The sequence below is a fragment of the Pseudoneobacillus rhizosphaerae genome, assembly GCF_917563885.1.
GTDB classification, from domain to species: Bacteria; Bacillota; Bacilli; order Bacillales; family Cytobacillaceae; genus Pseudoneobacillus; species Pseudoneobacillus rhizosphaerae.
In genome coordinates, this window is record NZ_CAKJTG010000011.1 from 1 (window position 1) to 57,671 (window position 57,671).

The following is a 57,671-nucleotide window of genomic DNA, read 5'->3' on the forward strand; positions in this document are numbered from 1 at the left end:
TATCCAATGAAATAATGGGTCGCTATCCCTGCTGCAAAAGCAGGAATGGCACCGATTGTGAAGGTCCACCAAACCCAACGTTCTCCCTCACGAATTCCCCATAACGCAAGCATCAATACTAACAAACCAACACTTAAAAGAGCACTTCCAAACCCTGCATGGTCATGGGCAATAACCGGTATTAATCGTTCATTAAATTCATTTAATGCCTCTGGAGTCATACATAAGTAGGAAATATCTGTTGGTACAAATACACTGGTTGCTCCAATAGACGAGATTACCACTCCGCCAACTGCTAATGAAGCTCCCAATATAATAAAAGAAAGTTGTCCATATAAGCTTAACTTCCAGGCTTGATGATTAAAAAGATTTGTACTGGTGGGTGATTCAGTTGCATTTTTCGATTTTACAATTCCTAAAATGAATAATGGTAATAAGATCATCCAAAACAAACCATGAAGCCAATCAAAATACCCGTATCCGATAAATAATAAAATGCCAAGGAAACCAATAGTTCCTGCTACATTAACCGCTTTCCTTGCCCAATGCAGCCTATATCTAATTCCATATCTGGCTAGCTGCATACAAATAATTCCACCAGATATCATCGTTCCCGAAAGTGTCATCCGGTCATGTGCCATAAAGTACAGAATGTAGGGGTTAAAATATAAAATATCTTTTCTAAAGACACCTAAAAAGGATTCATCGTACGGAAGTATAACCGATGTCATACTAAAAAACATGGCTATGAGTCCAGCGACAGTAATGGCCAGACCAAACAACCAATACCAAACCCACCCTTCACTAAAGCTTAATTTCTTTGTATACCGATTGCTGTATACCTCATTAATACGCTTAGGTAGACCAGGGCCGGAAAATACGTAATCAAAGTCTAACATGATTAGTGAAGCTCCGTTATCGAGTAATCGAAGGGCGTCTGAAGGCTCCTTTATTCCTCCCGTAGTAATAATAGGTACTTCCTCCTTAACTAAATTTCTAATCGCTACAAGCTTATTAGTGAGGATCTCAGGTGAATCGTTTCCCTCAAGGTGAATTCCGTCTGGTTTAAATTGACTAATTATCTCAACATCAGACATATCATCAGCTGAACAAGATAATATAATTGGTTTAGTAATCCGATTTCGAAACTCGTCTATTTTGAGTAGTTGATTTGAAAGTATTGCTTTCCAAAATAAATCCATCACTATAAGGAAAAAGTTCTTCACAAATATCCTTAATTTCATGTAAAGTTCCCTCAACTCTAATAAAAAATGGGACTTTCTTTTTTTGCAGTGAATTTAGTATCACCTTTGCTTTCGAAAGTTTTATAGATGAGCCATAATCTCCAGAAATCTGTTCCAGCTTTGGGTTAATAGAAACTGCACTATTTCCAATTGAACCATGAACCGAAACAGGTCCAATCTCAACAAAACCAAAACCCAGGTTCTGAAATGCCTTTATTCCAGATAATTGCGGGTCAATTCTTCCACTTATTCCTACCGGGAAAGAAAATTGACTGTTAAATAAGTGTTTCTGTATCTGATTTTAAGGTGACATATGACCAAGAAACTCAATCAACTTTTCACCTATTGATGTAGAGGCTAACGTGCTCATTCCACGATGTATAAACTCTCGACTAATGGTAGGTGTTAACTTGTGTAGAACAGGCTTGAATAAAGTATGGTAAGACCAATCTGGCATCAAAATCACCTTTCTACTTTTTAATTTTATTTTAGCACATTGGCGTAGAGGATAAGAGCTTTACATGGTAGTTTTGCTTAATATAACTGCCTCCCCAATTGATTTGGGGTGAAGTTTAAACTGTGTCCCTTCTTTTGTGTATAAATACCTAATAGATTGGCATTATATGTTTGATTAGACAATAAAGGAGACTGAGATTCCATGTACTTTTATAGAGAAGATTTAATAAATATGATTGTACCTGATAAACCAGACCCACATGCTGCAAAAGTATTGCAAGAAGCACTCGGTGGTCAATTTGGTGAGATGAGAACAATGATGCAATTTTCATTTCAAAGCGCAAATTTTAGGGGCAAAGCAAAGCCCTATCGCGACTTGATTAGAGGAATTTTTTTAGAGGAGCTAAGCCATGTTGAACTTGTCCAAACAACAATCAACCAGTTATTAAATGAAGCTGGGGGAAGTATGCCGGGAAACGAGTCAGAGGATGGTGCTCCGTTAGATGATGTTATCCAAGGTGGTGCCAACCCTCATCATTTTATTATGGGCGCCAAGGCATCTCTTCCAGAAGATGCAGCTGGAAACCCCTGGAATGGGTCTTGGGTATATGACCATGGAAACTTAGTAGCTAATTTATTAAATAACCTCATGCTCGAATCAACGGGTGTCCTTCAAAAGTCCAGAATTTACGAAATGAGCAGCAATAAAGCACTTCGAGAGACAATTGCCTTTTTAATTGTTCGTGATAATGCCCACCAAAATGCGTTTGCAAAAGCTTTAGAAACATTGGGTGTAAATTGGGGGAAATTATTCCCAGTTCCAAACTATGATTTAAATAAATACCCAGAATGCCGAAAATATGTCGAGATGGGTTTTCATAATGCACAATTCAATTTTAGACTTGATACCACTATGATAGGTGAGATTTTTCAAGGGACAACACCGAGCAGGAATGGTGGTGAACTGGCCGTTGTTGAACCTCCAAAAGGTTATCCAGTACCTGAACTGCCTGATATGCCAAATGAACACGCATCTGGGCTTTATGATTTGAATAATTAAATTCTTCTTTGATTTGTCTGTACCGTAAAATCGTCTATTGAATGCAGATACAGCACCTACCACTGATGATGGTAAGGTGCTGTTTGTATTACATGAACATTTGTTGCTTATTATTTTGTCACATTTATTTTATAAATTATACTATCAACTTTCTATCTATTTCCATATATATTCTATGAAGAGAGATTATTAAAGATATATCACGATTTACAATTGATTTCATAAAAAAATTAATCAAAACACCGAAGGAAGGATATTATGTTTACCTTAAAAAAATTATTCAACCGAGCAATAAACCAAATCTCCACAAAAACACCACCCCTACTAATGGGAGCCAAATACGAACCACAACATTTCGGCGAACCAGTAGAGCGAAACCTAGGATCATCAAAGAGAACTACAGATTACGAAAAACATTTTCGCCCTTCATTCCAAGCTATTAATAACAACTTGATAAAAAACGACCAATTCTTCAGCCCTTATTCTGATAAAACAGTCGAAGAAAACAAACTCCCGGCAATTTTACTACGCACCCCAGATGAAACCGTTCTTAACTACTTTAGTATTTTGAGAGAGGCAGAAAATTTGACGATGAACCAGCAGGGCGGCTGCGGAACAGTCGGGATGTCCAAACTGCCATTTCCAATTGCCTATAATTTTTTAACAAAAGGATATCAAAATAAAATTTCCTACAACGAATATTTACAATCTTTTGAAGGGGTTGGTCATCTCAATCTCATTAAACTTAATAGGCTTTCTGATGGAAATGATACAATTCATTATTTCGTTGAGCTTGAAACGATAGAGGGCTCGTCCAAGGGTGTGACTTACTTTGCCTATTACTACGGTTATGTCACTCTCCAAAAGGAGCAAAATCTTTATAAGATTTCCGATATGAAATGGTATGGGGAAGACTTCCTCTGTGCGGCCTATCACCTTTGGCAGCATGATGCCGAAGCGGTTGTTGGTATTATGTATGGGGAATGGTGTAAGTTAATCAAAAAAAAGCTGCCGACCAAACAAGAGGGATATGTAAAAACGATTGATTTTATTGGGACGGATGGACATGATTATCGGTTTGTCTTTTATCAATTAACGAACGATACAGACGTTTTGATTTCCCAATATAAAAAGGATCCCAAAGGAAATTGGGAATCCATCAAAATTGATCCTGAGGACTGTTTAAAAAAGTAAAACGCACTTCTACAATCCGCCGCCGGAATCCTTAGGACTATCCCCCATCATATAGTTGGAACTTTCGCCTGGTTTCGCACCTGGATGAATCGTAATGTGAGGGTTATTGTTTGTTTTCTTATTTTTCCAATCTATAAATAAGGCTATTCCCAAAATGACTAGAACGAAAACAATAAAAAACCACATAACCATATACAACACACCTTTCATATTTTTCCTTTATAAAGGAATATTATTCTGGATGAGAGAGAATGTACCACTATGAATCCCGTTTTTTTTATTAGTAAAATATTTCCCCAATATTTGAATTGAGGTATAATACTATGTGGTGTTTGATTGCCAATCAAGGATGATTGGAAAATCAATTTTGGTGTTATATAATTTTTTGAAAAGTAGATTCATTCATTAGATTCGAAAGTTGAAAGCGAGTGTTCATAATGGGACGTAAGTGGAACAATATTAAAGAAAAGAAAGCTTCAAAGGATGCAAATACGAGTCGCGTCTATGCAAAATTTGGAGTTGAGATTTACGTAGCTGCAAAGTCTGGTGAACCAAATCCAGAATCAAACCAAGCGTTAAAATTCGTATTAGAACGTGCAAAAACCTATAATGTACCGAAACACATTATTGACCGTGCGATTGAAAAAGCTAAGGGTGGATCAGAGGAAAGCTATTCCGAACTTCGTTATGAAGGCTTTGGACCAAATGGCTCCATGGTCATTGTCGATGCATTAACAAATAACGTGAATCGTACGGCATCAGATGTACGTGCGGCATTTGGTAAAAACGGTGGAAACATGGGTGTAAGTGGATCGGTTGCTTATATGTTTGATGCAACAGCTGTTATCGGCCTTGAAGGAAAAACAGCTGACGAAGTGCTTGAAATTTTAATGGAAGCGGATGTAGAGGTACGCGATATATTAGAAGAAGATGAATCGGTAATCGTTTATGCTGAACCCGATCAATTCCATGCTGTACAAGCTGCCTTTAAAGAACATGGAATAACTGAATTTACGGTTGCTGAATTAACAATGTTAGCTCAAAATGAAATCGAACTTCCTGAAGATGCATTAGCAAAGTTCGAAAGAATGATTGATGCCATTGAAGATTTAGATGATGTTCAACGAGTATACCATAATGTGGATTTAGGGGAATAAAAATTGTGAGCAGACCACTTTAATTGGGTCTGCTTATTCTTTTTGGGAAAAACATGTGAAGGAACTTATTCCGATTGAAATCGAATAGGGAAATAAACCAAGGCATCTCTTGTTGCTTTGGTTTTTTTATTTTATTAGAGATTTGTAGGGTATGGATAGAGGTCTAGCATTTTTTTGAAAAATAGTTATCTACCCAATCATGTACAATTAATTTACATAATGTAGAGTAGTATGAAAACTAAAAACAAAATTCAGGAGGAATTGGGATGTCTACAGATAGAAAAAGTACGGGTTCGTCAAATAACGATACATTAGGTGCTGAGATCATTTTATCATCGGTTGGAATAGAGGATGCTCTTGCTGCCTTAATAGAGGCTGAAGCACTCAAAGTGACAGCTGCAAAAAAAATTGCTAGTGATCTAAATACTCTTGAAGCCTTAGATGCATTAGCACAATTAAATAACTCAGTTGCTAATGTTCTAGGGCAAATCAGTAGTATAAAAAACGAAATCAACATTAATCTACAAACAGGTTTAACCTTAAGAGGATTCTAAATAAGTTAGATTGGGCGATGTTCTAAAACATCGTCTTTTTCTTTATGCATTTGCAAGAATCTATTAATTCTAATCAAAAACGTTAATCAATGTTCACAAAATGCCAGAGCTAATTGTGTTAGAATAAATATATCAAGTTGTGTGAATTTCTTCACATACAACTGATTACAAATGGTATAAGGGGTCCTCGGGCATGGCATTCAGTAAGCCAGAAAAAATAATGGAAACTACAATAGAAAACGGTCATAAAAAAGCTAAATACTCCTATGGACAAACGGCCATTTTAGGCTTTCAGGCAGGGGCATTCATCGCTATCGGTTATTTGCTCTCCATCCGTGTGACAGCATCCTTATCAAGTGAACTCGAAGGATTGGGTAGTTTAATAAGTGCATCTGTTTTTCCAATCGGTTTGATTTTAACTCTACTGGCAGGTGGTGAGTTACTAACAGGAAATATGATGGCTCTTCCTTTAGCACGGTTGGCAAACAAAATAAATACGAAGCAATTGGCCCTTAATTGGCTACTTGTAACAGTTAGTAATTTTGTCGGAGCACTATTTATTGCCTACTTTTTCGGGCATATCGTCGGTTTGACTGAAACAGGTGTTTACTTAACGAAAACGGTTAGCATTGCCGAGCATAAGCTCGAAGCAACCTTCCTTCAAGCTTTTCTATCTGGCATTGGCTGCAATTGGTTAGTAGCTGCAGCAGTATGGTTATCTTATGGATCAGATGATTCCTTTGGAAAAATAGCAGGTATTTGGTTTCCAACCATGACCTTTGTCGCCATTGGCTTTCAACATGTCGTTGCAAATATGTTTGTGATCCCAGCTGCCATTTTTGCTGGTCATTTCACCTGGACAGCCTATTTAAGCAATTTCATCCCTGTTTTCTTAGGGAATTCCGCCGGTGGAAGCGTCTTTATCGCCATGGCATACTGGCATGTTTATAAGAAAAATCGGCCAACAAAGTTGACTAAATTTCCACATCCGATTGCAAAATAGTTAGAAATATCGAATTTGGTATCTCTTAAAGTACAGGATTTCTCTCTGTACTTTTTTTGTACTCTAGGGGGAAGAAATGATATGGTAAACTTTGATAGTATACAAAAAGATTAACTATTGAGGTGTATAGAATGAAAACAGTCCTAATTATTGGTGGAGGTGTCACCGGATTATCTGCCATGCATGAGGTATATAAATGGAAAAAAGAAAATCAATCTGATGTGAGATTAATTTTAGTAGAAGCGTCGTCTGAACTTGGCGGGAAAATTAGAACCGTAAAGCAAGATGGATTTGTAATGGAGGCTGGAGCTGATTCGATTGTTGCTCGAAAAGCAATGGGCATGTCCTTTATTGAAGAACTAGGGCTAGAAGGTGAAGTTGTCTATAATGACGTGGGTATTTCGTTTATTTATTTGGAAGGAGAATTGAAGCCAATTCCAACAGACTCCGTTTTTGGCATTCCGGCAAGTGTGGAATCGTTAGCCAAAAGCACACTCGTTTCTGCCGAAGGTAAGGTGGAGGCACTAAAGGATTTATATTTGTCAAATAATCAGTTTACAAAAAACGATTCAATTGGTGACTTTCTTGAATACTTTTTAGGAAAAGAATTGGTGGAAAAACAAATTGCCCCTGTATTATCTGGTGTTTATTCCGGGAAGCTAAGCGATTTAACGATTGCATCCACACTTCCATATTTAATTGATTACAAGGAGGAACATGGAAGCATCATTAAAGGCTTGGAAGCAAATAAGAAAAAATTCCAAGGCGGGGAAAAGAAGTTCTTCTCATTTAGAAGTGGACTCAGTACTCTAATTAATGCTTATGAAATGAAACTTGATGATGTTGAAATCTATAAAAATACAAGAGTAAGTAGCATTGAAAAAGTTGGAGAACATTATCAAGTAGTTTTAGCTAATCAAGAAATAATTGAGAGTGATAATGTGGTGCTAAGTACACCTCATACAGCTGCAGAAGTACTATTTAGCAATCAAGAGCTTAAAAATGAGTTTGGTAAGTTGAAAAATAGCTCACTAATAAGTATATATGTAGGCTACGATGTACCAGATGAGCAGCTTCCAGAGGATGGAACCGGATTTATAACAGCATCCAGCGAAGAACTCGCTTGTAACGCCTGTACATGGACAAGTCGGAAATGGAAGCATACCTCTTTTAAGGGAAACTTACTTGTGAGACTTTTTTATAAAAGTAGCCACCCCTCATTTGTTGAGTTAGAAGGGATGAGTGAGGAGGAACTACTGGAAGTCGCAATGCAGGATATTGCAGAGAGCCTAGGGATTACATCAGAACCTGTTGTCAGTAAGATGACTAAGTGGAACGATAGTATGCCTAATTATTTAATAACCCATCCGAAAACGGTCCAAGCCCTCGAAAACAAGCTAAAGGAAAGTTACCCAGGGATTTTACTAGCCGGTTGCTCCTATTATGGTGTTGGAATTCCTGATTGTATTGAGAATGGGGTAAGAACGGCTAGGAAGATTATTGAGAAACTTTGAACGCTAAGTGGAGTGCACGCCGGGAGGTGGACCTGCGTGTGGAGGAAACTGTGAAAAAGGGGTAAACGGTAAACGCGATGAATGCCAATTTTTTATCAAGTTGAAATTGAAAAGTCCAGCCGATAAGCTGGACTACCTTTAATATGTTTACGACCCACCAGAGCTATTATTACCACCCATATTATCAGATTGGATCTGTTTTTCCTCCGTTTCTTGGTCGCCTTCATTGTTACAAGCACTTAGTACAGAAAGAGAAAAAGCACCAACTAAGATAGCAATTAGAGTCTTCTTTTTCATTATTTGTTCACCCCTATCTACCTGACTTAGTTATTTCTTGTCCTTATTTTTCTTGGCATTAATCCTATATGGTATAAAGAGTTAATGTGCAAATTAATTGTAATTTACCTTTTTCATTAGCTTTGCTCCTACCGGATAACTTGAGAGCACACCATCTTGTTTTTTGACCACTTAATTCTACTCATTATTTTTGGTCCCTTTTATTTTTCACAAAATGTACCGATAGTATGTTTATATTGTTACGAAAAACTTCCGTATAATGTTCCAACAAAAAGGAAATTCTAATCTTTGTCGATTGTATTATTTAGGAGGGGGAAAATGTCTGTTTTTGTATACCAAACATTTCAAATTAAACAGGATAAATTTGGTGAGGGTATTAAGAATTTAAAGGCATTACAATGTTTCCGAAATGAAAAGTATGATCATAAGGTAGAGATTTTAGCACCAATTTCTGGTGAGGATCATACATACGCCCTTCTTGCTACGTATGAGGGATTAGCAGAGATGGAATTGCAAAATAAGAAAATGTTTGACGATGAAGAGTATAAAACGTTAATCGAGGAATTTTTTATTGAGAATATTGTACAAGGAAGTATGAATACACAATTGTATCGGTCCATGCCCCCAGCAGAGAAATCGTAAAGCCGAAGCCCTATAACAGGGCTTCGGCTTCTTAAATAGCTTACAAAAGGAGGATATTGTTTTCCAAACATTCATTTTTAATTTGGTCATTCCAAACAGAAACCTGTACTTCTCCTATATGAGCCTTTTTTAGGAAAAACATGCATAATCTTGATTGCCCTATCCCACCCCCAATAGTATAAGGAAGATTTCCATCCAAAATTGCTTTGTGATATTCCAAATCCTTGCGATCGAAATTTTGAGTGACTTTTAATTGTTTTAAAAGTGACTTTTTATCAACTCTTATTCCCATCGATGAAATTTCGAAAGACTTTTCCAAAACCGGGTACCACAATAGTAAATCCCCGTTTAACTCCCAATCATCGTAATCAGGTGAACGCTCATCATGTTTAACACCAGAACGAAGCTTACCACCAATTTGCATAAGAAAAACTGCGCCAAGCTCTTTAGTAATTTTATCTTCCCTTTCTTTTGGCGTAAGAGTAGGATAGTGGTCTTCTAATTCTTGGGTTGAAATAAAATGAATTGTTTCAGGTAAAATAGGTTGAAGTTTTTCGTTTTGATAGGATAAATATTGTTCCGTTATTTTCAAAGCAGAGTATATTTTCAGAACTTCTTTTTGAAGAGTTTTTAAGTTCCTTTTCTCCAAAGTAATGATTTTTTCCCAATCCCATTGATCAACATAGATGGAATGAAGATTATCGAGTGTTTCGTCCCTTCTTATAGCATTCATATCTGTGTAGAGACCTTCACCGGCTGAATAGCCATATCTTGCTAAGGCCATACGCTTCCATTTTGCTAAAGATTGAACAACTTCTATTGTTTCATTTTTAATATCTAATGCATCAAATGAAACAATCCGTTCAACTCCATTTAAATTATCATTAATTCCTGTTCCCCCTTTAACAAATAGAGGAGCCGAAACCCTTATTAAATTTAATGCTTTAGACAAGTTATTCTCAAACTGATCTTTAATGATTTTAATGGCAATTTCTGTTTGTTTTAAATCAAGAATTGACTTGTACCCGATAGGAATGACGGTTTTGTTTAGCATTGATTCAGCCTCCAGTTGAAATGACAAACTAACAAAACTAATTTATGAAATTTTTACTCGTGATGTTCCAGTATCCTTTTTTTGAAGTACATAATAAGCACCATAAAATCCAATGATAATACTTGATGGAGGAGTGATTGCATGGATTTTTTCAATCCAGGGGTAGGAACAGGAAAAGGTAAGGATAGTGAAAATGCAAATTTAAATTGGTGGCAATTGTCCTTAATTGGTGTTGGATGTACGATTGGAACTGGATACTTTCTCGGATCAACGATTGGGATAAAAATTACTGGACCATCTATCGTATTTTCTTTCATATTTGCAGCGATTGGAACGTATATTGTATACAATTTATTAGCCAAAATGACAGCGGAAGATCCCCAGGATGGATCCTTTTGTTATTATGCGAACAAAGCTTTCGGACGCTGGGCCGGCTTTAGTTGCGGATGGAATTATTGGAGTTCTAATATCTTGATTATGGGTAGTCAATTAACAGCCCTTTCCATACTATCTAGATTTTGGTTTCCCAATGTTCCTCTATGGCTATTTGCAGCGGTTTATGCCATTCTTTCTATTATTGTTGTGTTAACAGGGACAAGTGGCTTCGATAAGGTAGAAAATTTATTAGCTATCATAAAAACAGCGGCTATTTTTATGTTTATCATTCTTGCATCTGCTGCCCTTTTCGGTTGGATCGATGGAGACCCTAAACATCCAGGTATTCCAAACTCAACAAAGGAACTTTTCCCAGAAGGATTTAAAGGATTTTGGGCTTCGCTTATTTATGCTTTTTATGCTTATGGAGGAATTGAAGTCATTGGTTTGATGGCGACTCGTTTAAAAAAGAAAGAGGATGCACCAAAAGCAGGAATCATTATGTTAATTTTGCTTGTGGTGATTTATGTGATTTCTCTTGGACTAGCTGTGACAATGGTGGCTCATGGTGCATTTGATGAGAAGGAAAGTGGATTTGTTACAGCAATGGATAAATATAATTTAGCATTTTTTCCTCACGTATTTAATGGGGCCATCATTATTGCAGGGTTTTCGACGATGACAGCGTCTCTTTTTGGAGTAACAACACTCTTAGTTACGTTAGCCGAAAGTGGAGATGCCCCGAAGTTGTTTTCCAAAAAGCTGGAAAAGTGGAAAGAGCTACCCATCGCCTCATTGGGGTTAGCCACTTTGGGGCTATTGGCATCAATTATTACTGCTTTACTGCTACCAGGGAAAATTTATGAGTACATCACAACTGCGGCAGGTATACTCATTCTATTTAATTGGTCGTTTATCATTTTCTCTGCCCTAAAAGTATTGGAAGTGAAGGTATGGGGAAAGCTACTTGCGTTTATCGGGTTAGCTTTGATTATTGCGGCGATAAGTGGAACATTAATGGAAAAGAGTATCCGGTTTGGCTTTTTTGTAAGTATAATGTTCGCTATTATAATTGGTATAGTGGCTTTAATTATGCAAAAGAAGGTTTGGAAAACACAATCAAGTTAAAATAAAAAACACCATTTTGGTGTTTTTTTATTTATGTTCAACTAAACAGGGCTTTAATGCCTTGAAAGCCAAAATACAATCCAAACCCAATTAGTGAAGCACCAGAGATAATCGAAATGGCCATTAGACTTTTATGATTTAAAAACCTTCGGAAGCCAGTGGTGAGAGAAGCGACAAATATATCCCATACGGTCAGACCAAGAAAAATCATACTACTGTAAATGATTAATTGAGTGCTTCCATATGATGAGGCTGTTTTCGCCAACACAGATCCATAGATTCCTAACCAAAATAATACCGATAATGGACTTGTAATCGACATAATAAAACCTGTGAAAAAACATTTAATCAACGATTCCTTTTTTCGGCTGTAGGTTAATGTAATAATATTGGCTTTTAAAATACTCTCGACCCCTGAGTAGATCAGAATAAAGCCACCAAATAGCCATAAAAAGATTTGGACGATAGGGATGTCCAAAAATTTCACTAAGCCTAGATAAACAACAAGCATGAAAATCCCATCTGCAATCATCGAACCAGCCCCAACTACCCAAGCGTGCCAAAATCCGTTTTTGATCCCTTTGTCTAATCGGGCTGAATTTACAGGGCCAATAGGAGCGGCTAACGTTAATCCCAAGAAAATATAACTTATTAAGACACTTACACTCAATTAAAACACTCCCAAAGATAAAAGTAGAAACTTGTACAGTTTATGTACAAGCAACCTAAAATAAAACAAATTTTTAAATATAGCTGTTCTTAAATTTGTAAGTAATATTCAAATTATTTAGAATATAAACTAGGATGGTAACTGATAAAGGGGGAGAGAGACAAAATGAAAATCTTAATAATAGGCGGCACCAAATTTTTAGGAAGATTTTTAGTAGAAGAGGGCTTAAAAGGAAATCATGAAATTACTTTATTTAACAGAGGAAATAATAAAGAGGAATTTCTTCATGTCGAGCAAATTCACGGCAACCGAAATATTGATATCGACTTATTAAAAAATCGGAAGTGGGATGCAGTCATTGATACTTGTGGCTATTTACCACAATCTGTTGAAAAATCAGTAAACGCTCTTGGTGAAAACATTGGACAATACGTCTTCATTTCGACCATTTCAGTTTATAAGGATTTCTCTAAAAAGGATTTTAATGAGGATGCAGAACTCTTATCTATGACAAGGGAAGAAGCAGATGAATTAACGAAGGATAATGATTCCGCTATTATGAGTCATTATGGAGAATTGAAGGCTTTATGTGAACAAGAATTATTAAAATCAATAGCTAATAAAAGTTTAATTATCCGCCCAGGATTAATCGTAGGGCCATACGATGGAACTGACCATTTCACGTATTGGGTGAATCGTGTAAACGAGGGTGGCGAAGTATTAGCACCGGGGGACCCAGATCGAATGGTTCAATTTATTGACGTTAGGGATTTAGCAAAATGGACAATTCATATGGTGGAGAGGAAGGGATTAGGTATTTTTAATGCCACTGGAATTGATAAGGAACTAACGATGAAATCGATGTTAAATGCTATAAAACATAGTCTAGGTAGTGACGCAGAATTTGTGTGGATAGATGATGAGTTTTTATTAGAAAATGAAGTAGGACCGTGGATGGAATTGCCATTATGGATACCCGAAGAAAAACCTTTAGCAGACGGAAAAAATATGAGTGGATTGTTGGCGACGAACACCGATAGGGCACAATCTCAAGGATTAACGTTTCGTTCTGTCGAAGAAACAGCTATCGATACTTTGAAGTGGTATCAAAAGAACAGCAGTTCACAAGCAATGAAGGCAGGGATGAGTAGGGAGAAGGAAAGTTTACTATTAGAAAAATGGTCATCGAAGACTATTGTAGAAGAGAAATAAACAAAAAAGGCTAGGGATCAGAACTTCTTAGGAAAGTCAGATACCTGGCCTTTTATCTTTATTTAAGCAGAATGATTTTCGTTTTCTTCTGGATTATTTAATTTACTATTTCGACGACCATATAGGATGTAGACTACAAGTCCTATTGCGATCCAAATCGCAAATGTAGTCCAAGTTGTAGCTGGAAGTCGTAATGCTAAATATCCACAAAATAGGATGGCTAAAATAGGAATCAATGGAACAAAAGGCACTTTAAATGCACGCTTTAAATTTGGTTGAGTTTTTCTTAAAACTAACACACCTAATGAAACAACGATAAAAGCAAAGAGTGTTCCGATATTTGTAAGTTCCGCCAGTTTCCCTAATGGAATGACACCTGCAAAGATTGCCACCATCAAACCTATAACCCATGTATTAACCATTGGCGTTTGTGTTTTCTTATTTACTTTAGAAAATACCTTTGGCAATAAACCATCACGGCTGATGGCAAAAAATAATCGAGTTTGACCATACATCATAACTAATAACACAGTCGTAATACCTGTAATAGCCCCTAATGAGATGAACCCTGCTACCCAGTCCTGATTGATATAGTTTAGGGCAAATGCTACAGGGTTTTTAACGTTTAATTCAGTGTAAGGTACAATTCCAGTTAAGATGGCTGAAACAACGATGTAAAGGACAGTACAAACTGCTAGTGATGCAATAATTCCGATAGGCATGTCTCTTTTTGGATTTTTAACTTCTTCAGCAGCGGTTGAAACTGCATCAAATCCAATGTATGCAAAAAATACTGTGGCTGCCCCCGTAGTAACTCCGTCGAATCCAAAAGGCATAAACGGCGTCCAGTTGGATGGTTCCACATACCAAACTCCAACGGCAATAAATAATAGTACAACGGCAATTTTAATGATTACCATAATTGTGTTAAATTTAGCAGACTTTTTTATACCTTGTGTTAATAGGAAGGTGATAAATAAAATTATAAGTATTGCAGGTAAATCAATAAAAGTTCCATCTGCTGGATTATAGGCGCTAGTCAAAGCCTTTGGCAAATGAATACCAAATCCACCTAATAAACCTTGAAAGTAGCCAGACCAACCTGAGGCTACAGCCGATGAAGCTACTCCATATTCTAAAATTAAATCCCATCCTAATACCCAAGCTATGAGCTCACCAAAGGTAGCATAGCTGTATGTATAGGCACTTCCGGAAACTGGAACAGATGAAGCGAACTCCGCGTAACAAAGTGCTGCAAATACACAGGCAAGACCAGATAATATAAAGGAGATAATAAGGGCTGGGCCAGCGTGTGTGCTGGCCGCAACACCTGTTAGAACGAAGATTCCAGTACCGACAATGGCTCCTATCCCAAGCATTGTTAAATCAAAAGCACTAAGATCTTTCTTTAAGGATAGGCCTTTTCTTTCAGATTCTAAAAGCATGGCTGTTATAGACTTTTTTCTAAATATGCTCATCAACTAATCCTCATTTATATAATAAATTTGTCGAATCTTGTATTGGAATAATACATCGAACAGAATAGTATGTAAATAAAAAAATTCAATTTTTTTATAATTGGGATTAATAGCATATTATTATTTTAAAAATAGTAGTTTTTTGGATTAAAACTCACTATACCTATTTGTTAAGTGGTTGATTTGTTATTTTAATAAAGTATTTATTTTTTTAATATTGTCATTCATGGATGAAAAAATACTTTGAAGAGAAAGCAAAACTTATGCGATTTAGGTGGAATTCGCTGCTCGTCTTGACTGACTAAGCTGTTTTAGTTAGATTAAAGGAATATAATACTGGTGTGAATGGAAAAGAGGATTTAAAATGAGAATAAACAAATATGTGGCTGAAACGGGCTATTGTTCCAGACGAGAAACGGACAAGTTAGTTGAGGCCAAAAGAATAACCATTAACGGTGTCATTTGTGAGCATGGTAGCCGAGTTCAACCTGGGGATCTAATTTTAATAGATGGAAAACCGATTAAAACTAAACCGAAATCAGTTTATATAGCTTTAAATAAGCCGGTAGGAATAACGTCTACTTCCGAAAGACAAGTTAAAGGAAATATGGTTGACTTTGTAAACCACCATGAGCGAGTTTTTCCAATTGGTCGTCTAGATAAAGATTCCCAAGGGCTAATTTTATTAACGAATGATGGTGATATTGTTAATAAAATTTTAAGAGCTGAATTCGGGCACGAAAAAGAATATATTGTGACGGTAGACAAACCAATTAATCAAGCATTTATAAGAGGAATGTCTAATGGGGTTGAGATCCTGGGGGTAATGACAAAGAAATGTAAAGTAACACGGATAAATGATCGCACCTTCAAAATAATTTTAACTCAAGGTCTTAATCGTCAAATACGGAGAATGTGTAAGGCGTTTGGGTATCGTGTCGTCAAATTAGAACGGATTCGAATCATGAATATCCATTTGGGTAATTTACCAATTGGACAGTGGCGAGATTTATCAGATCAGGAAAGAAATGAGTTATTTTCTATTTTGGATTATCAACCAGTATAAACGGTACGAGTGTGTTCCTTCATTTGGGGACAGGCTTGTACCTTTTTTTCATTTATTGTAAGAGTTTTTATTTTTTTGAGAGATTTCTTAATTGTTAGATGGAAAGATGAATTCTTTTTTGTAAACCATATTATTCCTTTAATATCCTTGTTTTATTTTTCGCATTAATGGTTGTACAATTCCTTCTTACTGAATACGTTTTTAAGACAGGCATATTTATTTTAGTAAGGAGTGGTCAAGAGTGGCTGTATTTCTCAGTTACGTGTTATTAGGATTATCTTTAGCAGCTCCCATAGGTCCAGTAAATGCTGCACAGTTAGACAAAGGAATCAAATATGGTTTCTTATCATCCTGGCTTGTTGGAGTAGGAGCATTTGTTGCCGATGGTATTTATATGGTTGCTGTCTACATAGGAGTTGTGAAATTTGTAGAAACATCCTTTATGCAAACCTTCCTTTGGTTATTTGGAAGCTTTGTTTTAATTTATACTGGGGTCGAGAGCATTGTGAGTTCTAGGCCACAAATGTCTAAAACAAGCAGAGCTCGGGAACCTCTACATAAGTCTTTTTTGTCTGGCTTTTTTATTTCCATTTCAAATCCATTAACGATTTTATTTTGGTTGGGAATTTACGGTTCAGTTTTAGCAAAAACCGCAGCCACTTCTAGTCAAGAACAACTCATATTGTACAGTCTAGCTATTTTTATAGGTTTATTAATATGGGATGTTACGATGGCTGGAATCTCTAGTAGCTTTAAGAATTTGTTTACAAATAAAATGATCACATTCATTTCTGTTATTTCAGGTATATCCTTGATTGGCTTTGGTTTCTATTTTGGATTCGAGGCGATAAAAATTCTATTCTTTTAGTAACCAATTTTTTTAAGCCCATTTTGCCTATAGATATTCGCACATTTCACCTACCCTGAATAGTATGTATTGAGAATGAAGAGGGAGGTTGTAAAATGTCAGGTTCACATCATTTTGGTGGAGGCTTTGCATTACTAGTTGTATTGTTTATTTTATTAATCATCATTGGGGCTTCATGGTGCTGCTAATCCCCAAAAACTATAATGAATAGGAGGAGTTGAATATTATGTACGGATACGGATTCGGAAATTCTTGTTGCAATCCTTGCGGTGGATTTGGCTACGGTGGTGGATTTGGCGGTGGCTGGGCTGGAGGCTTTGCGTTAATTGTAGTTCTTTTCATTCTATTAATTATCGTTGGCGCAGCTTGCTTTAACTAAAAATTAAGGAATGCCCAGTACCTTAAGGTGCTGGGTTTTCTTTTTGTACAAAAGAAACCATTAGCGTGCTAGTATCCCTATTTATTCCAAAATTACCATGGTAAATATTTGAGCTAGATGTGCCATTAGAAGGTATGTTACGGTTAAATATGTCGTCATTAGAAAATAACATAAACGGAGGTTGATAAGTATGAAAAAACTAAGTCTTCTCATCCTAATCTCCCTTCTTTCTTTTATTGGTATTCAACCGAACCATACTTCTGCTGAAACGAAGGAAGATACTCAGATTTATACAGTTAAAGAAAAGGACAATCCTTTAAAAATTGCTATGCAATTTGCTGTATCAGAAAATGAACTGAAAAAAATTAACAAAAATAGGCTGGAGCCTGGTGAGCGAATTATTATTCCTGAAACGATTTCAAACAAAGAGCTTGATTTACTTGCAAGACTTGTTCATGCCGAATCAAATGGCGAACCTTTTGAAGGAAAAGTAGCAGTTGCTTCAGTTGTTTTAAATCGAGTGGATCATCATCAATTCCCTAATTCCATTGAAAAAGTCATTAAAGAAGATGGACAGTTTCAGCCTGTAGATAATGGAGCTATTAAAGAACCAGCGGAGAAAATAGATAAAAAAGCAGTTAAAACGGCTTTAGCCTTAGAGGATCAGGGAGACGGATCATTATTCTTTTACAATCCGGAAATCGCTGAAAATCATTGGCAGAAGACACAAACGGTTACGAAGAAAATTGGTAACCACCACTTTTCAAAATAAGAGACCCCTAATTATGTCATAGGGTCTCTTTTTGTTCACCAGCGTCTTTCCAAAGTTTAAATTTTTCTAAATCAGAAGAAATTTGCTTTAATGTAAATCCAATAACAGCAGCATCATCTAGTATTCCTAAACCGACAAGAAAATCGGGAACAAGATCAATCGGTGAAACAAAATAAATAATCGTTGCAATAACCATCACGATTGACCCTTTTGGAATTTTTCGGTATTCCCCTTTCCGCCAAGCGGTTACAAGATCAAATAATAGATGAAGACGATCCCATACCTCATGCAAAGTCCCTTTTTTATCAGCTGCTTTTTTACTAGCTCTTTGAATCAGTTCCTTCGTTTTTTCAGGCTGCTCTAAATAACCCTTCGCAGCTGACTCAAATCGCTTATGACCTTCCTCATATTTTTTTACATCCAAAACCAACACCTCTTCCCTTAGTATTCAAAAAACACCAGCAGAATATGTTACCCTTTAACACTTTAGCGAAGTGGGGGACAGTCCCCCAGTGCTTTAACGTGTTAGCGTGTGATGTATTCGTAGAGGAAGGATTGACCGTTTCGATAGAATCTTGGGTCGTATATTCCGAGTTGTTTGCCGTCGTCGATGATGACGACAAAGGGTGCCCAGTTGTAGAGTGTTTCTGCTTCTGGTTTTTCTTTGAATAAGTATTCTAAATCTGCTTCTTCCTTTGATTGGATTACATAGAGTTTTTTCTTTGGTTGGAAGATTCCATCCTCAAAGATAGTGATTGTTGCCTTATTTTTAGTTATCACCTGGAAGGTTGTTGGGATAAAACCTGCTGATAAGGCAATTTGATCATATTCTTGATTATATTTTTGATAGAAATTATAGCCTTGGACGCTTTGAGCTATAACATGAAGACTTATAAGCACCCATGCAATCCGTAAATATGTAGGTCTTGTCTCTTTTTTCTTTCTCGATAGAAAAAAAGCACCGCCAATAATTATCCAAAAAACAAAGTCTATAATCGGAATAGTGCCAAACGTTACTCTTATATTTGAGAAAGGTTCAAGATAACCTGTCCCCCATGCATTAAATAAATCACTTGTATCATGGATAATAACGGCAATCCAAGCTAGGAAAAATAATCGCCTATCTTTAGTACGAAATAAAACGATACAAAGCAAGTAAATGAATAGAGCCCATAGTGGGGTAAGAAAAATCGAATGTGTAATGCCACGGTGCCACATTTGATATAGCCCCTCAGTATCCCAAAGCTGTGAAATAACATCGCTATCAGGTATTTGGCTGGCACCTATGGACGTAAATAAATAAGCCCTCTTAGTTCGTTTATTCATGTCTAACTTATTCACTGAACCATATAACGACAAACCAAAAAGTGTATGTGTAATTGTATCCAATAGAATATCCTCCAAGTAGGTAATAAAAAAAATTCTTACCTACCTAACATTATATATAATAGGCACCAAAATAAGAAAGATTGGATATGAATAAATTGTAGATTGCAAAGTGAGCAAGAGAAGGCTAAGATTGAGGAATGAGAATTTTAATTTTGTAGGGAATAGAAAGGATTTTCAAAATGGAAAAAAAGTTACAAGATGAAGTATTATCGCGCCGAACATTTGCGATTATTTCTCACCCTGATGCTGGTAAAACAACGTTAACGGAGAAGTTGCTTTTATTTGGTGGTGCGATTCGTGATGCAGGTACGGTAAAAGCAAAGAAAACTGGTAAATTTGCAACAAGTGACTGGATGGAAATTGAGAAGCAACGTGGAATTTCCGTAACTTCCAGTGTGATGCAGTTTGATTATGACGGTTTTCGGGTAAACATTTTAGACACGCCTGGGCACCAAGACTTTAGTGAAGATACGTATCGAACACTAACAGCAGTGGATAGCGCAGTTATGATAATTGACTCTGCAAAAGGGATTGAAGAGCAAACGCTTAAGCTTTTTAAAGTTTGTCGTATGCGTGGAATTCCTATTTTTACTTTTATAAATAAATTAGATCGACAAGGGAAAGCACCTTTAGAGCTTCTAGCTGAACTTGAAGAGGTTATGGGAATTGAATCCTATCCAATGAATTGGCCAATTGGAATGGGGAAAGAATTTTTAGGGATTTATGATCGCTTCTATAATCGAATTGAGCAGTTCCGTGTTGATGACGATAAAAAATATATTCCATTAAATGAAGATGGAGAAATTGAAGGGGATCATCCTCTCAAAATTTCAGGTCTGTATGATCAAACACTTGAGGAAATCATGCTACTTAATGAAGCGGGAAATGAGTTTTCTCCAGAACGTTTGAGAGACGGTTCCGTTACACCAGTTTTCTTTGGAAGTGCCTTAACAACCTTTGGTGTTCAAACGTTTTTAGAAACGTATTTAAAATTTGCGCCATCTCCACAGCCAAGAAATTCTACTGATGGAGAAATTGATCCACTGTCTGAATCGTTCTCAGGTTTTATTTTTAAAATTCAAGCAAATATGAATCCAGCCCACCGTGACCGAATTGCGTTTTTGAGAATTTGTTCTGGGAAATTTGAGCGTGGTATGACTGTGAATTTACCAAGAGCTGGAAAATCCATTAAGCTAACTCAATCCACTCAATTTATGGCCGACGACCGCAGCACAGTCGATGAGGCTGTTAGTGGCGACATTATAGGGTTATATGATCCAGGCACATACCAAATTGGCGATACATTAACTGTTGGTAAAGATAACTTCCAATTTGAGCGGTTACCACAGTTTACACCAGAATTATTTGTTCGTGTATCGGCTAAAAACGTTATGAAGCAAAAACATTTTCAAAAAGGGATTCAACAGTTAGTCCAAGAAGGTGCGATTCAGTTATTTAAGACCGTAAAAACAGATGATTATTATTTAGGGGCTGTTGGACAGCTTCAGTTCGAAGTATTTGAGCACCGTATGAGGAACGAATATAATACGGAAGTAATAATGGAACGTTTAGGCTCAAAAATAACTAGATGGGTAGATGGTGAGACCGTAGATGAAAATCTCTCCAGCTCTCGAAGCATCTTAGTTCGGGATCGATTTGATAAATATGCATTCTTATTTGAAAATGATTTTGCCTTAAGATGGTTTACAGATAAAAATCCTTCGGTTAAGCTTTATAATCCAATGGATCAACATGATTAATTTTATGACGACTCTCTTTAAGAGGGTTGTTTTTTTATTTTTTTATAAAATTCCCCAATCATATACCGCTAGAGAATGGACAAAAGACTATTGGTATATTTACCGGAATAATAAGAAATAAAAAAGGAAACAAATAAAAATTTGCTATAAGGCTGATTACGGTGAAATAAAATCCCTTTTTTCTGGAATAATAGTCATTGTCATGAGCAAATAATCCTAGTTAAGATGTGATAGAAATTATGAAAAAACTGACAAAATCTGAAGCGCTTCTTTGGAGCATTGCATTACCCGGTTTTGGGCAACTTCTTGTCGGACAATATTTTAAAGGTGGTTTGTTTGTTTTTCTTGAATTTTTAATTAACGTTTGTAGTCATTTTAATTTGGCCATTATGTATAGCTTTCTTTGGGAAATTGATAAGGCTTTTAAAGTAATCGACTATCAATGGCTGATGTTCTATCCGTGTTTATATATGTTTGCAATGTGGGATTCCTACCGACACGCGATGCCTGAAGAGGAGAAATTAACGTTTTTACCGTTTGTTTTTGGTGCTTATTTTATTACAGTGGGACTAATGCTCTCACCAAAGTTAACCATCTTCAACATTCAATTCGGACCTGTATTTTGGCCAATGCTCTTTTTACCAATAGGATTGTTAGTAGGTTATTTGATTCGATTAGTAATTTTAAGAGTTCAAACGAATAAATGAGCAGAGTTTGGAGTAATTCCGATTCTGCTTATTTATTTTTTAGAAACCCCCACATCCTGAATATTATTCCCGAAATAATTTAGTGACAGAAGCGATCGCGGAAACAATACTATCCCGAGGTGAAACAATTCAATAATACGTTTTTAGAAAATATAGGAAAATATTTAATAAAATCAATAAATAATGACCAATCTTTTTTCGTTTTTTACACAGATATAGTATCTTAGATTTGGGTACTTTTTCCTAAAAGTATACCCACAAAGAGCCCTTCCTACCTTCGTATGTTATAATGCTATAGGTATGAAAGAGGTGAGGCTTGTGCTAGGATTGTTATTCTTGGCGAAAAAGAAGAAACGATCATTAGAGGACACCGTTCTTAAAATTCAAGAAGGTGATCTTACATTATTAAATGAAACCATCGAGGCTTATAAACCGTTTATTGCCAAAACGGTATCTTCCGTATGTAAACGATTTATACATGAATCCGATGATGAATTTAGTATTGGCCTCATTGCATTTCATGAAGCCATTCAAAAATATAGCCCAGATCGGGGAAGTTCGTTAATTAGTTTTTCAGAAGTAATGATCAAACGGAGAGTAATTGATTATATTCGGAAGCATTCGAAAAACCAAACAATCAGTTTTGATATTGTTAAACAAAATCAAGATGAGGATTCACCTAGTTTAACCATCGAGAATGAAATTTCTGTTGATGACTATCAGAAGAAAATAGAAGCCGATTCCAGGCGTCAAGAAATTATCCAATTCCAATTATTATTAAAAGAATTTGAATTATCATTTCAAGATTTGGTGGAGCAATCACCAAAGCATGCAGATGCACGAAAAAACGCAATGATTATTGCCAATATTCTTGTTGAGAATCAAGAATTAAAAAACTATTTATTAGAGAAAAAAAGACTTCCAGTTAAACAACTTGAAGATTTAGTGGATGTTAGTAGGAAAACCATTGAACGGAATCGAAAGTATATAATGGCCATTTCTCTCATTTTAATAAATGATTATCTTTACTTAAAGGACTATATTAAAGGGGTGTTGAAAACGTGAAAAAAGGTGTAATAATGGAAGTGGATGAACGTTTTTTAACATTATTAACCCCAGAAGGCGAGTTCTTAAGAGCTCGTAATCAAAAACAAGATTATTTAATTGGAGAAGAGATAGACTTTTTTCCCTTAAGCGAAAATAAAAAGAAGAAATCTTTGTTTTTTAATTTAACTCCTGGGAAAGCTTTGCCAGCAGCTGCTTGTGCTGTCATAATTGCGGCAGCTTCATTAATTCCATTTAATAACAGTGATGATGTATATGCTTACATGTCTATTGATGTGAATCCAAGCATCGAATTAGCTGTGAATAATGAATTAGAGGTTATTGATTTAGAAGCTTATAATGTAGAAGGAAAGAATATCCTTTCTGAAATTAAGGACTGGGAACATCAAGAGGTTTCCGTTGTTACAACCAACATTATTGAAGAAATAAGAGAACAGGGATTCTTTGAGAATCATGATAAAGTTGTTATTTCAACAGTTTATGACGATAAAAAAGCGTTGAAGGTCAAACAACAACTTGAAGCAAATATTGCGGAAATTGAAGAAAAAATCGAGAAAGAAAATCTTCAATTAACCGTTGTAAAAGCGACGAAACAAGAAAGAAAAGCTGCTCACAAAGAAGGCATTTCAACGGGTGTATACAAAGAGAAACATCAAAGGGCAGAGGAAAAAGTAAAAGAAGAACTAGAGGGTAAAAAGGATTCCTTAAAAGGTGAGGAGAAAGAGGAAAAGAATGAGGGAAAAACTCCAAATCAATCAAAAGGGAATGTAAAAACGGAAGAGAAAAAGGCTAAAGATGCAAAGAAAATAGAGAATATAGAAAAGAAAAAAGAAAACCAAAAGAATCAAAAACCAAAACAATCAAAAAATGATGACAAAGATGTGAAAAAGAAGGAAAATAAACGAAATAACAGCAAAAATGAGGTTGAAGTAAAAAAAACAGGGGATGACGATCCCAAAGACAACGATAACCATAAAGTCAGAAATGAGAAGAAAAACAAAGACCAAAACAAAGATAAAAACAAAAACAAAGACAGATACAAAGACAAAGAAAAAAACAAAGACAAAGACAAAGATAAAAACAAGAACAACGACAAGAAGAACAAGCAAAAGGATCATCAAGAGAAAAAAGATAATGATTAAAAGTCCGGACATTTTGCCCGGACTTTTTTGCCATTTATATTCAATTTTTATTGATTGTTATACCCAGAAAGTTGCGCTTGAGCTTGTTTAACTAAACGTTTTGTAATTTCTCCACCAACTGACCCATTTGCACGAGATACCGTATCGGAGCCTAAGTTCACTCCAAACTCCTGAGCGATTTCATATTTAACTTGATCCATATATTGTTCAATACCAGGAACGAGCAATTTATTACTGCTTCTAGCCATGTCTCACAACTCCTAAATTTCAATTACAGAGATTTTCTCTGTAAGTCTAGTTTGGATTAGAAACAAAAAAATCATAAGAGGTAAATTTTTTTCCTACTTCCAGTAAAAGCATATTTTAACATTTTAGAGCACTAGGAGGCACGGTTCATTGGTGCTTAAGAGTGTTAAGCGTTTTCTCCTACTGCTATTACATCTTCGTCCAGCTCTTTCCGCCAGCACTTGTTTAATCATTTTTTGAATTCCTCCCAAATGTATGCTTATATTATATAAAAGGCTTATATAATCTAAATAAAAAATACTTTATTCATCGACATTATTTCATTAATATAGATGGGAGAGAATTTTTGAAAGGTTGAGAAGAGAAAATGAAATATTCTTTAAGAAAATATATTTCAATCCTTACTCCTGCACAAATCATTGTCGTCTACTATTTTATTGCTGTCTCTGTGAGTATGGTGCTGTTAAGTCTACCAATAGCACTAAAACCTAATGTTAAATGGACTTTTATGGATGCACTCTTTACTGCAGTTAGTGCTGTAAGTGTAACGGGCCTCACTACCGTAAATATTTCAGAAACCTTCAGTGAAACGGGAATATATATATTAATGTTTGTTCTTCAATTCGGTGGAATTGGGGTTATGACACTTGGTACATTCTTTTGGTTATTACTAGGGAAAAAAATTGGGCTGAGGGAAAGACGTTTGATAATGACAGATCAGAATCAGTCTAGTTTAGCCGGGTTAGTTAAGCTCCTAAAACAAATTTTAGTCATTATTATTTTGATTGAAATATTAGGCGCAATTATTTTAGGGACGTATTTTATGAATTTTTATTCTAGTGGAAAGGATGCTTTTCTTCATGGATTATTTGCATCAGTTAGTGCAACGACAAATGCAGGATTTGACATAACAGGTCAGTCACTTATACCTTACGCAAATGATTATTTTGTTCAGCTAGTATCGATTATATTAATTATTTTCGGCTCGATTGGATTCCCTGTATTAGTAGAAACAAAAGAGTATTTATTTGATCGACGTAATGAAGGGAGAAGACATCATTTTAGCTTAAATACGAAGCTTACTACAGTTACTTTTCTAGGTTTGTTAATTTTAGGTACCATTGGAATCTATCTTTTGGAGTTCGATCATTTTCTAAAAGATAAAAAGTGGTATGAATCATTTTTTTATGCCTTTTTTCACTCAACCACTACGAAAAGTGCAGGCTTAACAACGATGGATATTAATCAATTTAGTGGGCCAACCCAATTATTTATTTCAGCTTTAATGTTTATTGGTGCCTCCCCAAGTTCAACTGGTGGGGGAATAAGAGTTACGACTTTGGCCCTGAATTTGTTGTTTTTTTACCATTTTGCTCGAGGGAATCGTACAATAAAAGTATTTAAACGGGAACTTCATGAGGATGATGTTATTAAATCGTTAGTGGTTTCGATGATGGCATTATTTATATGTTTTACTTCTCTATTTATCTTATGTATAACGGAGGATATCCCATTATTACCCCTGATTTTTGAAGTGTCTTCAGCGTTTGGAACAACGGGGCTATCTTTAGGAATTACTTCTGAGCTTTCTTCTGTTGGAAAAATGATAATTATTTTATTAATGTTCATCGGTAGGGTTGGAATGTTATCCTTCTTATTTATAATTGGGAGTAAAAGGAACGTGCCTAATTATCATTATCCAAAAGAACGAGTTATTATAGGATAAAAAACGAAAGCGCCTTATGCGCTTTCGTTTTTCGGCATTCATTAATCTTTTCCATGACTTACATCCTTCGTGGGATGCATAAATGGATATGCTCTAGGTTTTCTTTTCGCTTCCAGTAATTCACGATTTTCAGTTGTATTCCAGCCAATATCATTTGTTGGATGTACCCATTCATCACCAGCCATAACAGCAGGGTCCGTATCTTCGGTCCAATTTTCTAAAGGTGAATTTGGTGAAGAATAAAGGCTGTCTCCAATCACCACACCATGGGAATTTTCAAAAGGTGGCTGCATTTTAATTCCCGTTCCCTTAAAGCTTGGAGCGCTTATTTGATGTGGAAGAGTTTCATTAATGGAAAAATCATTTTGGTTTTTATCTTTTTTCATCTTTCATCACTTCCTTTAGTATTTAGTTTAATAAACCTTCGTTTTTTTATGAGAACAAAATATTAGAAATCGTTAACAAGTATCTTTTACTAACGATGAGAGACAATATTAATGTTTCCCATAATTAATGGAGGTAATGTACAAATGGCAAAACGTAAAGCTGAATTTGATGCAGTTGATAAATATAGTAAAACGCCTAAGAAAAATGTTGCTGAAACTGAATTCTCTGCTGAATTTAGTGAAGGTGAAAATCGGATGAAGGGTGCTAACCGGAATTCTAAGCAAGGTAGAGTAGGTAAATCATAAATGAACGGAAAAAATGATAAATCAAAAGAAGTAACAAATGTAGAATTTGGTATGGAGTTTGGTGATTTGAATAGTGGTAAATTTTATGAATTGGCCGCTTTTTCAAATCCACAGGAGAAAAAAGATTCAAGAAAAGAAAAACGCAAAAAATAAACCCAAGGGGATTCGCTCCCTTGGGTTTATTTTATTGATTATAACTAAATATTTTTGTCTGATCATTTGCAGGAGAAAAATATGCCATCATAATTGTATCTATTCGGGTGATTTCACCAAATTCCAAGTATCTTTTTAAATCGAATGATAAGTTCTCTAGCAATGTATGCTTGTACAGCTCTTTTTCATTTAAGTTTAAACCAACAAATTCCGCCCCAAGCTGCTGTGGTTCTGCAATAATTTGTTTATAGGTTGTGGAACGTGCCTCTTTATCTAACCGAGCTTCCCACCAAGGCTTCCGTGGATTGAATTTTTGATGAAGAAGATAGTCATACTTCATTAGCCCCTCAACGATATCCAAATCTTTGATATTTTTAGCAGCTAAAAATCGATATAGCCTTGTATAAAGATCCTCTAACTGGTGACCAATTCTCGACCAACCTTGTTCGTCCCAAAACGTGCCGAAATCCTGAAAGAAGTCAAAGGGAGTTTCAAAAACGTTAGAAACTAAATATTCAACAGTTTTATCCATGCGATGGTCATTCCAATATTTTTCTAAAACATCCTCCACCTGTTTAATCCGAATAATATCATGGAAGGACAACACGTTATTACCAAGTATTTCGTATGGTGAATGGTCCATATAAATATAATCATGCTTTTTGGCACTAAGTCTTACCCCAGTTCCTCGAAGCATCTTCAAGAAACCAAGCTGCAGCTCTTCTGGTCTTAGTTCAAACACGTCATTAAAGGTTTTCTTAAAGGAAGAATAATCTTCTTCAGGAAGACCAGCTATTAAATCCAAATGCTGATCAATTTTGCCTCCGTCTTTGACTAGAGTAACCGTTCTTGTTAGCTTTTCGAAATTTTGCTTTCGCATCACAAGTTCATTCGTATAGTCGTTTGTTGATTGAACTCCAATTTCAAATCGGAACAAACCTTTTGGTGCATTCTGATTTAAAAACTCGATTACCTCTGGTCTCATAATATCAGCAGTAATTTCAAATTGAAAAACGACTCCGGGTTTATGCTCGTCGATTAGAAATTGAAACATTTCCATCGCATAGCTTCTACTTATATTGAAGGTACGATCCACAAATTTGATCGTTTTTGCTCCATTTGCCATTAAAAAACGAATATCCTCTTTCACTTTCTCTCGATCGAAATAGCGGACACCAACCTCAATGGATGATAAACAAAATTGGCAGCTAAACGGGCAGCCACGGCTAGTTTCAATGTAAGTTACACGTCTTGAAAGATGTGGGAGGTCTTCTTCGAATCGGAAAGGAGAAGGCAATTCCTTTAAATCCAATTTATTACGTTGTGGATTGATCTTTATCATATTCTCTACTCGATAAGCAATCCCTGGTACTGTATTAAATTGCCCACCTCCGTCAAGCTCACTTAATAATTGTTTAAAGGTTTCTTCCCCTTCACCGATTACGATAAAATCAAACTCAGGTACATTTACCATCCAGTCATGGACATCATACGTCACTTCTGGCCCGCCCATAACAATATGGATGTCTGGATTAATTTTTTTAATCATCTTAATGACTTTAATCGTTTCTTCAATATTCCATATGTAACAGCTAAAGCCAATTACATCTGGTTTCTTTTGAATAAGATCGGACACAATATTCATCACTGGGTCTTTTATCGTATATTCAGTTAACTGGATGTCAAATTCCGGCAAAGCATATGCTTTTAAATACCGTATTGCTATGTTTGTGTGTATATATTTAGCGTTTAATGTCGTACAAATAATCTTCATTCAATAAATCTCCTTAGGGTACCAATAATTAGAATCAACAGTCTATTTTACTTTATTGTCGACAAAAAAGACAGAATAAACACCTAAAAAAGAGCAAGGCTCCAATTAGTATGAGCAAAATCCTTGTTTGCACTCTTTCGTGCCCGAAAACAGTAAAAAGAGCAAAACTGGTGTAAACGCGCACGCAAGAAGTTCTCGCCGAACACAAAACCCGTCCAAAAGGGTGTAAACGCGCACTCAAGAAGTTCTCGCGAACGCGAAACCTGCTCAAAACGCTGTAAACGTGCACGCAAGAAGTTCTCGCGAACGCGAAACCTGCCCAAAACGGTGTAAACGTGCACGCAAGAAGTTCTTGCATAGCCGAAAGCCTAGCAAATGTGACTTAAGGATAAACATAATAAGAATGCTTACTGAATCTAACAAGTTTTAAATTCTTTAATAAAATTCTCCTAATCGATCGCTTCGACACAACCCCACCACACCACTCATAAATACTCTCAGTTGTAATCCGTCGATCAGGAAAAAGAAATACAAACTCCTCCACTCCCCTTAAAACAGCTGCATCTAAATCTTCTTCAAACCCACATCTATCACAAACTATCTTCCCTCCAACCACACTACTAACAAAAGATCCACAACAATCATAGATTATCCCCTTTTTCAATTCTCCAAAATGATAATCAGGTACACGTTCAAAGGGGGATTTATTAATATGAAGGGAACTCAATTTCTCGGCAATTTTTTTATGATGGTCAGTAGTTTTCGAGGTTTGCATATTTAGTTTGTTTGAAAAACGGTTAAGTTGTGTGGGAAAGATAATTGGCTGATTCTTGGGGGCTCCATATAAATGAAATTCTGGATTAATGAAGAGTAAGTATGAGGCAATTGGAATGTTATATCCCAAATCATGGAGTAATTTTTTCAGGAGAGATTCACTTCTAATTAATTGATTAAGAGGGTCAATTATTTCAGTATTATTGGGAGAATACCACTTACCATCCTTAATATAATAATCACCTTCATGATTCTTAACATTGAATAAGTAAATTTTTTCCCCTGTGAAAATTAAGCTATCGATTTGAAAAAGGGTATTGATAAATTCAAGTAATAAATCGCAAATCATTATCCAATAAGACGGAAGATTTTCTGCGGCCCATTCATCAAAATTCAGCTCACCTTCAAAGCCTTTTTTAATTGTAAAATAATGCGATGCGTCTTTGTCTGAAAGAATAACTCGTGAATTGAGGTACCTCAGTCGCTTTAATTCGTCTGATTCTAATCGCTTCTTTAGAATATTCATTTTTTCCACTTCCTGCTATTTAATTCCATCCAATTAATTTTAAACAAAAATAGGTAAAATATACAAGTTTAATAGATTAATAGCAAAAAAAACAAACTGTTATACTACAATCGTCAATCTGTTACATAACTATGAAACCGAATACATTCCCTATTTACAAAGGAAATTTCAAAAAAATAAAAAGTGTTTCATGTTTTTTTATAAATCTATGATGTTTGTCACGGCAAAATATATTAAAACCTTCTACAATGGAAAACAGGGGAAGTTCTTATTATTGAATAAAGTTCTTTCAAGGATAGTATTGGGAGGGATAATATTGTCAATTTTACCGCAAAAAAATGAACTTGGATTTTTTGAAATTAGATTGGAATCAATCGGGGGATTAGGTGCCAATCTAGCTGGGAAAATGTTAGCAGAAGCAGGAGTTTTAGGTCTTGGATTAAATGGTTCAAACTTTTCTTCCTATGGATCAGAGAAAAAGGGTTCACCTGTAAAAAGTTTTGTCCGTTATTGTGATCCGGATGTAGAAATTCGTGACCACAGTCCAATTGAAGAACCACATGTTATTGGTGTGTTCCATGAAGCATTGTATAAAATGGTTAATGTTGTAAGTGGCATGCGGCCAGATGGAATTATTCTCGTAAACTCCACTAGGGAGTTTGATGATATAAAAAGAGATTTAAAGATTGAGTACGGCACCGTTGCCATTGTCGATGCTTTAAGTATAGCTGTTGATGAAAAAACAAAAGTTAATACTGCGATGCTAGGTGCACTTTTTAGAATTTGTGACTTTTTAGACCCAGAAATTATGAGAAATGTTATTCGTAAAACGTTTGAGAAAAAGTATCCACATTTCGTTGAACCGAACATTCGTACTTTCGATCGAGGTTATAACGAAGTGAAATTTAAGAAATATGAAGTACCTGAAGATGCAGTAGGGAAGAAATTCGAAAGACCACAACCGCAATTAGGCTACTTAACACAGGAAATTGGTGGAGTTATTACTGCTCAGGCTAACAGTGTATTAAAGGACTTAAGTGGATCACGGCAAGGTTTTTTACCACAACTTGAACAAGAAAAGTGTATCCATTGTGCTGCCTGTGACACCGTTTGTCCGGACTATTGCTTTGTTTGGGAAGCGGGCGAGGATAAAAAAGGTCGTAAGCAATTATTCCTAAAAGGGATTGACTATCAATATTGCAAAGGTTGTTTAAAATGTGTGGAAGCTTGCCCTACTGATGCATTATCAGAATTACGCGAAATGATAGGCTTTGCTGATACGAATCGTGTTAAGCAAAACTTCCCATACGTAGCAGGAGGTATTTCATAATGGCGATGTTAGAAGAAATAATAAATACAATTTCCAAAGCGGAACAAACGACTACATTCGAATCGGGTAATGAAATGGCAGCTATGGCTGCTGCGCAAATTAATTATCATATTATGGGCTATTTCCCAATTACTCCTTCAACGGAAGTGGCTCAATACTTAGATCAAATGAAAGCGCGTGGAGAGCATGATGTAAAATTAATTCCAGCTGATGGTGAACATGGTTCTGCTGGTATTTGCTATGGTGCTTCTGCAACGGGAGCTCGTGTATTTAATGCAACAAGTGCGAATGGTTTCCTTTACATGATTGAACAATTACCAGTACAAGCAGGAACCCGTTTCCCAATGGTTATGAATCTAGTAACACGTGCAGTAAGTGGTCCGCTAGATATTCGTGGAGATCACTCTGACCTTTATTATGGTTTAAATACAGGATGGGTTATTCTTACAGCTCGTACACCTCAAGCCGTATATGATATGAATATTATGGCATTAAAAATTGCTGAGCACTCAAAAGTGAGATTACCAGTTATCGTTGCTTATGATGGATTCTTTACTTCTCATCAAAAGAGAAAAGTAGATTACTTTACGGATCGAAAAGTTGTTCAACAATTCGTAGGGGAGTGTCCAACAGACTACAATTTTGCTAGAGACCTTAAGAAGCCAGTCACAATCGGCGCCCATATGAATGGTGAAGATTTAATGAATAATCATTTCCAACAATCTGAAGCCATCTACGCAGCTGGAGAAGTGTATAAAGAAGTAGCGGCTGAATACGCAGAACTTTCAGGACGTCAATACTCTGTCCTTGATCTGTATGAAATGGAAGATGCTGAAGTAGCAGTATTTTTATTAAACTCTGCAGCTGAATCAGCCAAAGATGTTGTCGATCGTTATCGTGAAAAAGGAATTAAGGTTGGGGTAATAAGCCCTAACATTATTCGTCCATTTCCAGCAAAAGAAATTCGTGAAGTTTTAAAGAACGTGAAGGCTTTACTAGTTGGGGAACGTGCTGATTCTTACGGTGCAAATGGTCCGAACTTAACACATGAAGTAAAATCGGCTCTTCAAGATGACAAAGAAAATCAAACAATTGTATTAAGTCGTGTATTTGGATTAGGTGGTAAAGACTTCTATGCAGATGATGCTGAAAAGTTCTTTGACATGGCTATTGATGCAGCAGAAAAAGGCTTTGCAGAAAAGCCATTTGATTATTACGGTCATGTTCCAGGGAATCCTGAAAAAATATTAAAGCCTGTTATAACTCCTCAACATGGTGATGTTTATAAAACAGGACTTATTGATGTGAAAATGGATGAAGCAACGAATAAATTGAAAGTGAAAATTCCACCTTTACGAAACTTAACCAATAAGCCGAAGCGTATTGCTTCAGGCCATGGAGCTTGTCCAGGGTGTGGAATATTCGCAGGTTTGGAATTATTCTTTAAAGGTATTGAAGGCGATATCGTTGTCTTATTCCAAACAGGCTGTGCATATGTAACGACAACTTCTTATCCTTACAGCTCGCATAAGCAAACTATGATTCATAACCTGTTCCAAAATGGGGCGGCAACGTTATCAGGTACGGTTGAAGCGTTCATAGAATTAAAGCGTCGTGGTGAAATTGAAGTGGCAGACGATGCAACATTTGTCATGATTACAGGTGACGGTGGTATGGATATCGGAATGGGTTCTGCGATTGGTACAGCACTTCGCAACCATAACCTGATTATGCTTGAGTATGATAATGAAGGCTATATGAATACTGGTTCACAAATGTCGTATTCTACTCCTATGGGGCATATGACAAGCACATCGAATGTAGGAAAAGCACAAAAAGGTAAAGCGTTCCATCACAAAGATACGGCTCAAATTATGGCAGCAACGAATATCCCTTATGTATTTACAGGTGCGGAAAGCCATCCTCAGGATTTAATTAAAAAAGGTGCTAAGGCACAGTGGTATGCACAAAATGTAGGTACTGTTTACGGGAAAATTTTAATAACATGTCCATTAAACTGGAAATCTGATGACCGCTATGGTGAAGTAATCCTTCAACAAGCCGTAAATTCATGCTTCTTCCCGTTATACGAGGTGGAACAAGGTGTCACAACGATTACCTATAACCCTGAAGAGAAAAATAAACGTGTAGAATTATCTGAATGGCTAAAATATATGGGTAAAACAAAGCATTTATTAAAGGAAGAAAATAAAGAAATCTTAAATGACTTTGAGGCTGAAGTTGAAAAGAGATGGAACCGTCTAAAAGCAAAACATGAAAATCCACATCTATAAAAACAAAAGGCCAGTTCATGTTGAACTGGTCTTTTGTTATGTGAAAATAAATGAACTTCAATATTGTAGATTTAATAAAATCGTTAATAAAATATTTTTGTGTTTGCCTCATTTTTTCAAAGGAGATTTATGTAAGTTTATAGAAATTAATGATAGATAATATTTTTCTAAAAAAATAATATTTTTTTGTCTAATGGGGAGGTCACATTTTATGATTACTAGTGAAAACAACACATTAAGCCCCAATCATTTTTCATATGATATTTTTAATCAAATATTAGATGGAATCATTATTACGAATAAGAATGGATTTATTGTAGATGTTAACCTTGCATTTTGCCAATATGTTGATTTAAAAAAAGAAAGCATATTGGGTTATTCATTATCACATTTTGTCCCGCAAAATGAGCATTATAAGCTACGGAGCAATAAAAAACTTTTAGATGAAAATGGGAAAGTAAGAGGGATCATTCCGATACATCATTCAAGAGGTCTTTCTTATTTTGATATTTTGACGACTGTTGATTCTACAAATGGAAATACTATTTCTGTTTTAAGAGATGTAACCGATAAGTCGACTTTAAAGCAACAAACAGAACAATATGAATATATTTTTCAGGATCTTTTCATTGAAGCTTTAGATGGTATTATTTTCTGGGATTTGAAGGGTAACATTATTAATGCTAATTATGCGGCAACAAGGATTTTTGAGTCCGATATTCAGGATTTAATTGGCTCTAATCTCAGTACATATATTGCAAAAAAGAATGACCATTACGAAAAAATTGTTAAAAAATTATTTAATACAGGTGCAGTTCGCGATGAAATTTTATTAATCATGCCAAATGGTCAAAAAAAATTATTAGAATTTTCCTCGAGACTTCATTCCGTAGATGGCTTTCATATGACCATACTCCGAAATATTAGCCAAAGATACGAGATGGAGCAGGAGCTTAGAAAAAGTGAACAAAAGTTTAGGAAAGTATTTGAGGGGTCTTTAGAAGGTTTGATTCTATGGAATGACGAAAAAGTGATTATCGATATCAATCAATCCGCCTGCCAATTACTTAATTGTGAAAGACACGAATTTCTAGGTAATTCCATCTTGGGGATAGTGCCCGAATGTAATGGAAACATAGAAAAAATTGAAAATATGGTAAAGTTACTTAAAAAGAATGGTAAAAATGATGGAACGCTAATAATCCATCTTAGTGATGATTCCATTAAATATTTTGAATACAGTTCTATTTACCATCTATACTCAAATGTTAACTTTTCTGTATTTAAAGATGTAACTGAAAAAATAGAAATGGAAAATCGTTTGAAAAAGTCCGATACTTTAAATGTTGTCGGTGAGCTTGCGGCTGGCATTGCCCATGAAATTCGTAATCCAATGACTGCCTTAAAAGGATTTATTCAGCTTCTACAAGGTGAAATGCAGGAAAGTCAAGCCATGTATTTTCAGGTCATCCTATCAGAACTAAATCGAATTGATTCCATAATAAATGAATTTTTAATTTTAGCAAAACCGCAAGCAGTTAAATATTCTAAAGTTGATGTCACGACTATAATGAAGGAAACTGTTGATTTATTAACCGCACAGGCTGTGTTGTATAATGTTCAATTTGAAACTTATTTTGATCAATTTCTTTCTATTATATGTTGTGAACCCAATCAGTTAAAAAAAGTATTTGTCAATTTGATTAAAAATGCTATTGAAGTTATGCCAACAGGTGGTAAAATAGTAATCCGAATTGAATCAAAAGATGATAAAAACATCTGTATTTCTATTCAAGACGAAGGTGTTGGAATTCCAACTGGGAAATTAAAAAAATTAGGTGAGCCCTTTTACACTACGAAAGAGCGCGGTACGGGCTTGGGCTTAATGGTAAGCTATAAAATTATCGAAGAACACAAAGGATTCATTAAGGTTGAAAGTGTAGAAGGAGTAGGTACTACGTTTCATATTTACTTACCTGTTCAATAATAGTCGAAAAAAGTATTCTATGTAAAATGGATTACTTTTTTTATTGCCTTTTCATGCAAATTAGATTAATATCTAATTAGATTAACATCAAATCAAAGAGGGGTATTATGCAATTAAATCGATTAGTTGAATTTCACAAAACAATGGGTGACCCAACTCGGCTTCGAATACTTTCCTTACTATCAAATGGACCCCTTCATGGTCAAGCAATTGCTGGAAAACTAGGTTTAACAGCTCCGACCATTACCCATCATTTAAAAAAATTACGAGATATCAATGTAGTTTTTGAAAGAAGAGACAAAAACACCATTTACTTTAATTTAAATCATTTAGTTGTTAAACAACATTCTGAAGCACTGAAACAGCTTATGGAAGGAAAGGAAATAAGTATGGTTGATCAAAGTGATGAAAAGCAGAAGATTATTGCGAATTTTTTTACGAAAGATGGCAAGTTAAAAACAATTCCTGCTCAGCGTAAGAAAAAACTAATGGTTTTCGAACATTTAATAAAAGGGATTGAAAAGGGTAAAAAGTACGAGGAAAAGGAAATTAATGAGTATATTTTGCAATTCCATGACGACTATGCAACCATCCGACGAGAATTTATCATTAATCATTACATGTATCGAGAAAATGGTATATATGAACTTAATCCAGTAGAAATGTGGGCAAAAATTGAAGGCTAATATTAAGATAAACTCAAACCTAAGAAGAGCATCCTCTTAGGTTTGAGTTTATTTTTTTAAACTAGAGTTTGTACTACTACTTTAATAAAATCATCTATGGAATGGATTTCCTTTTTTGATTTAATAAGTAATTTACCTAAATCTATTGTTTTTCGTTTCACTAGTAATCTCTTATCGATATCTTGGATACTATCAAGATCGGCAACATGTGCGAGACCGATTGTTCGACGAATTAATTCACAGCCCGCAAAACCTAAAGCGTCTTGGAAAAATTTCTGAATGACAGCATCGAAAAATCCAGGTGCATAAGAAAGGGGCTCTTGGTTTTCAGTATTCCACAACTCTGAATACTGGTCGACAAATACATTCCAGAAAGTTTCAAGATGTTCTTGTATCTCATGAATTTTCTCTTCATTTGCCAATGCTTGAAACAGTAGATTAGCAAATACTTGACCAATGTCAAATCCTCCAGGTCCATAAAACGCAAACTCAGGATCAATTACTTTTGTTTCAGTAGCATTTGCAAATACACTTCCCGTATGCAAATCCCCATGTAGAAGGGCCTCACCCTCAGTTAAGAAGCTTTTTTTCAAAAGGGCTACATGAAAAATGAGCTCCGCATCCTTCCAAATACTTTCTACAGCTGAACGAAGTTCCGGTTCAAAGGAATTTGTTGGTGAGTCTATAAAAGGGTCAGTGAAAATTAAATCTTCTGTAATTTTACAAAGCTCTGGGTTAATAAATTGGCGTTGAAGTTCTTTTTTCTCAGATTGGTTAACGCCAAAATCTGAAGTAAAGAATAACGTTTTTGCTAAATATTCTCCTAGATGTTTAGAAAGTAATGGATATTTTTCTCCGCGAATTAATCCAGTTCTTGCGATGGATAGGTGGGACAAATCATCCATCACGGTAATGGCAAATACATCATCCGTAAAGTGAACAACAGGAACATATTCGGGTGCAATTTTTCCAAAAATTTTTAGAGCATCGGCCTCAATTTTGGCTCTTTTTAGTGTTAGTGGCCAGCTTTCGCCTACAACCTTTGCATAGGGAAGCGCTTGTTTAATGATAATACCTTGACGTGTTACTGTATCTGTAACACGAAACACAAGGTTTAAATTACCATCGCCAATTTCTGAACATGAAAGTACAGCATTTTCTGAGAAGATTCTCATTTTAACAGCTAGAGTGACAGCTAAGCTTTCTGTGAGTGGTTGATATTCTTTAGATGAAAATAGTGTCATTTTTTCCATTCCTCCTGTTGGTTTGGAGGCTTTTAAAATTTGCATTAAAAAAGCCTCTTTCTCATGTGAAAGAGGCTTGAAGAAACAGTCTTCGCACCTCTTATCTTTCAGAAAGGTAGAATCTAATATTCTTTCCTTCTGTTGGAATTAGCACCGTGCCTAAATAGTATGAAAGACGGTAATGCATCATACATTCATTAAAATAATTAGGTCGGTTGCTGGGCTTCATAGGGCCAAATCCCTCAGCCATCTCTTGATAAGAGAAAATTATGATATTTAACTTTTGTCCATTGATAACGATTTTATCAGCGTAAGTTTTGATTTGTCAATATATTTTAAACTATTTAACTTTTGTATAGATTTGGTTTTCGATCATCAAAAACAGGTATCGTGTTTCTGACATTTTTTACTTTTTCTAAATCAATTTCTCCGCAAATGATCTCTTCTTGTTCGGAACCTTCAGCAATTATCTCGCCCCAAGGATCAATAATTAACGAATGGCCAGCAAAAACATTGCTTGGATTAGAGCCAGAGCAGTTACAAGCTATTATATAGCATTGGTTTTCAATGGCTCTCGCAGTAAGTAAAGTTTTCCAATGATGTAATCTAGGTAACGGCCATTCAGCTACAACGAAAATAGCTTCGGCACCGTTGAGGACATGAGTTCTCATCCATTCTGGAAAGCGGATATCATAGCAAATTTGACCAGCAAATGTGTAGTTATTTAGAGAAAATAATCCTTCCTCCTTCCCAGCCTTTAGGTGAAGATGCTCATCCATGAGCTGGAATAAGTGTAGCTTGCTATATTGGTGAACTAACTCGCCATGTTGATTCACGACAAGTAGTGTGTTGTAGATTCCATCCTCTTGCTTTTTAGCAATGGAGCCACCTACAAAATGAACATTGTATTGTTTTGCTTTAGTTCGAAAGAAATCGATGGTTTCTTGCGCATTTGTATCACCAATGTCTGGTAAATTAGCTAAATCATAGCCTGTCGTCCATAACTCAGGAAAAACGATTACCTCAGGATTTTGTCGCATCGCCTCTTCAATTAGCCTCTCAGCCTTCTGGAAATTTGCTACTGGATCACCAAAAACTATATCCATTTGAATTAAAGCAATATTTAATTTCAATCCTTCCACACCTCTCAAATAGAAAATTAAAATTATTCTTTACAATCTGTTAATAACCATATATCATTTGTGACTAGATTTTCAAATAAAATTTTTCTAATGAACCGCATTAACGTACTGGGGGACAGTCCTGTAGAACGTTAATGCGGTAAAACGGTAATATATCGAGGGACTGTCCCCCAGTACGTTAATTTGTTAAAGCAGGTGAATGGGATGAAGGTTTTTTCGCAGTCTGAGTTGTTAAATAGTTTGCCGAAACAGTTTTTTGCTTCTCTTGTTAAGAAGGTTTCTAGGTATGTGGCAGAAGGGCATGATGTAATTAATTTAGGTCAAGGTAATCCTGATCAACCGACCCCTGACCACATTGTGAAGAAATTGCAGGAAGCGGCAGCTAATCCGTTAAATCATAAATATTCTCCGTTTCAAGGACACAAATACTTAAAACAAGCAGCCGTTAATTTTTATGCACGAGAATATGGAGTTGATTTAGATCCTGAAAAGGAAGTTGCTATTTTGTTTGGAGGTAAGGCGGGTTTAGTTGAAATTCCTCAATGCTTACTAAACCCAGGAGATACCATTTTAGTTCCGGATCCGGGTTACCCTGATTATTGGTCTGGAGTTGCACTTGCCCAAGCGAATATGGTGACAATGCCTTTGACAGAGGAAAATGATTTCTTACCGGTTTATGAAAATATCGATTCTGCTGATCTCGATAAAGCAAAATTGATGTTCCTAAACTATCCCAACAATCCTACAGGAGCGACAGCAACTCCTGAATTTTTTGAAAAAACGGTAGAATTGGCTAATAAAACAAACCTCTGTGTGGTGCATGACTTTGCCTATGGGGCTATCGGGTTTGATGGTCAAAAACCGCTAAGCTTCCTTCAAACGCCAGGGGCAAAGGAAATTGGTATAGAGATTTATACACTATCAAAAACGTTCAATATGGCTGGATGGCGAGTTGGCTTTGCTGTCGGTAATCCTAGTGTTATTGCTGCATTAGAATTGTTACAAGATCACTTATATGTGAGTATTTTTGGGGGTATTCAAGAAGCCGCAGCAGAAGCCTTAAATGCATCTCAAGAATGTGTGACTGAATTAAACAATTTGTATGAATCGCGTAGAAATGTCTTAATAAATGGATTGCAATCAATTGGTTGGAATGTCACTTCACCAAAGGGTTCATTTTTTGCTTGGCTTAAGGTTCCTAGTGGATATACTTCAGAAGAGTTTGCTGACTTTTTATTAGAGAAGGCACATATTGCTGTGGCACCCGGTATAGGATTTGGAACTTTCGGTGAGGGCTACGTTCGAGTTGGACTACTATCCTCTCATGAGAGACTGGAAGAAGCTGTTCGAAGAATTCAAGCATTAGATATTTTCTAATAAATTGGATTGACAGAGTGGCAAAATCATGTCATAATCCAAATTAATTTATTAAACAATTTAAACAATGTGAAAATTAAATAAACGATTTTCTTATCAAGAGCAGGTGGAGGGACTAGCCCAATGAAGCCCGGCAACCGATTTTATGAACCTTCATAAAGCACGGTGCTAATTCTTGCAGCACAAGGCTGATAGATAAGAGGACGTTAGTTTGTCATGCTAACCTCTTCTTATTTGAAGAGGTTTTTTATTTGTTTGTTTGAAAGGAAGTTTTTACAATGAATGAAATAATCGCAACTTATAATTTAAAAGACATAAAAGGAAATCCTCTTAAAAAAGCAGAGGAAATTGCTCTAGGATTAACGGTAGGGTCTTGGACTGACTTACCAGAATTAGAACAAACTCAATTACAAAAGCATAAAGGAAAGGTAGTATCTGTTGAAGAAATATCTGATACGGAAGGAGAGGCTCTTATAAAAGTTGCCTATCCACAGCTGAATTTCTCAGCAGACCTTCCAGCCATCCTTACAACCGTATTTGGAAAACTGTCATTAGATGGAAAAGTAAAACTAATAGACTTAGAGTTTCCCGAAAGCTTAAAAAAGTCCTTTCCTGGCCCTAGATTTGGCGTAGAAGGGATAAGGGGAAAACTCAATGTTTTTGATCGTCCACTACTAATGAGCATTTTTAAAGGGGTAATTGGTCGGAACATTGATTATTTAGCTAATCAACTATCTTCGCAGGCTTTAGGGGGAGTAGACATCGTAAAAGATGATGAAATCCTCTTTGAAAACCATTTGACACCTATGGAAGAACGTATACAAATTGGAAAAAGGGTTTTAACAAATACCTTTGAGTTAACTGGGCATCGAACCTTATATGCTGTTAATTTAACAGGCAGATCCTCGCAGCTAAGAGAGAAGGCAAGGAAAGCTGCAGAGCTTGGTGCTGACCTTTTATTGTTTAATGTCTTTGGCTATGGGTTAGATATTTTACAAGAACTACGTGAAGATGAGGAAATTGGTTTACCGATAATGGCACATCCGGCTGTAAGTGGATCCTTTCTATCATCTGACAACTATGGATTCTCTCATTCTCTCATACTTGGAAAATTGTTGCGGTACTCAGGTGCAGACCTTTCCTTATTCCCATCACCTTATGGATCGGTTGCATTAGAAAAGGAAAAAACATTATCTATTAAGCATGAACTTTTAAAAGATGATGAATTCTATAAAAAGTCGTTTCCTGTCCCATCTGCAGGAATTCATCCTGGGCTTGTTCCATTATTAATGAATGATTTCGGTATAGAATCTGTCATAAATGCTGGAGGTGGTGTTCATGGTCATCCTGGTGGTGCCATTGCAGGTGGGAAAGCCTTCCGACAAGCCATTGATGTTCATTTGAATGGCCAGACATTAGTAAACGGCTCAGAGACGAACCCTGAATTAAAAACAGCAATCGAGCTATGGGGATATAAGGAGGTTTATTCCTAATGAGTAGACCCGTTATTTATTGCGACTTTGACGGTACAATAACCGAAAAAGATAATATTATCGCCATTATGAAGGAGTTTGCTCCACCAGATTGGGATGCTTTGAAGGATAAAATTCTTTCCCAAGAAATTAGTATTCAAGATGGAGTAGGGCAGTTATTTGCTTTACTTCCTAGCTCCTTAAAGGATGAAATCATCCAATTTGCCCAAAAGCAAGCTGTTATTCGAGAGGGTTTTAAAGAACTACTGCAGCTCGTTAAAGAAGAAGATATTCCTTTTTATGTGGTTAGTGGGGGAATTGATTTTTTCGTCCATCCAATCTTAGCGCCTTTTGGTTCTTTTTCAGAGATTTTCTGTAATAGTGCTGATTTTTCAAAAAGTAAAATCGAAATCCTTTGGCCAAATGCTTGTGATGACAAATGTCAAAATGGATGTGGTTGTTGTAAACCAAGTGTGATTAGAAAGTTAAAAAGTACTGATGATTTAACAATAGTGATTGGTGATTCCGTCACAGATTTGGAAGCTGCCAAACATGCTGATTTAGTTTTTGCTAGAGAATACTTAGCGGAAAAATGTGATTCACTTGGAATCCCTTATTATAAATTCGAAACCTTTTTCGATTGTATAGAGGTAATCAAACAGTTGAAAGGAGTTGGAAAAGCAAATGTTAAATGAAAGATGGAACGAGTTAGCAGACGTGAAGGATGAGTTAGCTGAACGTGATTGGTTCATGGGTACAAGTGGGAATCTAGCCATCAAAGTACAAGATGATCCTTTACAATTTTTAGTAACAGCTAGTGGAAAAGATAAAAGGAAGCGAACAGACGAGGATTTTCTTTTAGTAGACCAGTATGGCCATCCTGCTGTTCCGACACACTTAAAGCCATCAGCTGAAACCCTATTACATGTTGAAATTTATCGTAAAACAAATGCTCTTTGCAGCTTACATGTCCATACGATTGATAATAATGTGGTCTCGGAAGTTTATGGAGACGCAGGTGTTGTTACCTTCCAAGGTCAGGAAATCATTAAGGCTTTTGATAAATGGGAAGAAGATGCGATACTACGAATCCCTATTATTAAAAATCACGCTCATATCCCTACCTTAGCTAAAGAGTTTGCTGAGCATATCCATGGTGATTCTGGGGCAGTGTTAATACGCAACCACGGGATTACCGTTTGGGGGAGAACGGCGTTTGAGGCAAAGAAGATTTTAGAGGCATCAGAGTTCTTATTTCGCTACCAATTAAGATTGTTAGAACATAAACCGTTTCAGCTTTTTAAAGTAGTATAAAAAATTTATCAAATAGAGGAGAGATAGTAGATGGCATATATTTATTTTCAAGAAGACGGTACAGAAAACCATAATCAAGAAGAGGTTTTGGCGTTCTTAAATAGTCAAGAAGTTATTTATGAGCATTGGGACATTACTAAGCTACCCGCAAATTTACAAGAAAAGTTCTTATTAACTGATGAAGAGAAAGCTGAAATTCTTGCAACTTTTGCAACTGAGATTGCTACCATTTCAGAAAAAAGAGGTTATAAGGCCCAAGATGTAATTGCTTTATCAGAAAATACACCAAATCTTGAAACACTTTTAGTTAATTTCCAAAAGGAACATCATCATACGGATGATGAAGTTAGATTTGTTGTAAGTGGACACGGTGTTTTTATCATTCAAGGCAAGGATGGCTCCTTCTTTGAGGTGCATTTAGAGCCAGGAGACCTGATTTCTGTTCCACCTAATATACGTCATTACTTTACATTAAAAGAAGATCGTAAAGTAGTAGCCATCCGAATCTTCGTTACAACAGAAGGCTGGGTTCCAATCTACGAAAATGAAGAAACAACGGTATAGAAAATTTTGCCCTACCATTAGAAAATGGTAGGGCTTTTTGTATATTTTTGGTAAAAGTTTTTTGTCGAATAAATAGGACCTTTGTCGGAGAAAAATGTCGAATTTACTGGTAATAATAGAACTTTTGTCTATTATTGCGAATCTATTTACAATTTGGTAATTTCTTGTCATAATCTTTCAATACAGAGCATTATTATTCATAGTCGTTTTGGCACAGATTATAGTCATTGATACATGATTAAATTTACGGATTATTTATTTGTTATTTATAGGTATATAGTTTGAAAGAATAACACTTTTATTTAGTAAATGGACTGTTGACTAGGGGGAAAGAGAGTTGTACCAGACAGAGTTGAACAAGTATTCTAATCGAATGCTAGATGAGATTAATTTAAAAAGAGAAATGATGATTAAATCGGCTAAAGCTACTGGGTATACAAGTAAAGAAACCATTTTCTATAGCCAAGAGCTCGACAAGCTTATTTTTGAATATCAATGTACCTTTCGTAACGAGCACAAGCCAAGTAAACCCTTAAGAAATTGTTTTCATCAAATGTTAGTCTGGCCCATAGCTTCTTTATCTTCAGAAATCATATATATATAAAATTGGAAAAAGGACTAAAGTTTTAACTTTAGGTCCTTTTTTTGTATTTGTTAATAATAACGCACAAATTTATAAACGGGATGAGAAATTCATTTATTAGGCGAACTAGTGTGATTTTTATCATTGTTTATATCTCAATATTTCTTATAGTATAATTAGTGGTTAATTTTAACTGCATAGGGTTTTTATACAACATAATTTAACATCATCATAGGGTATTCATCTAAGTAACTTCACTTCTAAGATTTACTATTCAAGGTGAAAATTCAACAAATATTCAGTCATACTAAAATGGACAATCTTTATTTTCATCGTTTGTACTATGCTTATGTTGCGAATCATATATCGTAATAAAAGCATTTTCCAATATTATCGAAAGCAAACGCTTTCAGGGAAAACCTACAATAAGGAGGTCAACTTCTACATGCACATCGTTGTCTGTGTTAAGCAAGTACCAGATACAAAAATTATTAAAATTAATCCGAAAACTAACACACTTGACCGTCGTAGTGCGCCAGCCATTTTAAACCCATATGATGCACATGCCGTTCAAGAGGCTGTTAGACTTAAAAAACTAGTCGGTGGCACAGTCTCCGTAGTATCAATGGGTCCTCCACAAGCAACTGCGATCATTAAGAAAAGCGTTGAAATTGGAGCAGATGAAGGTTATTTAATATCTGACCGTGCCTTCGCAGGTGCAGATACTCTGGCAACAAGTTATGCCCTGTCAAAAGCTCTTGAACGAATCGCCAAAATTAAACCTATTGATATGGTGATTTGTGGAAAGCATGCTATCGATGGAGATACTGGCCAAGTAGGTCCAGGTATTGCTAGACGTCTAGATATTCCACCTGTTACTAATGTTATTGAAGTGACAGAAGTTATTGAAAAAGATAAAAAGGTTGTAATCAAACGAAAATTAACAAGTGGATATGAAATCATTCAAGCTCAACTTCCATGCTTGTTAACAGTTGAAAAAGAAATTAATGAAGTAGAATATTCTCCACTTCCCAACATGATAAGAGCTGCAAAATATGAATCCATTATCTGGACAGTTGCAGACTTAGAAAATGTCGACAAAGTCCAACTTGGATTAAAAGGTTCACCAACCATTGTTGGAAAAATGTTCTCTCCGCCAAAGCCTGAAGGTGGTATCAGACTTGAAGGGACGGCAAATGAACAAGTCAATAAACTTATGGATCTTTTAATGGAGAAAAAAGAGCTCTTTACCTTACAAACTACAAAATAATCATTCTTTATTTGCGAATGAGGAGGGTCTTCTATGAATCTGTCAGAATACCAAGGGGTTTGGGTATTCATTGAACAAAATGAAGGTGAAATTGAAGGAGTTTCACTTGAATTATTAGGTGCTGGTAGAACGCTAGCTGATAAATTGGAAGTTCCACTTGCTGGAGTATTACTTGGAGATGGAGTTCGTTCTTTAGCAAATCAAGTGGTCTATTACGGTGCAGACGAAGTATATATCATTGATCATCCTGTACTAAAAGACTATCGAACGGAGTCTTATATGAAGGGTGTTATTGAATTAGCTGAAAAGTATAAACCAGAAATTTTCCTTTACGGAGCTACTCCAAACGGAAAAGATTTAGCGAGTGCGGTTGCAACAGATTTAAGTACTGGTTTAACGGCGGATACAACGATGCTAGATATCGATTTAGAGAACCGCTTATTTGAAGCAAGTCGTCCTGCTTTTGGTGGAAATATCATGGCCACGATTCTTTGTAAAAAGCATCGGCCACAAATGGCCACTGTACGTCCAAAAGTAATGAAGGCCTTAGAGGTTGACCATACTCGAATAGGAAAAATTATTGAAGAAACCATTTCCTTAAAAGAAGAGGATATGCGTACAAAAGTGATACAAATTGTGAAGGATGTATCAAAGAAAGCAAACCTTGCGGATGCCCATGTTATCATTTGTGGTGGAAAAGGAATGGGAGATTTACAGAATTTCCAATTGCTTTATTCTCTTGCGGATTCCATTGGAGCAAGTGTCGGGGGCACACGTGATGTTGTCGAAGCAGGATGGCTACCACATCACTTACAAATCGGTCAAACAGGTGAAACAGTAACGCCTAAGATTTATTTTGCTGTAGGATTATCTGGCGCTATACAGCATACTGTGGGGATGAAAAACTCTGAAATCATTATCGCAATCAATAAAGACCCTAATGCACCAATTTTTGATGTAGCTACCTATGGAATTGTAGGAGACGCTATGGAAATTTTGCCAAAATTAATTGAACAATTCAACGAGTTAAAGAATCATACAGGTGGTGAATTGAGCTATGTCTGAAAAATTTGATGTTATCGTCGTTGGAGCTGGCCCCGCGGGTTCAGCATGTGCTCTTACCTGTGCACAAAGTGGTTTAAAAGTGTTATTAATTGAACGTGGTGAATACCCTGGTAGTAAGAACGTTATGGGTGGCGTTTTATATCGGAAGCAGATGGAAGAGCTTATTCCTGAATTTTGGAAGGAAGCACCACTTGAAAGGCCTGTAATCGAGCAACGTTTTTGGATGATGGATAAAGAATCAGTCGTTTCGTTTGGCTACAAAGGCCTTGAATGGGCCGAGGAGAACAACTATAACAACTTCACAGTTCTTCGTGCTCAATTTGATCAGTGGTTTGCTAGTAAGGCAGTTCAGGCTGGTGCCTTATTAATCAACGAAACAGTCGTTCTAGAATGTATTGTTGAAAATGGGAAAGTCGTTGGGGTGCGTACAGACCGTCCAGACGGCGATATTTATGCTGACGTTGTTGTACTAGCAGATGGGGTTAACTCTTTACTCGGAAAGCAATTAGGCTTCCATAAAGAATTCCGTCCTGACGAAGTTGCATTAACGGTAATGGAGGTTATTAACCTTCCAAAAGAAAAGATTAATGATCGATTTAACCTATCAGACAACCAAGGATGTACGATTGAGATATTTGGGGATTCAACAAAAGGTAATTTAGGTACAGCATTCCTATACACCAATAAGGATAGTTTAAATATCGGTGTAGGTACCACTTTGTCTAGTATGATCAAGGCGAAACTAAAACCTTATGATCTGCTAGATTACTTGAAAAATCACCCAATGGTAAAACCACTCATTGAAGGGGGAGAATCGGCAGAGTACCTTGCCCATCTTATCCCTGAAGGTGGCTATCGCTCCGTTCCTAAAGTAGCTGGTAATGGCGTAGTATTGATTGGAGATGCCGCTCAACTTGTTAACGCTATTCATCGTGAAGGTTCGAACATGGCGATGTCTTCTGGTAAGATGGCAGCTGAAACGATTATTGAGGCTAAACACCGCAATGACTTCAGTGAATCCAGCCTAAACCTTTACCGTGAAAAACTTTATGATAGCTTTATCATGAAGGATCTTGAAAAGTATAAAGATGCCGCCCATACGTTTGAAAAGTATCCTCAATACTTCAATGAGTATGTTCCAATGATGAATAAGGCAATGAGCAAGTTCTTCACCGTGGATGGAACGCCAAAACGTGATAAGCAAAAAGAAATTATGAAGAGTATTACAAAAGAAAGAGGCGTCATTAACGTAGCGAAAGATATGTATCGCGCATGGAAGGCGGTGAAATAATGTCTACAAAAACACTTGAAGAAAAACAGTATTTAATCCGTTTTAAGTGTGACACGAAATCCCATTTAACGGTATTAGACCATGATGTTTGTATGACACAATGTCCCGATAAAATTTGCACGGTATTCTGCCCAGCTGAGGTTTATAAATGGGAAGGAACAAGGATGCAGGTTGGCTATGAAGGGTGCCATGAGTGCGGTAGCTGCCGAATCGGCTGTCCTTATCAAAATATTAAGTGGGAATATCCAAAAGGTGGGCATGGAATTGTGTTCCGTTTGGCTTAAATAATTAGAAAAGCTACTGAATTCATTTGGATTCAGTAGTTTTTTTGTGTTAATGAATTTTTGATAAATATATATAAGGAAAAAATATAATTTAAGGATAACAACATATGTATATGTTTTCACAAAATGGAGTAAAAAAAGGTGAAGCTAAAAAGGGGAATATTAAGGGGGTTAACTTATTTTCTCTTGTCTAATAGAAGAAATAACCGCATCATCTCTTCCGTATAATTCCAGTTCGCATGAAACTTCAATTGCTTTTTCCATCGATTCAAAACAATCCGAAACATAATAGGGCTTTTCCCATGTATATGATCCTTCTACGTCTGCGGGGAACAAATAAACTTGCCATTGATAATCTTCTTCAGGTAAATATATTACTTTTCCTTGTAAAGCCACAAGCCAATGTGTAGCCTGGAAGGTATCATCTGTTTGTCTTTGAAATGATGTTAGTGCTTTTCGGTCATTGTTACCAATTGGGATTAAAGATTTTGGATAAAAATCGCGATAATCAGGTTGGTTCATTATGAAACCTCCTCAAAGTTAGTACTTCCTATATTTATTATATGTGATGTTATGAAATAATTTATCAACTAATTGTTAAAATTTTTCGAAAATTTTATGACAAATTATCTTACAAAAATAAAATCATACGTTGCTATTGTGACAAGAATCACAACTTAATAGTAATTCTCCTACTATACTTACCATATACAAATCGGAAAGGGTGTATGAAAATGCAAGGATGTATGAGTGGATTCAGCGGTATGGAACCTGTTGAATTAAGTGAAGGATTAGCTCAACTAAAAAGTGAGCATCCACCACTTTTAGAGAAACTAGATGGCCTGTATGAACTTACACAAAAGGTTGATCAAGAAATAAACCTAGAAGATTCTTTTTCTAAACTAATTGAAGATGTAAAGATTTTTATTTCTGAATTAGAACCTCATTCAGATAGAGAAGAAGGTGTGTTATTTAGAATGATGGAAAAATATACAGGAGTAGGGACTGGTCCTATCGCTGTAATGGAATATGAACATGACCAAGCTAAAATGTTTATTGGTACCTTCCTAGAAAAAGCGAATCGAGAGGAATCATTATCAGTTGAAATTCAAAAAAAATATGCACAATTAATTCAAAATGCTTATTTTACTCTAACTGAGCATTTTGCGAAGGAAGAGAACGTGCTTTTCCCAATGGCAGAAAGAATGCTTTCTGATGATGAAAAAGAAGAGCTATTAATTAGAATTAGAGAAATATAATAGCGAGAGCATGCCTATCATTGGGCATGTTCTTTTTATGCAAAGGCTGTTTTCGCAAAGATTGTTGCTTTTCGAACTAAGTTTAAACCCGTATTTATTAAGGCTTCGGGGCATCTTTTCGTCATTGTTTCAAGTTTTTTTGTGCTAATCTATGATTTTGTTTGTTATTTTAAATGCATTAGCAACAATGTTTACGAAAAGAGCCTATGCAAAAGAAACTTTTGTTCTTTTTTCAGAATTCTTATATAATTGGGTTAATTGCTTTTTAAGTAAATTATGGCTAAAGATACACCCCAACTAAAAAACAATAACCATTAAACTCAAGGAGGAAAGCAGATGGTGTCTGAAATCATTCAACTTCGCCCCTAAAGGGGGCAAAAGTATCTGAGCCACCAAACTTGGAGGTTTAGAAATGAAAAATTATGTATTTGTTGTAGGGTTATCTGAATTTGCATCCCGAATGAATTTTATGGCTATATCGATGCTGCTACTGAGTTTTCCGGGGGCTGCCTGGTACTTAACAGCCTTTTTTATCGTAAGACAAATTGGTGGGGTTTTAAGTAGTTTAATTTCTGGGAATATCGTAGATAAATATGATCGAAGAATAATCATGCTATGGAGTGACGGGGTTAATGGTTTTGCAGTCTTGCTTCCGATATTAATTCCTCATCCAATTGCTATTTGTGTTTCGGCATTTATTCTCGGAGTAACGTACCAGCTATTTTATGTAAGCTATTCATCCTCGATACCTGATATGTTTGGGTTTGAGAAGAGTGAACGGGTCAATGCCTTAATCGTCCGAATTGCCTCCGTGGTTAGTATTGCTGGATTTTTAATTGGAGGGTGGTTGACTGAATATTTAGGACATGTGTCTGTTATCTTATTTGATAGTTTAACTTATTTGATTGCCGCCATTTATTTGGCAAGGATTCGATGGAATTCAAATCCGATAGAAAATTGTAAAGTAGATGTGCCAACTAGTCTTCCGAACATTTTAAGAAGAAATAGAATCATCACTTTGATCATTATTACTAGTTTTTTCTACACGATGGCTGTTTCGGCTTACAACTATTCTTTACCAATGCTTGCAAGTACGTTTAAGCTTGAAGCCTTAACAAACGGATTATTTTGGGCATCAGCCTCTGCTGGTGCATTTATCGGAACACTATTTAATAACAAGTTTAAAAGCTTTACAAGCTATCTTTTGTTTCTTCTAATATTTGCGGTGTCTATTAATCTGGCATTTTCAGGGGCAATTGCTTACCTATGGATACTTGTATTTCTTTTTATAGCTGGTGGATTTGAAGGAATCGCGCAAGTGAATGTGACGACTATTCTCCAAAAAACACCATCTAATGTGCGAGGTAAAGTTTTTTCTTTACAAGCTCTATTTTCAAGAATCGGATTTTTTATTGGATTCTTAATTTGTCCTATTATTGTTCAAAGCTTTTCAATAAAAATAAATGTTTGGTGGCTTAATGCGCTTTTAATAATTTGGATTCTAGTGCTATTTACTATCATTTATGTAGGAGAGAAAAAATGGAAAAAACAGTTGATACTTTATTAAATGATGAACTATTATTTAATATATTTGGTAGATTTTCCTTACAATCAGATTCATATAAGAAGCTAGGTGACTTTGAGAATTATGTATACGAGGTTTACAAGGATGGTCAGCCGATTATTTTACGCTTAACTCATAGCTCACATCGAAATCTAGAAGAAATTCAATCAGAATTAGATTGGATGAACTTTTTGAATAAACGTAAAGTAAATGTTCCGTTAGCCTATGAATCTACCAATCAAAAGCTAGTTGAAAGTATACAAACACTAGATGGATCCTATTTTTATGCTTGTGTTTTTACTAAAGCGCAAGGGGAACCAGTTAAAATCAACTCTTCTAAATTTACGGAGGATTTATTTTATGCTTGGGGTAAAGAAATTGGAAAAATGCATCGAGTGACTAAAAACTATCAACCAAGTGAAGGAATTGTTCGTAGAGCGAACTGGGATGAGGAAGACCTGTTGTTAAATATCGGAGAATACATTCCAAGTGAAGATACCTTTATTGTTGAGAAGACAAAGGAACTAATTAGCAGAATTAATTCCCTTCCAAAAAATAATGATAATTTTGGTTTGATTCATACGGATATGCATTCTGGAAATTTCTTTTTTGATGATAAGGAAATTCATATCTTTGATTTTGATGATAGCTGTTATTTGTGGTTTGCTTCCGATATTGCGATTCCACTATATTATTCTATCCTATATGGGTTTGGGGATAAATCCCAAATGGAGAGAATGGAATTTGCGAAAGAATTTATTTCAGCTTTCACAAACGGGTATAAATCTGAGAATGCATTACCAGAACTATGGGAGCGTCATTTACCGTACTTTCTTCGTCTTAGGGACATCACGCTATATTCTGTCCTACATAAGAAAATAGCGCCTGAGGACAGAAATGAAAAGATTCTATCTTGGATTAATGAAATGGGTGAAAGAATTAAAAACGATAAAGCCATTATAGAATTATATTAAGAAAAAAATAGGCTCGTAAAAGGTATAAATCCTTCTTTGAGCCTTTTTTGTTGATTTTCAGGCTAAGGTGATTTGACATAGATTCGGAAATTACTTATAATTAATTTGAATTCGAGATAAATTTTAAACAGAAAAATAAAGGAATGAATAATATGACAAATGAATCTTCCCAGTCACTCAAACTTTTTATCGTATTGTCTAGAGCATATAAAGCAATAAATGAACAAGTCAATAAATTTATCCAAACAAAGGGTCTAAATCCTACTGAGTTTGCTGTTCTAGAGCTTCTTTATCACAAAGGAGATCAGCCACTTCAACAAATAGGTGGAAAAATATTATTAGCAAGTGGGAGTATTACCTATGTGGTCGATAAACTAGAAGAAAAAGGTCTTTTAAAAAGGAATGCTTGTCCAAAGGACCGTCGGGTAACGTATGCCCAAATTACCGAAGAAGGAAAAACGTTTATTGGCGAAATTTTTCCTGAACATGAAGAACGGATTCATGACCTTATGTCTAGCTTATCACATGACGAAAAAGAAACAGCGATTGAATTAATCAAAAAGCTTGGATTGTCTGTTGGAAAATATTAATAAAAAATAACAGTCCTTTTTAGGACTGTTATTTTTTATATAAGAAGGATTTTTATTTTATTTATCGAAGTAGTTATAGTATTTTTATTTTCAAATAAAAAGGGGGATTCATCGTGAGATTTGAGGATTACACATATGTAAGACCAAATATGGATGAAGTGAAAGAAGCATTTCAAGCTGCGCTTGAACAGTTTAAAGCGGCTGATAGTATTGAAAATCAAAATGATGCCATGAATAAGATTAATGAAATAAGAGCCAATCTGGGAACGATGTTCAATCTTTGTCATATTCGTCATTCTATTGATACCAATGATGAGTTTTATAAAGCTGAGCAGGATTATATGGATGAAATTGCACCAGAAGTAGAAGGGTTAGTTTCGAAGTATTATGAAGCGTTAATTGCTTCTCCGTTCCGGTCAGATTTAGAGCAAAAATGGGGACGTCAATTATTCGATTTAGCTGAGGGCCAATTAAAGACTTTCCATCCTGATATTATTCCGTTGCTACAAAAAGAAAACAAGCTTTCTTCTGAATATACGAAGCTTGTAGCTTCTGCAAAAATCATGTTTGAAGGAGAAGAGAGAACACTTGCTCAACTAACTCCTTTCGCTGAAGCAAAAGATCGTGATATGCGTAAACTTGCGAATGAAACGAAGTTTGGATTCTTTAAAGAAAACGAAGAAAAGTTTGACCAAATTTATGATGAACTTGTTAAAGTTCGTACAGAAATTGCTCACAAACTTGGTTATAAAAACTTCGTTGAACTTGGTTACTATCGAATGAGCCGGACAGATTATAATGCTGAGATGGTGGCAAACTTCCGTAATCAAGTTAAAGAATTCATTGTTCCAATTGCTTCGAAATTAAAAGAGCGTCAAAGACAGCGTATTGGTGTAGACCAATTAAAGTATTATGACGAAGATTTTAATTTTGAAAGTGGAAACGCTACTCCTAAAGGTAGTCCAGAATGGATTATTGAAAATGGACAAAAGATGTATGAGGAGCTATCTAAAGAGACTGGCGAATTTTTCCGTTTTATGGAGGAGAATAACCTAATGGATCTTGTTGCGAAAAAAGGAAAAGCTGGTGGCGGTTATTGTACATATATTGATGAATACAAAGCTCCATTTATTTTCTCAAACTTTAATGGTACATCTGGGGACATTGATGTATTAACTCATGAAGCAGGTCACGCGTTCCAAGTATACGAAAGTCGTCATTTTGAAATTCCTGAATACAATTGGCCAACTTTTGAGGCTTGTGAGATCCATTCGATGAGTATGGAATTCTTTACTTGGCCGTGGATGGAGCTATTCTTTAAGGAAGATACAGACAAATATAAGTTTTCTCATTTAAGCAGTTCCTTACTGTTTTTACCTTATGGGGTATCAGTGGATGAGTTCCAACATTGGGTATATGAAAACCCAGAAGCTACTCCACAAGAAAGAAAACAAGCTTGGCATGATATCGAGAAAACGTATTTACCACACAAAGACTATGATGGAAATGAATATTTAGAGAGTGGCGGCTTCTGGCAACGCCAAGCGCATATTTATAACTCTCCATTCTATTACATTGATTATACACTAGCACAAATTTGTGCGTTCCAATTCTGGAAAAAATCTCGTGAAAACATGGAAGAGGCTTGGAAGGATTATGCTCATCTTTGCCAATTAGGAGGAAGCCTGTCCTTCACAGCTTTAGCAAAAGAAGCAAAATTAATTTCTCCGTTTGAAGATGGCTGTGTAGAGTCAGTTGTAGGTGAAATCGAAAACTGGTTAAACTCAGTAGACGATACAAAACTATAATAGGCATTAACGCATTAAAGCACTGAGGGACAGTCCCTCAGTGCTTTAATGCGTTAATGTGATTTTTTATATAAATTGAACTTTCCAAAATGCTCGTCATTGTTTGTCCATTCTCTCATATACATAGAAAGGAGAGGGAGGAGATTTCGTGAAACCTAATTGGGGCGCAGCCTTTCAAATTGCAGCCGTTTATGTTGGGACGGTTGTTGGGGCGGGATTTGCTACAGGGAGAGAGATTGTTGAATTTTTTTCCCGGTTTGGCTTTTTTGGGTTTATTAGTATATTAATGAGTGGTTATTTGCTCATTTTTTTAGGAACAAAATTAATGCGTACGGCAGCAATAATAAATGCAAAATCCTATCAGGAGTTTAATGAATATTTATTTGGAAAATATTTAGGTACGGCGATAAATTTTTTAATGTTGTTCATGTTACTAGGAGTTTGTGCCGTGATGCTTTCGGGTGCGGGGGCTATTTTTGAGGAGCAACTTGGTCTTAATAAAATTTTCGGAATCATGCTCACGATTGGTTTATCTATTTTAGTTATGTTTGTCGGCATAAAAGGCTTATTTGCCGTAAACGTCTTTGTTGTTCCATTAATGATAAGTTTTAGTTTCATGTTGATGATCTTATCGATGAAAATGCCGAGCTTTTTGGAAAACTTTTTATTTATTCCTTATATTGAAGATGGGTGGAAAACGGTTATTGCTCCATTTACCTATACAGCCTTTAATTTGGGTCTTTCACAAGCTGTTCTAGTACCAGTAGCTTCAGAAATAAAAGACGACCAAACTATAAAGTGGGGAGGAATACTAGGTGGAGCAGCATTAACCCTAATACTAATTTCAAGTCATAGTACACTTGTTATGCTCCCTAATCTGGAAACCTATCAAATTCCTATGGCAATCATCATGAAAAGTCTCGCATCTGGCTTTTATGGAATATTTGTTTTCATTATTTACGGTGAGATTTTCACCTCGGTTATTGGGAATGTATTCGGGTTAGAACGCCAGTTGAAAAAATATATTTCTTTACCAAGCATAATTATCGTTTCCCTCATCTTTATCATTACGTATTTTATAAGCTTAATTAATTATAGTACCTTACTATCCTATCTGTATCCTCTGTTTGGCTACATTACGCTTATTTTTTTTATTTTACTTTGGATGAGACCTTTGCCAAAACAAAAATAGAAGCTGGATGATTCCAGCTTCTTTCTTATTCTTTTTCCATTTGGTTTTCTTTCATAATCGTTTTAGCCATTTGATAAAACGCATCCCGATGATCTTCCTTAGTTTTGGCATTCATCGTCAATTTTAGTTTTATATTAGGATCATTAATAAAATAGGTAGCTACAATATCATCACCACTATGTATTTCATACATCGATGTATCTTCAAAGAAATGATCGGTTAAAGAAGTTTCAACAGGATTGGCCTTATTATACAATGAAGTCAATTCAGCATATGTGGACTTTTTTAATAAATTCCAATCTATATCATCTGATAAAAGCTCTATCCTCATAAATATTGCTTTATTTTTGGAGAAATATAGTAAATCTTTTGCAGGCTCTTCGACGATTAAATCATAATCAGGTAAGACGTACATAGAATAATTTTGATTGTCATTATATTTGAGGAAGGCTGTCTTCTGATGGGTTGCATTATTCATTTCGTAAGAAAGATTTTGCTCTAATATTCGAACCAATCGAATCATATTCTGAGTGTCGTTTATATCATTTTGTTCAGGTGTATCTATTTTTTTAGTATAATTACCTCTATTATAAATGAAATTATTACAGCTAGTCAGAACAATAACTAACAGAGCCAGTAAACACAATTTGATTAGTTGTAAAAACATTCATTTTTCCTCCCTAATTTCATAGAGCAGAGTAACTCTAGTAAATTAGACGTAAATAAATAGAAATAGTTACAAAAAATCTCAAAAATTTTATAGAGGAAATAGGATGAAAATAAATAGGTCAAATACTAAATGCGAAACAATAACAAGAGGGATACTTCTCTTCCATACATACAATGTTCCCCAAAAGAGCCCAGAGATAAAAGCGGCTAAAACCAAAATCCATGCTCCAGAATAAAGGCTGACCGAGGCATACATAAGGGAAGATATTATAACACTCCACCAATATCCCTTATTACGAAGCAATCTTTTTTGAATAAAGCCTCGCCAAAATATTTCCTCCCCAGGGACGGCAATTAACATTAATGATAAATAATGCCAAAATAAAGTAGGGGAAAATCGCTTATATAAACGTGAAATATCTTTTTGAACAGGAATTTGTAATAACTCCAATAGAAAATCGCCTAACCAAAACAAACCGAATAGCACTAGTCCCGAAACTAAACCAAACGTTAAATAGGTGGGTAGAGGGACTGCATCATCAACTTCTTCTTTTATGATGGAATAGCTGATTAATATAAGCATGGTAGCTGTAAACATATACCAAAAAACCTTTTGATCTGAATAAGTGAAGTATAAAAGGATATGTGCCATAAAAAATCCTATTAAAATACGGGAGTTAAGTTTGCTCAATATCATAAAAAGTTATACTCCTTTCTCTCGAAGTAAGATAATTGTAACAAAAAAATGGTTGGAAACAAATTCTGATAAATTACCGAAAAATGTTTAAGCTAATACTGTTAAGAAAGGAGGAATGCACATGACCAGAAATAAGCGAGAAAAGGAACGAGCGTGGACTGTACGTAAACAAGACCAACATCCACATGGTAAAGTAAAATCACTTAAAGAATTGGCAACAGGTTTAGATCAGGAAAAGTAAAAAGACTTAAAAAAATAAACAAGCAGCCAGAAGCTGCTTGTTTATTTATATAGCATTCTCTCTTATAATTTTATAGTTTTTATGATTAACAACGGTCCGTTGATCCAATTCTAAATCACGATAATTATCCATATAGGTGAGATCAACGATAACAGAGTTTTCATTTACTTTTTCAACAACCCCACGAAGGCCTTCTTTAAACTCGATGACATAACCAACTTCTGCTTTTTTCAACCATTCCCTCTCCTTTATATCCCTAATACAATACCTTCAGTTTGCACTAATATCGAATATTCGTAAAGATTATCCGAACATTTCAGAACGGTACAAATAAAACTGTAATAAATTTGTCAAAAGTTATTAGCTTATTTTACCATAAAAGCAAAGTAAAATAAATTTATTTATCAGAAAATTATTGAAAATCAGCATTTGCCTACAGGTCCGTTATAATATAGCTAAACTAGTAAGTAAAATGGGTGAGGTGAAAAAAGATGGATGAAAATTTTTTTAATGAACAATTAGATAATTTGAAAAACGGTATTGTTTCAGAGTATTTCGTTTCGAAGGAAGACTTCTTGAATTTTCGGAAGGTTTTAGTGAAAAGACCAGATTTTAAGCATTTCAGAGGAATCGCTCAGCGTTCAGGAGCGGTTGTTTATCAATATAAGGAAGTTGCGCGTAGTTAAAAGAATACCTC

General features: G+C 35.6%; 60 protein-coding genes, 2 pseudogenes and 2 riboswitches. Of the genes and pseudogenes, 43 read left to right on the plus strand and 19 right to left on the minus strand.

Translation table 11 applies throughout. The features are described 5' to 3' along the window. Positions 1-1,202 (minus strand): annotated as a pseudogene (locus LRP83_RS11260) (dihydroorotate dehydrogenase); the annotation flags it as partial. A 343-nt stretch (positions 1,203-1,545) separates the two neighbouring features. Continuing rightward, a complete protein-coding gene (locus tag LRP83_RS11265; RefSeq protein ID WP_230496789.1) occupies positions 1,546-1,701 on the minus strand; it encodes a hypothetical protein in 156 nt (51 codons plus the stop codon). A 201-nt stretch (positions 1,702-1,902) separates the two neighbouring features. On the opposite strand from LRP83_RS11265, the gene LRP83_RS11270 reads away from it, so the two are divergent. Then, positions 1,903-2,760: a manganese catalase family protein gene (locus tag LRP83_RS11270; protein ID WP_230496790.1), complete on the plus strand. Its 858-nt coding sequence runs from the start codon at positions 1,903-1,905 to the stop codon at positions 2,758-2,760. A 258-nt stretch (positions 2,761-3,018) separates the two neighbouring features. After that, a complete protein-coding gene (locus tag LRP83_RS11275) occupies positions 3,019-3,954 on the plus strand; it encodes a hypothetical protein (protein WP_230496791.1) in 936 nt (311 codons plus the stop codon). 9 nt (positions 3,955-3,963) lie between these two features. Here LRP83_RS11275 and LRP83_RS11280 read toward each other — a convergent pair whose 3' ends face one another. Continuing rightward, on the minus strand, positions 3,964-4,146 hold the full coding sequence (locus LRP83_RS11280; RefSeq protein ID WP_230496792.1) for a hypothetical protein: 183 nt from the start codon (positions 4,144-4,146) through the stop codon (positions 3,964-3,966). A 245-nt stretch (positions 4,147-4,391) separates the two neighbouring features. Between LRP83_RS11280 and LRP83_RS11285 the strand changes: the two genes are divergently transcribed. The 4 genes from LRP83_RS11285 (at position 4,392) to hemG (ending at position 8,182) form a co-directional block, all read left to right on the plus strand. Then, positions 4,392-5,111, plus strand: a complete 720-nt coding sequence (locus LRP83_RS11285; protein ID WP_230496793.1) for a YebC/PmpR family DNA-binding transcriptional regulator — start codon at positions 4,392-4,394, stop codon at positions 5,109-5,111. A 266-nt stretch (positions 5,112-5,377) separates the two neighbouring features. Beyond that, entirely contained in the window at positions 5,378-5,665 is a 288-nt protein-coding gene (locus LRP83_RS11290) for an alpha-helical endospore appendage domain-containing protein (protein WP_230496794.1), read from the plus strand. Between the two features lie 193 nt (positions 5,666-5,858). Next, on the plus strand, positions 5,859-6,668 hold the full coding sequence (locus tag LRP83_RS11295; protein ID WP_230496795.1) for a formate/nitrite transporter family protein: 810 nt from the start codon (positions 5,859-5,861) through the stop codon (positions 6,666-6,668). Positions 6,669-6,799: 131 nt separating this feature from the next. After that, positions 6,800-8,182 (plus strand): protoporphyrinogen oxidase, encoded by a 1,383-nt coding sequence (gene hemG / locus LRP83_RS11300; protein ID WP_230496796.1) that lies wholly within the window; start codon positions 6,800-6,802, stop codon positions 8,180-8,182. Between the two features lie 147 nt (positions 8,183-8,329). Here the strand turns inward: hemG and LRP83_RS11305 are convergent, their stop codons facing one another. Next, complete coding sequence (locus LRP83_RS11305) at positions 8,330-8,479, minus strand: hypothetical protein (RefSeq protein ID WP_230496797.1); 150 nt, start codon at positions 8,477-8,479, stop codon at positions 8,330-8,332. A 318-nt stretch (positions 8,480-8,797) separates the two neighbouring features. On the opposite strand from LRP83_RS11305, the gene LRP83_RS11310 reads away from it, so the two are divergent. Further along, positions 8,798-9,121 carry a hypothetical protein gene (locus LRP83_RS11310; protein ID WP_230496798.1) on the plus strand — a complete coding sequence of 108 codons (324 nt, stop codon included), beginning with the start codon at positions 8,798-8,800 and terminating at the stop codon, positions 9,119-9,121. Between the two features lie 40 nt (positions 9,122-9,161). On the opposite strand, the gene asnA is transcribed toward LRP83_RS11310, so the two are convergent. Further along, a complete protein-coding gene (asnA, locus tag LRP83_RS11315) occupies positions 9,162-10,175 on the minus strand; it encodes an aspartate--ammonia ligase (RefSeq protein WP_230496799.1) in 1,014 nt (337 codons plus the stop codon). A 141-nt stretch (positions 10,176-10,316) separates the two neighbouring features. On the opposite strand from asnA, the gene LRP83_RS11320 reads away from it, so the two are divergent. Beyond that, a complete protein-coding gene (locus LRP83_RS11320) occupies positions 10,317-11,678 on the plus strand; it encodes an amino acid permease (protein WP_230496800.1) in 1,362 nt (453 codons plus the stop codon). Positions 11,679-11,715: 37 nt separating this feature from the next. Here LRP83_RS11320 and LRP83_RS11325 read toward each other — a convergent pair whose 3' ends face one another. Beyond that, a complete protein-coding gene (locus LRP83_RS11325; RefSeq protein WP_230496801.1) occupies positions 11,716-12,348 on the minus strand; it encodes a LysE family transporter in 633 nt (210 codons plus the stop codon). A 165-nt stretch (positions 12,349-12,513) separates the two neighbouring features. On the opposite strand from LRP83_RS11325, the gene LRP83_RS11330 reads away from it, so the two are divergent. Beyond that, positions 12,514-13,560 (plus strand): NAD-dependent epimerase/dehydratase family protein, encoded by a 1,047-nt coding sequence (locus LRP83_RS11330; protein WP_230496802.1) that lies wholly within the window; start codon positions 12,514-12,516, stop codon positions 13,558-13,560. Between the two features lie 62 nt (positions 13,561-13,622). On the opposite strand, the gene bcaP is transcribed toward LRP83_RS11330, so the two are convergent. Further along, positions 13,623-15,038: a branched-chain amino acid transporter BcaP gene (gene bcaP / locus LRP83_RS11335; protein ID WP_230496803.1), complete on the minus strand. Its 1,416-nt coding sequence runs from the start codon at positions 15,036-15,038 to the stop codon at positions 13,623-13,625. 364 nt (positions 15,039-15,402) lie between these two features. Between bcaP and rluF the strand changes: the two genes are divergently transcribed. The 5 genes and pseudogenes from rluF to LRP83_RS11360 all read left to right on the plus strand — a co-directional run bounded on the left by rluF (position 15,403) and on the right by LRP83_RS11360 (position 18,123). Further along, on the plus strand, positions 15,403-16,104 hold the full coding sequence (gene rluF, locus LRP83_RS11340) for a 23S rRNA pseudouridine(2604) synthase RluF (RefSeq protein WP_230496804.1): 702 nt from the start codon (positions 15,403-15,405) through the stop codon (positions 16,102-16,104). Between the two features lie 241 nt (positions 16,105-16,345). After that, entirely contained in the window at positions 16,346-16,972 is a 627-nt protein-coding gene (locus LRP83_RS11345) for a LysE family transporter (protein ID WP_230496805.1), read from the plus strand. 95 nt (positions 16,973-17,067) lie between these two features. Continuing rightward, complete coding sequence (locus LRP83_RS11350; protein WP_230496806.1) at positions 17,068-17,160, plus strand: YjcZ family sporulation protein; 93 nt, start codon at positions 17,068-17,070, stop codon at positions 17,158-17,160. Positions 17,161-17,270: 110 nt separating this feature from the next. Next, positions 17,271-17,351, plus strand: a pseudogene (locus LRP83_RS11355) (YjcZ family sporulation protein); the annotation flags it as partial. A gap of 190 nt (positions 17,352-17,541) precedes the next feature. After that, positions 17,542-18,123, plus strand: coding sequence for a cell wall hydrolase (locus LRP83_RS11360; protein WP_230496807.1), 582 nt, complete (start codon positions 17,542-17,544; stop codon positions 18,121-18,123). A 16-nt stretch (positions 18,124-18,139) separates the two neighbouring features. Here LRP83_RS11360 and LRP83_RS11365 read toward each other — a convergent pair whose 3' ends face one another. Both LRP83_RS11365 and LRP83_RS11370 read right to left on the minus strand, forming a co-directional pair. Then, complete coding sequence (locus LRP83_RS11365; RefSeq protein ID WP_435531348.1) at positions 18,140-18,547, minus strand: YkvA family protein; 408 nt, start codon at positions 18,545-18,547, stop codon at positions 18,140-18,142. Between the two features lie 101 nt (positions 18,548-18,648). Continuing rightward, on the minus strand, positions 18,649-19,512 hold the full coding sequence (locus LRP83_RS11370) for a metal-dependent hydrolase (RefSeq protein ID WP_230496809.1): 864 nt from the start codon (positions 19,510-19,512) through the stop codon (positions 18,649-18,651). Between the two features lie 179 nt (positions 19,513-19,691). On the opposite strand from LRP83_RS11370, the gene LRP83_RS11375 reads away from it, so the two are divergent. The 4 genes from LRP83_RS11375 to LRP83_RS11390 all read left to right on the plus strand — a co-directional run bounded on the left by LRP83_RS11375 (position 19,692) and on the right by LRP83_RS11390 (position 24,186). Continuing rightward, a complete protein-coding gene (locus tag LRP83_RS11375) occupies positions 19,692-21,272 on the plus strand; it encodes a peptide chain release factor 3 (protein WP_230496810.1) in 1,581 nt (526 codons plus the stop codon). A gap of 239 nt (positions 21,273-21,511) precedes the next feature. Then, positions 21,512-21,979 carry a hypothetical protein gene (locus LRP83_RS11380; RefSeq protein WP_230496811.1) on the plus strand — a complete coding sequence of 156 codons (468 nt, stop codon included), beginning with the start codon at positions 21,512-21,514 and terminating at the stop codon, positions 21,977-21,979. Positions 21,980-22,297: 318 nt separating this feature from the next. Beyond that, positions 22,298-23,044 carry an RNA polymerase sigma factor SigI gene (gene sigI, locus LRP83_RS11385; protein ID WP_230496812.1) on the plus strand — a complete coding sequence of 249 codons (747 nt, stop codon included), beginning with the start codon at positions 22,298-22,300 and terminating at the stop codon, positions 23,042-23,044. Beyond that, the gene (locus tag LRP83_RS11390) at positions 23,041-24,186 is read left to right on the plus strand and encodes an anti-sigma factor domain-containing protein (protein ID WP_230496813.1); all 1,146 of its coding nucleotides are present in this window, start codon (positions 23,041-23,043) and stop codon (positions 24,184-24,186) included. Before sigI ends, LRP83_RS11390 begins: the two co-directional genes overlap by 4 nt. Before the next feature lie 47 nt (positions 24,187-24,233). Here LRP83_RS11390 and LRP83_RS11395 read toward each other — a convergent pair whose 3' ends face one another. After that, positions 24,234-24,434: an alpha/beta-type small acid-soluble spore protein gene (locus tag LRP83_RS11395; RefSeq protein WP_230496814.1), complete on the minus strand. Its 201-nt coding sequence runs from the start codon at positions 24,432-24,434 to the stop codon at positions 24,234-24,236. Positions 24,435-24,799: 365 nt separating this feature from the next. Between LRP83_RS11395 and LRP83_RS11400 the strand changes: the two genes are divergently transcribed. Further along, entirely contained in the window at positions 24,800-26,158 is a 1,359-nt protein-coding gene (locus LRP83_RS11400; protein WP_230496815.1) for a TrkH family potassium uptake protein, read from the plus strand. Positions 26,159-26,199: 41 nt separating this feature from the next. On the opposite strand, the gene LRP83_RS11405 is transcribed toward LRP83_RS11400, so the two are convergent. Beyond that, positions 26,200-26,544 (minus strand): DUF3905 domain-containing protein, encoded by a 345-nt coding sequence (locus tag LRP83_RS11405; RefSeq protein ID WP_230496816.1) that lies wholly within the window; start codon positions 26,542-26,544, stop codon positions 26,200-26,202. 144 nt (positions 26,545-26,688) lie between these two features. On the opposite strand from LRP83_RS11405, the gene ykzP reads away from it, so the two are divergent. Both ykzP and ykzE read left to right on the plus strand, forming a co-directional pair. Beyond that, positions 26,689-26,850 carry a protein YkzP gene (ykzP, locus tag LRP83_RS11410; RefSeq protein ID WP_230496817.1) on the plus strand — a complete coding sequence of 54 codons (162 nt, stop codon included), beginning with the start codon at positions 26,689-26,691 and terminating at the stop codon, positions 26,848-26,850. Then, positions 26,851-27,003, plus strand: a complete 153-nt coding sequence (ykzE, locus tag LRP83_RS11415; protein ID WP_230496818.1) for a protein YkzE — start codon at positions 26,851-26,853, stop codon at positions 27,001-27,003. Between the two features lie 31 nt (positions 27,004-27,034). Here ykzE and LRP83_RS11420 read toward each other — a convergent pair whose 3' ends face one another. After that, positions 27,035-28,777 carry a B12-binding domain-containing radical SAM protein gene (locus LRP83_RS11420; protein WP_230496819.1) on the minus strand — a complete coding sequence of 581 codons (1,743 nt, stop codon included), beginning with the start codon at positions 28,775-28,777 and terminating at the stop codon, positions 27,035-27,037. 382 nt (positions 28,778-29,159) lie between these two features. After that, positions 29,160-30,077: a nuclease-related domain-containing protein gene (locus LRP83_RS11425; protein ID WP_230496820.1), complete on the minus strand. Its 918-nt coding sequence runs from the start codon at positions 30,075-30,077 to the stop codon at positions 29,160-29,162. 316 nt (positions 30,078-30,393) lie between these two features. Between LRP83_RS11425 and LRP83_RS11430 the strand changes: the two genes are divergently transcribed. From LRP83_RS11430 to LRP83_RS11445, 4 genes are all read left to right on the plus strand, one after another. Beyond that, positions 30,394-31,407 carry a 2-oxoacid:acceptor oxidoreductase family protein gene (locus LRP83_RS11430; RefSeq protein ID WP_230496821.1) on the plus strand — a complete coding sequence of 338 codons (1,014 nt, stop codon included), beginning with the start codon at positions 30,394-30,396 and terminating at the stop codon, positions 31,405-31,407. Further along, positions 31,407-33,701: a thiamine pyrophosphate-dependent enzyme gene (locus LRP83_RS11435; protein ID WP_230496822.1), complete on the plus strand. Its 2,295-nt coding sequence runs from the start codon at positions 31,407-31,409 to the stop codon at positions 33,699-33,701. The genes LRP83_RS11430 and LRP83_RS11435 overlap by 1 nt, the downstream gene beginning before the upstream one ends. Before the next feature lie 211 nt (positions 33,702-33,912). Next, a complete protein-coding gene (locus tag LRP83_RS11440) occupies positions 33,913-35,688 on the plus strand; it encodes a PAS domain-containing sensor histidine kinase (RefSeq protein ID WP_230496823.1) in 1,776 nt (591 codons plus the stop codon). Between the two features lie 107 nt (positions 35,689-35,795). Beyond that, positions 35,796-36,374 carry a DUF2087 domain-containing protein gene (locus LRP83_RS11445; protein ID WP_230496824.1) on the plus strand — a complete coding sequence of 193 codons (579 nt, stop codon included), beginning with the start codon at positions 35,796-35,798 and terminating at the stop codon, positions 36,372-36,374. A gap of 56 nt (positions 36,375-36,430) precedes the next feature. On the opposite strand, the gene mtnK is transcribed toward LRP83_RS11445, so the two are convergent. Both mtnK and LRP83_RS11455 read right to left on the minus strand, forming a co-directional pair. After that, positions 36,431-37,618, minus strand: a complete 1,188-nt coding sequence (mtnK, locus tag LRP83_RS11450; protein ID WP_230496929.1) for an S-methyl-5-thioribose kinase — start codon at positions 37,616-37,618, stop codon at positions 36,431-36,433. 97 nt (positions 37,619-37,715) lie between these two features. Continuing rightward, positions 37,716-37,881: riboswitch (SAM riboswitch) on the minus strand. Between the two features lie 81 nt (positions 37,882-37,962). Further along, positions 37,963-38,751, minus strand: a complete 789-nt coding sequence (locus tag LRP83_RS11455; protein ID WP_290369539.1) for a carbon-nitrogen family hydrolase — start codon at positions 38,749-38,751, stop codon at positions 37,963-37,965. 213 nt (positions 38,752-38,964) lie between these two features. Here LRP83_RS11455 and LRP83_RS11460 point away from each other — a divergent pair, with 213 nt between their 5' ends. From LRP83_RS11460 to LRP83_RS11505, 10 genes are all read left to right on the plus strand, one after another. Further along, the gene (locus LRP83_RS11460) at positions 38,965-40,137 is read left to right on the plus strand and encodes a pyridoxal phosphate-dependent aminotransferase (RefSeq protein ID WP_230496825.1); all 1,173 of its coding nucleotides are present in this window, start codon (positions 38,965-38,967) and stop codon (positions 40,135-40,137) included. A 90-nt stretch (positions 40,138-40,227) separates the two neighbouring features. Continuing rightward, positions 40,228-40,339, plus strand: a riboswitch (SAM riboswitch). A gap of 76 nt (positions 40,340-40,415) precedes the next feature. Beyond that, entirely contained in the window at positions 40,416-41,630 is a 1,215-nt protein-coding gene (locus LRP83_RS11465) for a 2,3-diketo-5-methylthiopentyl-1-phosphate enolase (protein ID WP_230496826.1), read from the plus strand. Further along, positions 41,630-42,304 (plus strand): 2-hydroxy-3-keto-5-methylthiopentenyl-1-phosphate phosphatase, encoded by a 675-nt coding sequence (locus LRP83_RS11470; protein ID WP_230496827.1) that lies wholly within the window; start codon positions 41,630-41,632, stop codon positions 42,302-42,304. The genes LRP83_RS11465 and LRP83_RS11470 overlap by 1 nt, the downstream gene beginning before the upstream one ends. Beyond that, on the plus strand, positions 42,294-42,923 hold the full coding sequence (locus LRP83_RS11475) for a methylthioribulose 1-phosphate dehydratase (RefSeq protein WP_230496828.1): 630 nt from the start codon (positions 42,294-42,296) through the stop codon (positions 42,921-42,923). Before LRP83_RS11470 ends, LRP83_RS11475 begins: the two co-directional genes overlap by 11 nt. A gap of 30 nt (positions 42,924-42,953) precedes the next feature. Further along, positions 42,954-43,487 (plus strand): 1,2-dihydroxy-3-keto-5-methylthiopentene dioxygenase, encoded by a 534-nt coding sequence (locus LRP83_RS11480; protein WP_230496829.1) that lies wholly within the window; start codon positions 42,954-42,956, stop codon positions 43,485-43,487. Between the two features lie 337 nt (positions 43,488-43,824). Further along, positions 43,825-44,091: an aspartyl-phosphate phosphatase Spo0E family protein gene (locus LRP83_RS11485; RefSeq protein ID WP_230496830.1), complete on the plus strand. Its 267-nt coding sequence runs from the start codon at positions 43,825-43,827 to the stop codon at positions 44,089-44,091. A gap of 424 nt (positions 44,092-44,515) precedes the next feature. Further along, the gene (locus tag LRP83_RS11490; RefSeq protein WP_230496831.1) at positions 44,516-45,340 is read left to right on the plus strand and encodes an electron transfer flavoprotein subunit beta/FixA family protein; all 825 of its coding nucleotides are present in this window, start codon (positions 44,516-44,518) and stop codon (positions 45,338-45,340) included. Between the two features lie 33 nt (positions 45,341-45,373). After that, positions 45,374-46,405 carry an electron transfer flavoprotein subunit alpha/FixB family protein gene (locus tag LRP83_RS11495; RefSeq protein WP_230496832.1) on the plus strand — a complete coding sequence of 344 codons (1,032 nt, stop codon included), beginning with the start codon at positions 45,374-45,376 and terminating at the stop codon, positions 46,403-46,405. Continuing rightward, on the plus strand, positions 46,398-47,696 hold the full coding sequence (locus LRP83_RS11500; RefSeq protein WP_230496833.1) for an FAD-dependent oxidoreductase: 1,299 nt from the start codon (positions 46,398-46,400) through the stop codon (positions 47,694-47,696). The genes LRP83_RS11495 and LRP83_RS11500 overlap by 8 nt, the downstream gene beginning before the upstream one ends. Next, the gene (locus LRP83_RS11505; protein ID WP_230496834.1) at positions 47,696-47,980 is read left to right on the plus strand and encodes a ferredoxin family protein; all 285 of its coding nucleotides are present in this window, start codon (positions 47,696-47,698) and stop codon (positions 47,978-47,980) included. The genes LRP83_RS11500 and LRP83_RS11505 overlap by 1 nt, the downstream gene beginning before the upstream one ends. A gap of 171 nt (positions 47,981-48,151) precedes the next feature. On the opposite strand, the gene LRP83_RS11510 is transcribed toward LRP83_RS11505, so the two are convergent. After that, entirely contained in the window at positions 48,152-48,502 is a 351-nt protein-coding gene (locus LRP83_RS11510) for a hypothetical protein (protein ID WP_230496835.1), read from the minus strand. A 212-nt stretch (positions 48,503-48,714) separates the two neighbouring features. Between LRP83_RS11510 and LRP83_RS11515 the strand changes: the two genes are divergently transcribed. From LRP83_RS11515 to LRP83_RS11540, 6 genes are all read left to right on the plus strand, one after another. Further along, positions 48,715-49,239 (plus strand): hemerythrin domain-containing protein, encoded by a 525-nt coding sequence (locus tag LRP83_RS11515; protein WP_230496836.1) that lies wholly within the window; start codon positions 48,715-48,717, stop codon positions 49,237-49,239. A 412-nt stretch (positions 49,240-49,651) separates the two neighbouring features. Further along, a complete protein-coding gene (locus LRP83_RS11520) occupies positions 49,652-50,806 on the plus strand; it encodes an MFS transporter (protein ID WP_230496837.1) in 1,155 nt (384 codons plus the stop codon). Continuing rightward, a complete protein-coding gene (locus LRP83_RS11525; RefSeq protein ID WP_230496838.1) occupies positions 50,779-51,777 on the plus strand; it encodes a phosphotransferase enzyme family protein in 999 nt (332 codons plus the stop codon). The genes LRP83_RS11520 and LRP83_RS11525 overlap by 28 nt, the downstream gene beginning before the upstream one ends. A gap of 152 nt (positions 51,778-51,929) precedes the next feature. After that, on the plus strand, positions 51,930-52,367 hold the full coding sequence (locus LRP83_RS11530) for a MarR family winged helix-turn-helix transcriptional regulator (protein WP_230496839.1): 438 nt from the start codon (positions 51,930-51,932) through the stop codon (positions 52,365-52,367). A 113-nt stretch (positions 52,368-52,480) separates the two neighbouring features. Next, entirely contained in the window at positions 52,481-54,175 is a 1,695-nt protein-coding gene (locus tag LRP83_RS11535) for a M3 family oligoendopeptidase (protein WP_230496840.1), read from the plus strand. Between the two features lie 148 nt (positions 54,176-54,323). Continuing rightward, positions 54,324-55,367: a YkvI family membrane protein gene (locus tag LRP83_RS11540; RefSeq protein ID WP_230496841.1), complete on the plus strand. Its 1,044-nt coding sequence runs from the start codon at positions 54,324-54,326 to the stop codon at positions 55,365-55,367. 25 nt (positions 55,368-55,392) lie between these two features. On the opposite strand, the gene LRP83_RS11545 is transcribed toward LRP83_RS11540, so the two are convergent. Together LRP83_RS11545 and LRP83_RS11550 are read right to left on the minus strand one after the other, a co-directional pair. Then, a complete protein-coding gene (locus tag LRP83_RS11545; protein WP_230496842.1) occupies positions 55,393-56,034 on the minus strand; it encodes a DUF8580 domain-containing lipoprotein in 642 nt (213 codons plus the stop codon). Between the two features lie 90 nt (positions 56,035-56,124). Further along, a complete protein-coding gene (locus LRP83_RS11550) occupies positions 56,125-56,688 on the minus strand; it encodes a CPBP family intramembrane glutamic endopeptidase (protein WP_230496843.1) in 564 nt (187 codons plus the stop codon). Positions 56,689-56,854: 166 nt separating this feature from the next. Here LRP83_RS11550 and LRP83_RS11555 point away from each other — a divergent pair, with 166 nt between their 5' ends. Further along, positions 56,855-56,974, plus strand: a complete 120-nt coding sequence (locus LRP83_RS11555; RefSeq protein ID WP_230496844.1) for a DUF6254 family protein — start codon at positions 56,855-56,857, stop codon at positions 56,972-56,974. A gap of 45 nt (positions 56,975-57,019) precedes the next feature. On the opposite strand, the gene LRP83_RS11560 is transcribed toward LRP83_RS11555, so the two are convergent. After that, positions 57,020-57,208: a YkvS family protein gene (locus LRP83_RS11560; protein WP_230496845.1), complete on the minus strand. Its 189-nt coding sequence runs from the start codon at positions 57,206-57,208 to the stop codon at positions 57,020-57,022. A 257-nt stretch (positions 57,209-57,465) separates the two neighbouring features. Here LRP83_RS11560 and ykzS point away from each other — a divergent pair, with 257 nt between their 5' ends. Beyond that, the gene (gene ykzS, locus LRP83_RS11565; RefSeq protein ID WP_230496846.1) at positions 57,466-57,660 is read left to right on the plus strand and encodes a protein YkzS; all 195 of its coding nucleotides are present in this window, start codon (positions 57,466-57,468) and stop codon (positions 57,658-57,660) included. The last annotated feature ends 11 nt before the right edge of the window (positions 57,661-57,671 follow it).

Bases quoted from the DNA above. Each gene is read 5' to 3' on its own strand.
- asnA (WP_230496799.1), bottom strand. From the start codon at position 10,175: ATGCTAAACAAAACCGTCATTCCTATCGGGTACAAGTCAATTCTTGAT.
- LRP83_RS11290 (WP_230496794.1), top strand. From the start codon at position 5,378: ATGTCTACAGATAGAAAAAGTACGGGTTCGTCAAATAACGATACATTA.
- LRP83_RS11545 (WP_230496842.1), bottom strand. From the start codon at position 56,034: ATGTTTTTACAACTAATCAAATTGTGTTTACTGGCTCTGTTAGTTATT.
- LRP83_RS11375 (WP_230496810.1), top strand. From the start codon at position 19,692: ATGGAAAAAAAGTTACAAGATGAAGTATTATCGCGCCGAACATTTGCG.
- LRP83_RS11305 (WP_230496797.1), bottom strand. From the start codon at position 8,479: ATGAAAAAGAAGACTCTAATTGCTATCTTAGTTGGTGCTTTTTCTCTT.
- LRP83_RS11515 (WP_230496836.1), top strand. From the start codon at position 48,715: ATGCAAGGATGTATGAGTGGATTCAGCGGTATGGAACCTGTTGAATTA.
- LRP83_RS11480 (WP_230496829.1), top strand. From the start codon at position 42,954: ATGGCATATATTTATTTTCAAGAAGACGGTACAGAAAACCATAATCAA.
- hemG (WP_230496796.1), top strand. From the start codon at position 6,800: ATGAAAACAGTCCTAATTATTGGTGGAGGTGTCACCGGATTATCTGCC.
- LRP83_RS11285 (WP_230496793.1), top strand. From the start codon at position 4,392: ATGGGACGTAAGTGGAACAATATTAAAGAAAAGAAAGCTTCAAAGGAT.
- LRP83_RS11425 (WP_230496820.1), bottom strand. From the start codon at position 30,077: ATGAATATTCTAAAGAAGCGATTAGAATCAGACGAATTAAAGCGACTG.
- ykzS (WP_230496846.1), top strand. From the start codon at position 57,466: ATGGATGAAAATTTTTTTAATGAACAATTAGATAATTTGAAAAACGGT.
- bcaP (WP_230496803.1), bottom strand. From the start codon at position 15,038: ATGAGCATATTTAGAAAAAAGTCTATAACAGCCATGCTTTTAGAATCT.
- LRP83_RS11475 (WP_230496828.1), top strand. From the start codon at position 42,294: ATGTTAAATGAAAGATGGAACGAGTTAGCAGACGTGAAGGATGAGTTA.
- LRP83_RS11380 (WP_230496811.1), top strand. From the start codon at position 21,512: ATGAAAAAACTGACAAAATCTGAAGCGCTTCTTTGGAGCATTGCATTA.
- LRP83_RS11395 (WP_230496814.1), bottom strand. From the start codon at position 24,434: ATGGCTAGAAGCAGTAATAAATTGCTCGTTCCTGGTATTGAACAATAT.
- LRP83_RS11270 (WP_230496790.1), top strand. From the start codon at position 1,903: ATGTACTTTTATAGAGAAGATTTAATAAATATGATTGTACCTGATAAA.
- LRP83_RS11405 (WP_230496816.1), bottom strand. From the start codon at position 26,544: ATGAAAAAAGATAAAAACCAAAATGATTTTTCCATTAATGAAACTCTT.
- LRP83_RS11510 (WP_230496835.1), bottom strand. From the start codon at position 48,502: ATGAACCAACCTGATTATCGCGATTTTTATCCAAAATCTTTAATCCCA.
- LRP83_RS11280 (WP_230496792.1), bottom strand. From the start codon at position 4,146: ATGGTTATGTGGTTTTTTATTGTTTTCGTTCTAGTCATTTTGGGAATA.
- LRP83_RS11420 (WP_230496819.1), bottom strand. From the start codon at position 28,777: ATGAAGATTATTTGTACGACATTAAACGCTAAATATATACACACAAAC.
- LRP83_RS11500 (WP_230496833.1), top strand. From the start codon at position 46,398: ATGTCTGAAAAATTTGATGTTATCGTCGTTGGAGCTGGCCCCGCGGGT.
- LRP83_RS11445 (WP_230496824.1), top strand. From the start codon at position 35,796: ATGCAATTAAATCGATTAGTTGAATTTCACAAAACAATGGGTGACCCA.
- LRP83_RS11495 (WP_230496832.1), top strand. From the start codon at position 45,374: ATGAATCTGTCAGAATACCAAGGGGTTTGGGTATTCATTGAACAAAAT.
- LRP83_RS11490 (WP_230496831.1), top strand. From the start codon at position 44,516: ATGCACATCGTTGTCTGTGTTAAGCAAGTACCAGATACAAAAATTATT.
- LRP83_RS11320 (WP_230496800.1), top strand. From the start codon at position 10,317: ATGGATTTTTTCAATCCAGGGGTAGGAACAGGAAAAGGTAAGGATAGT.
- mtnK (WP_230496929.1), bottom strand. From the start codon at position 37,618: ATGACACTATTTTCATCTAAAGAATATCAACCACTCACAGAAAGCTTA.
- LRP83_RS11555 (WP_230496844.1), top strand. From the start codon at position 56,855: ATGACCAGAAATAAGCGAGAAAAGGAACGAGCGTGGACTGTACGTAAA.
- LRP83_RS11435 (WP_230496822.1), top strand. From the start codon at position 31,407: ATGGCGATGTTAGAAGAAATAATAAATACAATTTCCAAAGCGGAACAA.
- ykzP (WP_230496817.1), top strand. From the start codon at position 26,689: ATGGCAAAACGTAAAGCTGAATTTGATGCAGTTGATAAATATAGTAAA.
- rluF (WP_230496804.1), top strand. From the start codon at position 15,403: ATGAGAATAAACAAATATGTGGCTGAAACGGGCTATTGTTCCAGACGA.
- LRP83_RS11295 (WP_230496795.1), top strand. From the start codon at position 5,859: ATGGCATTCAGTAAGCCAGAAAAAATAATGGAAACTACAATAGAAAAC.
- LRP83_RS11310 (WP_230496798.1), top strand. From the start codon at position 8,798: ATGTCTGTTTTTGTATACCAAACATTTCAAATTAAACAGGATAAATTT.
- LRP83_RS11350 (WP_230496806.1), top strand. From the start codon at position 17,068: ATGTCAGGTTCACATCATTTTGGTGGAGGCTTTGCATTACTAGTTGTA.
- LRP83_RS11550 (WP_230496843.1), bottom strand. From the start codon at position 56,688: ATGGCACATATCCTTTTATACTTCACTTATTCAGATCAAAAGGTTTTT.
- LRP83_RS11360 (WP_230496807.1), top strand. From the start codon at position 17,542: ATGAAAAAACTAAGTCTTCTCATCCTAATCTCCCTTCTTTCTTTTATT.
- LRP83_RS11470 (WP_230496827.1), top strand. From the start codon at position 41,630: ATGAGTAGACCCGTTATTTATTGCGACTTTGACGGTACAATAACCGAA.
- LRP83_RS11530 (WP_230496839.1), top strand. From the start codon at position 51,930: ATGACAAATGAATCTTCCCAGTCACTCAAACTTTTTATCGTATTGTCT.
- LRP83_RS11525 (WP_230496838.1), top strand. From the start codon at position 50,779: ATGGAAAAAACAGTTGATACTTTATTAAATGATGAACTATTATTTAAT.
- LRP83_RS11265 (WP_230496789.1), bottom strand. From the start codon at position 1,701: ATGCCAGATTGGTCTTACCATACTTTATTCAAGCCTGTTCTACACAAG.
- LRP83_RS11460 (WP_230496825.1), top strand. From the start codon at position 38,965: ATGAAGGTTTTTTCGCAGTCTGAGTTGTTAAATAGTTTGCCGAAACAG.
- LRP83_RS11400 (WP_230496815.1), top strand. From the start codon at position 24,800: ATGAAATATTCTTTAAGAAAATATATTTCAATCCTTACTCCTGCACAA.
- LRP83_RS11465 (WP_230496826.1), top strand. From the start codon at position 40,416: ATGAATGAAATAATCGCAACTTATAATTTAAAAGACATAAAAGGAAAT.
- ykzE (WP_230496818.1), top strand. From the start codon at position 26,851: ATGAACGGAAAAAATGATAAATCAAAAGAAGTAACAAATGTAGAATTT.
- LRP83_RS11505 (WP_230496834.1), top strand. From the start codon at position 47,696: ATGTCTACAAAAACACTTGAAGAAAAACAGTATTTAATCCGTTTTAAG.
- LRP83_RS11330 (WP_230496802.1), top strand. From the start codon at position 12,514: ATGAAAATCTTAATAATAGGCGGCACCAAATTTTTAGGAAGATTTTTA.
- LRP83_RS11275 (WP_230496791.1), top strand. From the start codon at position 3,019: ATGTTTACCTTAAAAAAATTATTCAACCGAGCAATAAACCAAATCTCC.
- LRP83_RS11520 (WP_230496837.1), top strand. From the start codon at position 49,652: ATGAAAAATTATGTATTTGTTGTAGGGTTATCTGAATTTGCATCCCGA.
- LRP83_RS11440 (WP_230496823.1), top strand. From the start codon at position 33,913: ATGATTACTAGTGAAAACAACACATTAAGCCCCAATCATTTTTCATAT.